This is a genomic window from Caproiciproducens galactitolivorans (assembly GCF_004768785.1).
In the GTDB taxonomy this organism is placed as follows: domain Bacteria; phylum Bacillota; class Clostridia; order Oscillospirales; family Acutalibacteraceae; genus Caproiciproducens; species Caproiciproducens galactitolivorans.
Genome location: NZ_SRMQ01000007.1, coordinates 57,672 through 115,342, shown reverse-complemented (window position 1 = coordinate 115,342; position 57,671 = coordinate 57,672). Strand labels below are relative to the sequence as shown.

52 protein-coding genes and 2 pseudogenes (2 of these 54 cut by a window edge) are annotated in these 57,671 nt (G+C 47.8%); 34 read left to right on the top strand and 20 right to left on the bottom strand.

Annotated elements, in window-relative coordinates; translation table 11 throughout:
- The 3 genes from CAGA_RS08550 to CAGA_RS08540 all read left to right on the top strand — a co-directional run.
- Positions 1 to 767, top strand: the 3' portion of a protein-coding gene (locus tag CAGA_RS08550) for an ABC transporter ATP-binding protein (RefSeq protein WP_135659839.1). The gene continues 43 nt to the left of window position 1, outside the view; only the last 767 of its 810 coding nucleotides appear in the window; the start codon falls outside the window, past its left edge; the stop codon is at positions 765 to 767.
- 433 nt (positions 768 to 1,200) lie between these two features.
- Entirely contained in the window at positions 1,201 to 2,694 is a 1,494-nt protein-coding gene (locus tag CAGA_RS08545) for a DUF1538 domain-containing protein (protein ID WP_135659837.1), read from the top strand.
- 16 nt (positions 2,695 to 2,710) lie between these two features.
- Complete coding sequence (locus tag CAGA_RS08540; RefSeq protein WP_243113000.1) at positions 2,711 to 3,418, top strand: P-II family nitrogen regulator; 708 nt, start codon at positions 2,711 to 2,713, stop codon at positions 3,416 to 3,418.
- A gap of 171 nt (positions 3,419 to 3,589) precedes the next feature.
- On the opposite strand, the gene CAGA_RS08535 is transcribed toward CAGA_RS08540, so the two are convergent.
- Both CAGA_RS08535 and CAGA_RS08530 read right to left on the bottom strand, forming a co-directional pair.
- Entirely contained in the window at positions 3,590 to 4,021 is a 432-nt protein-coding gene (locus CAGA_RS08535; protein ID WP_135659835.1) for an RrF2 family transcriptional regulator, read from the bottom strand.
- Complete coding sequence (locus tag CAGA_RS08530) at positions 4,005 to 4,454, bottom strand: RrF2 family transcriptional regulator (protein ID WP_135659833.1); 450 nt, start codon at positions 4,452 to 4,454, stop codon at positions 4,005 to 4,007. Before CAGA_RS08530 ends, CAGA_RS08535 begins: the two co-directional genes overlap by 17 nt.
- A gap of 276 nt (positions 4,455 to 4,730) precedes the next feature.
- On the opposite strand from CAGA_RS08530, the gene cysK reads away from it, so the two are divergent.
- The 6 genes and pseudogenes from cysK to CAGA_RS08500 form a co-directional block, all read left to right on the top strand.
- On the top strand, positions 4,731 to 5,657 hold the full coding sequence (gene cysK / locus CAGA_RS08525) for a cysteine synthase A (protein ID WP_207669565.1): 927 nt from the start codon (positions 4,731 to 4,733) through the stop codon (positions 5,655 to 5,657).
- 366 nt (positions 5,658 to 6,023) lie between these two features.
- Positions 6,024 to 6,716 (top strand): response regulator transcription factor, encoded by a 693-nt coding sequence (locus CAGA_RS08520; protein WP_135659831.1) that lies wholly within the window; start codon positions 6,024 to 6,026, stop codon positions 6,714 to 6,716.
- On the top strand, positions 6,694 to 8,139 hold the full coding sequence (locus CAGA_RS08515) for a sensor histidine kinase (protein ID WP_243112999.1): 1,446 nt from the start codon (positions 6,694 to 6,696) through the stop codon (positions 8,137 to 8,139). Before CAGA_RS08520 ends, CAGA_RS08515 begins: the two co-directional genes overlap by 23 nt.
- Positions 8,140 to 8,199: 60 nt before the next feature.
- Complete coding sequence (locus CAGA_RS08510) at positions 8,200 to 9,156, top strand: NAD(P)H-dependent glycerol-3-phosphate dehydrogenase (protein ID WP_135659829.1); 957 nt, start codon at positions 8,200 to 8,202, stop codon at positions 9,154 to 9,156.
- 108 nt (positions 9,157 to 9,264) lie between these two features.
- Positions 9,265 to 10,104 carry an Mrp/NBP35 family ATP-binding protein gene (locus tag CAGA_RS08505; RefSeq protein ID WP_135659827.1) on the top strand — a complete coding sequence of 280 codons (840 nt, stop codon included), beginning with the start codon at positions 9,265 to 9,267 and terminating at the stop codon, positions 10,102 to 10,104.
- Between the two features lie 504 nt (positions 10,105 to 10,608).
- Positions 10,609 to 10,985, top strand: a pseudogene (locus CAGA_RS08500) (ATP-binding cassette domain-containing protein); the annotation flags it as partial.
- 100 nt (positions 10,986 to 11,085) lie between these two features.
- On the opposite strand, the gene CAGA_RS08495 reads toward CAGA_RS08500, so the two are convergent.
- From CAGA_RS08495 to CAGA_RS08475, 5 genes are all read right to left on the bottom strand, one after another.
- Positions 11,086 to 12,075, bottom strand: a complete 990-nt coding sequence (locus CAGA_RS08495) for an inorganic phosphate transporter (protein ID WP_135659825.1) — start codon at positions 12,073 to 12,075, stop codon at positions 11,086 to 11,088.
- A 266-nt stretch (positions 12,076 to 12,341) separates the two neighbouring features.
- Positions 12,342 to 13,028: an RNA polymerase sporulation sigma factor SigK gene (sigK, locus tag CAGA_RS08490; protein WP_135659823.1), complete on the bottom strand. Its 687-nt coding sequence runs from the start codon at positions 13,026 to 13,028 to the stop codon at positions 12,342 to 12,344.
- 138 nt (positions 13,029 to 13,166) lie between these two features.
- Positions 13,167 to 15,299 (bottom strand): coiled-coil domain-containing protein, encoded by a 2,133-nt coding sequence (locus CAGA_RS08485; protein WP_135659821.1) that lies wholly within the window; start codon positions 15,297 to 15,299, stop codon positions 13,167 to 13,169.
- Positions 15,300 to 15,318: 19 nt separating this feature from the next.
- On the bottom strand, positions 15,319 to 17,499 hold the full coding sequence (locus CAGA_RS08480) for an efflux RND transporter permease subunit (RefSeq protein ID WP_135659819.1): 2,181 nt from the start codon (positions 17,497 to 17,499) through the stop codon (positions 15,319 to 15,321).
- A 73-nt stretch (positions 17,500 to 17,572) separates the two neighbouring features.
- Positions 17,573 to 18,169 (bottom strand): TetR/AcrR family transcriptional regulator, encoded by a 597-nt coding sequence (locus CAGA_RS08475; RefSeq protein ID WP_135659817.1) that lies wholly within the window; start codon positions 18,167 to 18,169, stop codon positions 17,573 to 17,575.
- Positions 18,170 to 18,757: 588 nt separating this feature from the next.
- On the opposite strand from CAGA_RS08475, the gene CAGA_RS08470 reads away from it, so the two are divergent.
- On the top strand, positions 18,758 to 19,228 hold the full coding sequence (locus tag CAGA_RS08470) for a hypothetical protein (RefSeq protein WP_135659815.1): 471 nt from the start codon (positions 18,758 to 18,760) through the stop codon (positions 19,226 to 19,228).
- An 87-nt stretch (positions 19,229 to 19,315) separates the two neighbouring features.
- Here CAGA_RS08470 and CAGA_RS08465 read toward each other — a convergent pair whose 3' ends face one another.
- Positions 19,316 to 20,218, bottom strand: coding sequence for a CFI-box-CTERM domain-containing protein (locus CAGA_RS08465; RefSeq protein ID WP_135659813.1), 903 nt, complete (start codon positions 20,216 to 20,218; stop codon positions 19,316 to 19,318).
- A gap of 12 nt (positions 20,219 to 20,230) precedes the next feature.
- On the bottom strand, positions 20,231 to 20,608 hold the full coding sequence (locus CAGA_RS08460; protein ID WP_135659811.1) for a metal-dependent transcriptional regulator: 378 nt from the start codon (positions 20,606 to 20,608) through the stop codon (positions 20,231 to 20,233).
- A gap of 169 nt (positions 20,609 to 20,777) precedes the next feature.
- Between CAGA_RS08460 and CAGA_RS08455 the strand changes: the two genes are divergently transcribed.
- Entirely contained in the window at positions 20,778 to 22,376 is a 1,599-nt protein-coding gene (locus CAGA_RS08455) for an ABC-F family ATP-binding cassette domain-containing protein (RefSeq protein ID WP_135659809.1), read from the top strand.
- 32 nt (positions 22,377 to 22,408) lie between these two features.
- A complete protein-coding gene (locus CAGA_RS08450) occupies positions 22,409 to 23,275 on the top strand; it encodes a MurR/RpiR family transcriptional regulator (protein ID WP_135659807.1) in 867 nt (288 codons plus the stop codon).
- Positions 23,276 to 23,628: 353 nt separating this feature from the next.
- On the opposite strand, the gene CAGA_RS08445 is transcribed toward CAGA_RS08450, so the two are convergent.
- Together CAGA_RS08445 and CAGA_RS08440 are read right to left on the bottom strand one after the other, a co-directional pair.
- Positions 23,629 to 25,005, bottom strand: a complete 1,377-nt coding sequence (locus CAGA_RS08445) for a citrate/2-methylcitrate synthase (RefSeq protein ID WP_135659805.1) — start codon at positions 25,003 to 25,005, stop codon at positions 23,629 to 23,631.
- Between the two features lie 41 nt (positions 25,006 to 25,046).
- On the bottom strand, positions 25,047 to 25,496 hold the full coding sequence (locus CAGA_RS08440) for a MarR family winged helix-turn-helix transcriptional regulator (protein ID WP_135659803.1): 450 nt from the start codon (positions 25,494 to 25,496) through the stop codon (positions 25,047 to 25,049).
- A 395-nt stretch (positions 25,497 to 25,891) separates the two neighbouring features.
- Here CAGA_RS08440 and CAGA_RS08435 point away from each other — a divergent pair, with 395 nt between their 5' ends.
- Positions 25,892 to 27,682, top strand: a complete 1,791-nt coding sequence (locus CAGA_RS08435) for an aminopeptidase P family protein (RefSeq protein WP_243112998.1) — start codon at positions 25,892 to 25,894, stop codon at positions 27,680 to 27,682.
- 119 nt (positions 27,683 to 27,801) lie between these two features.
- On the opposite strand, the gene CAGA_RS08430 is transcribed toward CAGA_RS08435, so the two are convergent.
- The 3 genes from CAGA_RS08430 to CAGA_RS08420 form a co-directional block, all read right to left on the bottom strand.
- The gene (locus CAGA_RS08430) at positions 27,802 to 28,566 is read right to left on the bottom strand and encodes an amino acid ABC transporter ATP-binding protein (RefSeq protein ID WP_135659801.1); all 765 of its coding nucleotides are present in this window, start codon (positions 28,564 to 28,566) and stop codon (positions 27,802 to 27,804) included.
- Between the two features lie 12 nt (positions 28,567 to 28,578).
- On the bottom strand, positions 28,579 to 29,220 hold the full coding sequence (locus CAGA_RS08425) for an amino acid ABC transporter permease (RefSeq protein WP_135659799.1): 642 nt from the start codon (positions 29,218 to 29,220) through the stop codon (positions 28,579 to 28,581).
- A 193-nt stretch (positions 29,221 to 29,413) separates the two neighbouring features.
- The gene (locus CAGA_RS08420) at positions 29,414 to 30,268 is read right to left on the bottom strand and encodes an amino acid ABC transporter substrate-binding protein (RefSeq protein ID WP_135659797.1); all 855 of its coding nucleotides are present in this window, start codon (positions 30,266 to 30,268) and stop codon (positions 29,414 to 29,416) included.
- Positions 30,269 to 30,569: 301 nt separating this feature from the next.
- Between CAGA_RS08420 and CAGA_RS08415 the strand changes: the two genes are divergently transcribed.
- The 10 genes from CAGA_RS08415 (at position 30,570) to CAGA_RS12675 (ending at position 39,463) form a co-directional block, all read left to right on the top strand.
- Positions 30,570 to 31,445 carry a phosphate ABC transporter substrate-binding protein PstS family protein gene (locus CAGA_RS08415; RefSeq protein WP_135659795.1) on the top strand — a complete coding sequence of 292 codons (876 nt, stop codon included), beginning with the start codon at positions 30,570 to 30,572 and terminating at the stop codon, positions 31,443 to 31,445.
- Positions 31,442 to 32,800 carry a phosphate ABC transporter permease subunit PstC gene (pstC, locus tag CAGA_RS08410; RefSeq protein WP_243112997.1) on the top strand — a complete coding sequence of 453 codons (1,359 nt, stop codon included), beginning with the start codon at positions 31,442 to 31,444 and terminating at the stop codon, positions 32,798 to 32,800. Before CAGA_RS08415 ends, pstC begins: the two co-directional genes overlap by 4 nt.
- Positions 32,790 to 33,662, top strand: a complete 873-nt coding sequence (gene pstA / locus CAGA_RS08405; protein ID WP_135659793.1) for a phosphate ABC transporter permease PstA — start codon at positions 32,790 to 32,792, stop codon at positions 33,660 to 33,662. Before pstC ends, pstA begins: the two co-directional genes overlap by 11 nt.
- Positions 33,663 to 33,665: 3 nt before the next feature.
- Complete coding sequence (gene pstB / locus CAGA_RS08400; protein WP_135659791.1) at positions 33,666 to 34,421, top strand: phosphate ABC transporter ATP-binding protein PstB; 756 nt, start codon at positions 33,666 to 33,668, stop codon at positions 34,419 to 34,421.
- A 52-nt stretch (positions 34,422 to 34,473) separates the two neighbouring features.
- Entirely contained in the window at positions 34,474 to 35,139 is a 666-nt protein-coding gene (phoU, locus tag CAGA_RS08395; protein WP_135659789.1) for a phosphate signaling complex protein PhoU, read from the top strand.
- Positions 35,140 to 35,148: 9 nt separating this feature from the next.
- Positions 35,149 to 35,847, top strand: a complete 699-nt coding sequence (locus CAGA_RS08390; RefSeq protein WP_135659787.1) for a response regulator transcription factor — start codon at positions 35,149 to 35,151, stop codon at positions 35,845 to 35,847.
- A 12-nt stretch (positions 35,848 to 35,859) separates the two neighbouring features.
- The gene (locus CAGA_RS08385; RefSeq protein ID WP_135659785.1) at positions 35,860 to 37,614 is read left to right on the top strand and encodes an ATP-binding protein; all 1,755 of its coding nucleotides are present in this window, start codon (positions 35,860 to 35,862) and stop codon (positions 37,612 to 37,614) included.
- 135 nt (positions 37,615 to 37,749) lie between these two features.
- On the top strand, positions 37,750 to 39,084 hold the full coding sequence (locus tag CAGA_RS08380) for an FAD-dependent oxidoreductase (RefSeq protein WP_135659784.1): 1,335 nt from the start codon (positions 37,750 to 37,752) through the stop codon (positions 39,082 to 39,084).
- A gap of 79 nt (positions 39,085 to 39,163) precedes the next feature.
- A complete protein-coding gene (locus CAGA_RS12930) occupies positions 39,164 to 39,298 on the top strand; it encodes a hypothetical protein (protein WP_277668496.1) in 135 nt (44 codons plus the stop codon).
- 12 nt (positions 39,299 to 39,310) lie between these two features.
- Positions 39,311 to 39,463 carry a hypothetical protein gene (locus CAGA_RS12675; RefSeq protein ID WP_167875191.1) on the top strand — a complete coding sequence of 51 codons (153 nt, stop codon included), beginning with the start codon at positions 39,311 to 39,313 and terminating at the stop codon, positions 39,461 to 39,463.
- A gap of 138 nt (positions 39,464 to 39,601) precedes the next feature.
- Here the strand turns inward: CAGA_RS12675 and CAGA_RS12670 are convergent, their stop codons facing one another.
- Positions 39,602 to 39,772, bottom strand: a complete 171-nt coding sequence (locus CAGA_RS12670; RefSeq protein ID WP_207669568.1) for a YdeI/OmpD-associated family protein — start codon at positions 39,770 to 39,772, stop codon at positions 39,602 to 39,604.
- A gap of 123 nt (positions 39,773 to 39,895) precedes the next feature.
- On the opposite strand from CAGA_RS12670, the gene ndk reads away from it, so the two are divergent.
- Positions 39,896 to 40,297 (top strand): nucleoside-diphosphate kinase, encoded by a 402-nt coding sequence (gene ndk, locus CAGA_RS08375; RefSeq protein WP_135659782.1) that lies wholly within the window; start codon positions 39,896 to 39,898, stop codon positions 40,295 to 40,297.
- Positions 40,298 to 40,345: 48 nt separating this feature from the next.
- Here ndk and CAGA_RS08370 read toward each other — a convergent pair whose 3' ends face one another.
- Positions 40,346 to 41,827: a GH25 family lysozyme gene (locus CAGA_RS08370; protein WP_167875190.1), complete on the bottom strand. Its 1,482-nt coding sequence runs from the start codon at positions 41,825 to 41,827 to the stop codon at positions 40,346 to 40,348.
- 433 nt (positions 41,828 to 42,260) lie between these two features.
- Between CAGA_RS08370 and CAGA_RS08365 the strand changes: the two genes are divergently transcribed.
- The 3 genes from CAGA_RS08365 (at position 42,261) to CAGA_RS08355 (ending at position 45,854) form a co-directional block, all read left to right on the top strand.
- Positions 42,261 to 43,847 (top strand): peptide chain release factor 3, encoded by a 1,587-nt coding sequence (locus CAGA_RS08365; RefSeq protein ID WP_135659778.1) that lies wholly within the window; start codon positions 42,261 to 42,263, stop codon positions 43,845 to 43,847.
- A 50-nt stretch (positions 43,848 to 43,897) separates the two neighbouring features.
- Complete coding sequence (locus CAGA_RS08360) at positions 43,898 to 44,857, top strand: bile acid:sodium symporter family protein (RefSeq protein WP_243112996.1); 960 nt, start codon at positions 43,898 to 43,900, stop codon at positions 44,855 to 44,857.
- Positions 44,858 to 45,032: 175 nt separating this feature from the next.
- Positions 45,033 to 45,854: a mechanosensitive ion channel family protein gene (locus CAGA_RS08355; RefSeq protein WP_135659774.1), complete on the top strand. Its 822-nt coding sequence runs from the start codon at positions 45,033 to 45,035 to the stop codon at positions 45,852 to 45,854.
- A 61-nt stretch (positions 45,855 to 45,915) separates the two neighbouring features.
- On the opposite strand, the pseudogene CAGA_RS08350 reads toward CAGA_RS08355, so the two are convergent.
- Positions 45,916 to 46,209 (bottom strand): annotated as a pseudogene (locus CAGA_RS08350) (PLP-dependent transferase); the annotation flags it as partial.
- Positions 46,210 to 46,259: 50 nt separating this feature from the next.
- Complete coding sequence (locus CAGA_RS08345) at positions 46,260 to 47,489, bottom strand: class I SAM-dependent rRNA methyltransferase (RefSeq protein ID WP_135659772.1); 1,230 nt, start codon at positions 47,487 to 47,489, stop codon at positions 46,260 to 46,262.
- 199 nt (positions 47,490 to 47,688) lie between these two features.
- On the opposite strand from CAGA_RS08345, the gene CAGA_RS08340 reads away from it, so the two are divergent.
- Positions 47,689 to 48,072: a hypothetical protein gene (locus CAGA_RS08340; protein WP_135659770.1), complete on the top strand. Its 384-nt coding sequence runs from the start codon at positions 47,689 to 47,691 to the stop codon at positions 48,070 to 48,072.
- Positions 48,073 to 48,145: 73 nt separating this feature from the next.
- Here the strand turns inward: CAGA_RS08340 and CAGA_RS08335 are convergent, their stop codons facing one another.
- Positions 48,146 to 48,835 (bottom strand): DUF554 domain-containing protein, encoded by a 690-nt coding sequence (locus CAGA_RS08335; protein ID WP_135659768.1) that lies wholly within the window; start codon positions 48,833 to 48,835, stop codon positions 48,146 to 48,148.
- A 231-nt stretch (positions 48,836 to 49,066) separates the two neighbouring features.
- Here CAGA_RS08335 and pglX point away from each other — a divergent pair, with 231 nt between their 5' ends.
- Together pglX and CAGA_RS08325 are read left to right on the top strand one after the other, a co-directional pair.
- Positions 49,067 to 52,312, top strand: a complete 3,246-nt coding sequence (pglX, locus tag CAGA_RS08330; RefSeq protein ID WP_167875189.1) for a BREX-1 system adenine-specific DNA-methyltransferase PglX — start codon at positions 49,067 to 49,069, stop codon at positions 52,310 to 52,312.
- Between the two features lie 17 nt (positions 52,313 to 52,329).
- Positions 52,330 to 52,971, top strand: coding sequence for an HAD family hydrolase (locus CAGA_RS08325; protein WP_135659759.1), 642 nt, complete (start codon positions 52,330 to 52,332; stop codon positions 52,969 to 52,971).
- 33 nt (positions 52,972 to 53,004) lie between these two features.
- Here the strand turns inward: CAGA_RS08325 and CAGA_RS08320 are convergent, their stop codons facing one another.
- Entirely contained in the window at positions 53,005 to 53,514 is a 510-nt protein-coding gene (locus CAGA_RS08320) for a hypothetical protein (protein ID WP_135659755.1), read from the bottom strand.
- Positions 53,515 to 53,687: 173 nt separating this feature from the next.
- Here CAGA_RS08320 and CAGA_RS08315 point away from each other — a divergent pair, with 173 nt between their 5' ends.
- The 4 genes from CAGA_RS08315 to CAGA_RS08300 form a co-directional block, all read left to right on the top strand.
- On the top strand, positions 53,688 to 54,125 hold the full coding sequence (locus tag CAGA_RS08315) for a YaiI/YqxD family protein (RefSeq protein ID WP_135659751.1): 438 nt from the start codon (positions 53,688 to 53,690) through the stop codon (positions 54,123 to 54,125).
- A gap of 64 nt (positions 54,126 to 54,189) precedes the next feature.
- Positions 54,190 to 55,617 carry an NAD(P)/FAD-dependent oxidoreductase gene (locus CAGA_RS08310; protein ID WP_135659745.1) on the top strand — a complete coding sequence of 476 codons (1,428 nt, stop codon included), beginning with the start codon at positions 54,190 to 54,192 and terminating at the stop codon, positions 55,615 to 55,617.
- Between the two features lie 154 nt (positions 55,618 to 55,771).
- Entirely contained in the window at positions 55,772 to 56,794 is a 1,023-nt protein-coding gene (locus tag CAGA_RS08305) for a hypothetical protein (RefSeq protein WP_135659739.1), read from the top strand.
- 194 nt (positions 56,795 to 56,988) lie between these two features.
- Positions 56,989 to 57,671, top strand: partial view of a TrmB family transcriptional regulator gene (locus CAGA_RS08300; RefSeq protein ID WP_135659734.1) — the 5' portion only. The gene runs 13 nt beyond the window's last position; only the first 683 of its 696 coding nucleotides appear in the window; its start codon is at positions 56,989 to 56,991; its stop codon lies off the right edge, out of view.

Sequence of the window (57,671 nt, the reverse complement as noted above, 5' to 3'; positions counted from 1 at the left end):
CGATGCGCCGAATCTGTAAAACCTTTAACCGCGATTCCCTGAATGAAATCCGGCTGTTCCAAAATTTTAATCTGGAAATCCCCAAGGGGCAGTTTGTGGCTGTTATCGGGAGCAACGGTTCCGGGAAAACAACCATTTTGAATATCCTCTGCGGCAGCGTTCCCATCGACAGCGGCTCCGTATCCGTTAATGGGAAAGAAATCAGCAGATTGCCGGAACATCAGCATTCCGAATTTATCGGGCGCGTGTTTCAGGATCCTTCCAAGGGAACCTGCCCACAGTTAACGATCCTGGAAAATATGGCCCTTGCGGACAATAAAGGGACGCGTTTCGGTTTGCATTTCGGCATTAACAGGAAGCGTATCCCTTACTACCGTTCACAGCTGGAGCTTTTAAAGCTCGGCTTGGAGGATAAACTGAATCTGCCGGTTTCCAGTCTTTCCGGCGGGCAGCGGCAGGCGCTCGCTCTGTTGATTTCCACGATGACGCCGATTGACCTTTTGATTCTGGATGAACACACAGCGGCGCTGGACCCCCGTTCCAGCGAAAATGTTATGGAGCTGACGCAGCGTATTGTCGGCGAGAAAAAATTGACGGTGCTTATGGTTACACATAATCTGAAATACGCCATACGCTATGGCGACAGGCTCATTATGATGCATCGGGGCGGGATTGTTCTTGACGCAGCCGGGGAAGAGAAGGTCGCTTTACAAACGAAGGATTTAACGGAGAAATTTAATGAAATCAGTCTGGAAGACGGAAATTAATAAAGAAGGTTTGCTTTCAGGTTTTTAAATCCGAAAAAATAACGGCATAGCGGATCATCGTTTATTTGTATGAACCGGCTATGCCGTTTTTGGTTCTTGCCGGATGTGGAAGTCAATGGTATTCACGCAAAAATACGGTGTGCGGTGAAAGGTGTTTTATCTTTGTTTACAAATTTTCATCTCAATATGTTATAATATTTGTAATTCCTGTTGGAGGCAGATACAGCCGTTGGCAGCCACCCCTTTGCATAGCTTAAAAAGCAAGCAAAATGTAGTACAAATATTGTCACAGGACTAAAAAAGCAAAGATATCTCATGTTTCCTAGGAACATTGAAAGGATCTGCAACGTTATGCTTGCAGGGCGGATGACTTTTGAAGTTTGTCCAGCGTAAATTTCAGCGAATGGCAGCGTAGTGTTTAAGAGGTGATGATTTGAACGAGTTAACTGGAAAATTTCGAGAAGTGCTGACGTCCGTATTACCGATTACATGTATTGTTTTGTTACTCCATTTTACTGTAAGCCCATTAGAAGCGAATATGCTATACGCTTTTCTCATTGGTTCCGCTCTGGTAATTATCGGTTTGACGATATTCCTGTTCGGAATTGATCAGGGGCTGGAACCCATTGGGCATGGCATTGGCAATGCCATTACGCAATCCAACAGCTACGCCGTATTGGTTACTGTCAGCTTGATTTTAGGTTTTTTTATTTCCTGTGCAGAGCCGGATATACATATTCTTGCGAAACAGGTGGACAGCGTAACTTCCGGTCAGTTTAAGAAAGACCTGATGGTATTTGCTGTTTCTGTTGGAATTGGGACGATGATGACTCTTGGAATGCTGCGCATCCTTAGGAATATCCGGCTGAAATTTGTGTTTACTTGCGCATATGCCCTAATTTTTCTCCTGTCATTGTTCTCATCGCCGGATTTTCTGGCCATCGCATTTGATGCTTCCGGGGCTACGACGGGCGCGATTACCGTTCCCTTTATGTTGGCATTGGCTGCCGGCGTTTCCACTATGAAAAAAGACAGTAAACTGAGTGAAGCCGACAGTTTCGGTTTGGTGGGTATTTCTTCGGCAGGCGCAATCTTCGGCGTTTTAATTGCCGGCCTTTTTCTTGAAGGCGAGAAACTGAACGGCTCTTTGCCGGAAGCGGAAATAACGCACGGTAATCTTTTGGAGGCGTATGGTTCCAAACTGTTTCACATTGCATGGGAGTCCTTCTTGACACTGCTGCCGATTATTATTGCATATATCATATTTCAGGTGTTTTTCTTTAAAGACAGAAAACGTGAGGTAATCGATATTTTCCGGGGCTTAGTCTTGACTTTTTTAGGACTTGTGGTATTTTTATTGGGTGTGAATGGCGGGTTTATGGAAGTAGGCACGCAGTTGGGAATACGGCTTGCTTCGATGGACTCAAACATTCCGGTTCTCCTTATAGCTTTGCTGCTCGGGCTTACTACTGTCTTGGCCGAACCGGCTGTCCATGTCTTAACCTATCAGGTGGAGGACGTCACCGGCGGGTCAGTCAAACGCAATTTGGTTCTCATATTCTTGTCTGTGGCAGTAGGCTTGTCAATCTTTATGTCTGCTTTGAGGATTCTCATACCCAGTATCCAGTTATGGATGTATTTGCTTCCTGGATTTGGCCTCGCCGTAATATTGGCTTACTTTATACCTGACTTATTTGTGGGTATGGCATATGATACAGGCGGCGTTGCTTCCGGACCGATGACGGCCACTTTCTCCCTTGCCTTTGTCCAGGGGGTTGCTGCACAAGTTCCGACGGCCGATGTGGTGGTAGATGGCTTTGGTATGATAGCAATTGTTGCAATGATGCCGATTCTAGCAATCGAACTGCTTGGCGCACTTTATCAGGCAAAATCGCGCAAGGCATCTGATTCTGCTTTAAATGAATGATCGACAGGAGGTAATCATGGATAAGCAAATGGAGGAACAGGCTGTCCAACAACCGTTTCTGCTGATGACACTCATCCTAAGTGAACATCAATGCCAGAAATTTGTCCGTATTGCCAAAATGAAAGAGATGCACGACGGGATAATACTGCTTGGCAAAGGCACGGTAAAAAGTCCTACTTTAAATTTGTTTGGCATAAAGAGCCAGAAAAAGGAAATTGTTAATATCCTCATTGTGAAAGAAAAAGCAATAGAGACACTAGATTTTTTTACCAAAGAGCTCCAGCTTGATGAACCCGGTCATGGAATTATCTATACGATGCCTGTAACAGTCGCGAGCCAGATAATTAACAATAAGCAGGGCACTTGGAATATAGTGCAAGGTATGGAGGAAGAGAGTATGTTCAAAAAACTGACGGTAGTTGTCAATCGCGGCATGGCGAACGATGTAATGGATATTGCACGCAAATTAGGTGTCAAGGGCGGTACAATCCTGCATGGTCGGGGAACCGGTTCGAACTTCGCTACCAAATTGCTCGGCATGGAAATAGAACCGGAGAAGGAATTGGTTATAATTCTTATGCCAAGCGAGTTAATCGATAAAGTAGTGGATCATTTGTTTCAAGAGCTTCACATGAACCTTCCCGGAAATGGGATTTTGTTTGTGGAACCGGTTTTGGATGTCCGGGGACTTTTTGATATGCATTGCAACAATAAGGATGGCTAAGGATTCAATTATCTTATTCATAAGTGTAAAAAAATGGAAAGACTGCACCGAAGGTTTTGTCCCTCGGTGCAGTCTTTCCTTTTGTGCCCCTTGCGCCTCCGCTTGAAGCGGGATGGTTAAAACCGTCTTGCTTTCGTAAATCCCCAAGCCCTGCTCATCTGGCGCGTTTTTTTATAATGCGGAGCAGTCTTCGGACAGGCGGTTGTTTTCAATATTTTTGATTACATCCGCCATGGTGGTTCCTGTCAGCACTTCGTTTACATTTTTGTCGATGACGTCCCAGACGTTTTTGTTCAAGAAGCTTCGTATTTTCGTTGTTGGCCCGAATTTGTCGTACACGGACATGTCCCCCTCCAAAACCGTCATGATTTCGTAGAGGGTGATTTCATCCGCCGGTTTTGCAAGCATGTAACCGCCCTGCGCGCCGGCAATGCCGATCACCAGGCCCGCGCGCTTTAAATAGGAAAAGATGCTTTCCAGGTAATTCAGCGATAAATCTTGGCGCTCGGATATGCCGGCAAGCGACGCGCAGCCCCCGTTGCTGTTGACTGCCAAATCGATCATGGCGCGTAGGCCGTATCTTCCTTTAGTGGATATCTTCATTTTCCGCACCGTCGCTTTCCTTCATAAACTGGTCTTTCAGCATTTCCAGCGTCTGTTTGTCCGCTGTTTTTGCAATTGCATCTGAAATCCGGATCCAAACGTACCGGCTTATGCAGTTTGAGCGGGCCTTGCTTTTACAGGAGGACAAATTGGCCACGCAGGAAACCGGTACAAGATCCCCGTCGATTGCGCGGATGATCCTGCCGACCGTAATTTCGTTTTCCGGATACCCCAAAGTGAAGCCGCCCTTTGCACCGCGTACCGTTGATACCAGGCCGGCTTTTTTTAAGGTGAAAAATATTTGTTCCATATATGCCGGGGATACGGCTGTACCGGCGGCTATTTCTTTCACAGTAAGCAGACGGTCCTTTCCGTAAACCGCCATATACAGCATCCCTTCAAGCGCGTAACGACTTTTCGTAGATAACTTCATAGGTTTTCTCTCCTTACAATTCCTTATCTTAGCAGCCTTCCGGAATCCTTGCAATATAAAGTTAAGTTTTCCTATTGACTTTATTATATATAAAGCGTATACTAATTGCAAGATAAATATATTACTAAATTGGTAGGATTTATAATGAATTGGAAGGCGAGCTCGTGAAAAGGCTACATTTCTTAAGAGCCAACCGGAATATTTATTGTTGCGGCTTGTAAAGCTCCATGATGAAATACTATAATAAGAAATAGATTGATTGAAGGAGAGACCATTATGGCTATTGCGAAGAATTTGACGGAACTGATTGGCAATACCCCTCTTTTAGAGCTGACAAATTATGAAAAGGCGGAAAACCTGGAAGCAAACGTTGTGGGAAAGCTGGAATATTTTAATCCCCTTTCCTCCGTTAAGGATCGGGTCGGCTACGCGCTGATTAAAGACGCGGAAGAAAAAGGGGTTATCAATAAGGATACGACCATCATCGAGCCGACCAGCGGCAATACCGGCGTGGGACTTGCGTTTGTCGCGGCGGCGAGAGGGTACCGCATTATTCTGACCATGCCTGAAACGATGAGCCTTGAGCGCCGCAGGCTGGTTTCTGCGCTGGGTGCGGAGCTTGTGCTGACAGAAGGGGCGAAGGGAATGAGGGGCGCGATTGAAAAGGCAAACGAGCTTGCCAAGGAAATCCCGAATTCCTATATTCCCGGCCAGTTTGTGAACCCCGCCAATCCGGCGGTGCACCGCGCAACGACCGGGCAGGAAATCTGGCGCGATACCGACGGGAAGGTCGACATTTTTGTCGCGGGAATCGGTACGGGAGGTACGGTTACCGGCGTTGGTGAGGCGCTCAAAGCGCACAATCCGAATGTGAAGGTCGTCGGCGTTGAGCCGGCCAGCTCTCCGGTTATTACCGAGGGAAAATCCGGCCCGCATAGCATTCAGGGAATTGGCGCGGGTTTTGTCCCGGATATTCTGAACACCGATGTCCTGGACGAAGTGATTCCCGTAGCGAATGAGGACGCGTTTTCCACTACGAAAAAACTTGCGGCACGCGAGGGCCTTTTGGTGGGCATTTCCGCGGGCGCGGCTGTATTTGCCGCAGCCCAGCTTGCACAACGTCCGGAAAACAAGGGAAAGCTGATTGTGGCGCTCCTGCCGGATACCGGCGAGCGTTATCTTTCTACCGGCGTGTTCGACTAACAGTATCCTATCCAGCTCGGAGCCCTGGCAGAGAAATCTGCCGGGGCTTTTCCGCATGTTTTAGCAGGTATTCGTCCCTGTACGGTTTCCAGTACAGTATATTATTGCGCAGAAACCCTCCCATACTTCTGTGTGGCGTGATACTTAGTCCGGAATAGTGTAGACTTGTGCGCTTTTCGAATTGAAAAGAATTGATTTATGGGCGCGTAGTTGCGTTTCAGGGCACTTCATAAAAATTATACATTTATATAACATTTAAGCACTATTCCGGAAAGCAGAATGTATGTTAAAATACAATTGCAAAATTATCACAGTACTTTCACTTTGCCGGTTTAAAATAACATTACCATGCAGGGGGAATTGGTCATGTATCATATTCTTATTGTAGACGATGAGGGAAAAATAAGGGAGCTTATTAAAAAATATGCGGTTTTTGAAGGACATTCCGTAGCGGAAGCGAGCAACGGGGAAGAAGCGGTTGCCCTTTGCCGGGAGCGTCCGGAGGTGTATGATATTGTGCTGATGGATATCATGATGCCGGTTTTGGACGGATTTTCCGCGGTAAAAGAAATCCGCGAATTTTCTTCTGTTCCGGTGCTTATGCTGAGTGCGCGCGGTGAGGAATACGATAAGATACGGGGCTTTGAGCTTGGAATAGACGATTATGTCGTAAAGCCCTTTTCCCCGAAGGAGCTGATGCTTCGGATTAACGCGATTATCAAGCGCACCAACCAGGAGAAAAACGGAACGCAGAAGGATATCCGGCGCTTTGGAGGCCTTACCATTGATTTTACAGGGCGCATCGTGACGGTTGATGGGGAAAAGGTGGATCTTTCCCCAAAGGAATACGATTTGCTCTTTTATCTTGTGGACAATAATGGGATTGCCCTGACAAGGGAAAAGCTGATTACAAATGTGTGGGGCTACGATTTTTACGGCGACGACCGCACGTTGGACACTCACATTAAGCTTCTGCGGAAAAGCCTGAAGGATTACAGCCGTTATATTGTGACGCTTAGAGGGGTGGGATACCGATTTGAAGCTGAGGGAACAGTTTAGGCGGATTAGCATTAAATGGCGGATTTTCGCCTGTTTTGCGGGTTTTACACTCATTATGCTGATTCTGCTCTGGGTGTTTCAGGTGGTCTTTCTCGACCGGTTTTATCAGTTTATTAAGATTAACGAGGTGAAATCGACCGCGCAGACCATTGTGAAACATGTTGATTCTGAGGATTTTGAATCAACGCTGCAGTCTATTTCACAGGGAAATCAGGTCGCCATCCTGATCTGCGACGAATACGGGAATATATCTTATTACCAAGATATTATGCCCGCCAGCCTGATCAGCCGCCTGAATCCGCTCAGCCTTTCTCAAATCTTTTCTGCAACAACGGAGGAAGGAGGAATTTTTTTTCGGCAATTTTCAAGGGAAGACATGGCGCCGGACGGTATACACCAGATTGGCCCAAGAGGGGGAATCCAGAATATTATTTACTCCCGGATTGTGGAGAAAGCGAATGGAAGCAGGGTTATGATTCTTCTCAGTACGTCAATTTCCCCGGTCAGCGCCACCGTCAATACACTACGTATCCAATTGTTTTGTATTACGGTTTTCATGCTGGTTTTATCGCTTCTGCTTGCGCTGTTCCTTTCAAAATGGATTTCAAAGCCGATTATCAATATCAATGCGTCCGCCAAGATGCTTGGAAGTGGAAAGTATGATACGGTTTTCGATGAAACCGGATATAAAGAAATTTCCGAGCTCGGGCACACTTTGAATTACGCCGCGAGGGAGCTTTCCCGGACGGAGGAGCTTCGCCGCGATTTGATTGCGAATATTTCCCATGACCTTCGAACGCCGCTGACTATGATTAAGGGCTACGGGGAGGTTATGCGCGATCTGCCGGGCGAAAATACGCCGGAAAATGTACAGATTATTATTGATGAGGCAACCCGCCTTGCTTCTCTGGTCAGCGACGTGTTGGATATTTCGAAGCTGCAGTCCGGCACGGAGCCGCTCAGCCGCGCGGATTTCAACCTGACCGAAAGCATCCGCGTGATTCTTCAGCGGTATTCCAAGCTGACGGATTACCATATTTCCTTCCATGCGGACCGGGACATCTACGTGAACGCGGACGAACTGAAAATTTCACAGGTTGTGTACAATCTGGTAAATAACGCGATTACCTACACCGGGGCGGATAAGATCGTGGAAATTACTCAAACGGTTTCAAACGGCAAAGTACGGATTTCTGTTCGGGATACCGGCGATGGGATACCTCCGGACAAGATTAATGATATATGGGAGCGTTATTACAAGGTCGATAAAGAACATAAGCGCGCGCAGATCGGTACCGGCCTTGGCCTTTCGATTGTAAAGACGATTTTGGACATGCACGGGGGTGCTTATGGCGTACAGAGCGAAGAAGGAAAAGGAAGTCTATTCTGGTTTGAATTGGACGCCATGGAATTGTCCGATTGACGGAAATTTTTCCTATTTTGGCAATCGTATGGTATACTATTGGAAAACGGAGGGGATAACATGAATATAACCGTAATCGGCTGCGGAAGATGGGGCAGCTTTATCGCATGGTATCTTGACAGGTTGAATCATACAATCACGCTTTACGGACATGAAAATTCCAGTAAGCTGCAGGCATTTTTAGAGCAGGGCACAAATGGCATGGTAACCTTGGGCGAAGGAATCCTGCTTACTAGTGATTTGGAAAAAGCAGTTGCATTTGCGGAGATCCTAGTGATATCGATCGGGGCGCAGGGCTTTCGCGGCCTTATGCGGGAACTGGCCGCGATGGACTTAGGTGGAAAAACGATCGTGCTGTGCATGAAGGGGCTGGAAGCGGATACGGGAAAGCGCTTGACGCAGATTGCACAGGAATATGCCCCTAAGGTTCCGTCCGCCATATGGGTAGGGCCGGGGCATGTTCAGAATTTTGTCCGTGGAATCCCGAATTGCATGGTGATCGACAGCGTTAGTATGGAGATTAAGGAATACCTTGTGAAGGCGTTTTCCAGCGACCTGATTCGCTTTTATTACGGTACGGATTTGATCGGCAACGAGGTGGGCGCGGCGGCGAAAAATGTCATTGGAATTGCCGGGGGTATGCTAGACGGCCTGAACCGCACGGCATTGAAGGGCGCTTTGATGTCCCGCGGGACAAGGGAGATTGCCCGTCTGATCCAAGCGATGGGCGGAAACGAAATCACCGCGTACGGTTTAAGTCATCTGGGCGACTATGAAGCGACCGTATTTTCGGAATACAGCCACAACCGGAAATTCGGCGAGCTGTTCGTAAAAGGAAAGGACTACGGCGAATTGGCGGAGGGCGTCGCGACCACAACCGCCCTTTTAAAGCTGGGGCAGGAATACAACGTGGAGCTCCCGATCTGCCGCGCGGTTTATTCCGTCATCCATGAGGGAAGGGAACCGAAAACCGTTCTTTCCGATCTCTTTCTTCGCAGCCTGAAAATGGAGTTTTGATACAGGACCAAACAATAAGTTTGACAAAACAAACATATAAATTTACAATAGGAAGAGTTTGATTAAGAAGTGCTGCGGAAACCGCAGTAATGGAAAAGGACTGATTCGATGAGTGAAGAAAATTGCACGCATAACTGTGATTCCTGCGGCGAAAATTGCCCTTCCCGCAAGGTTAACCCCGCTGATTTTATTGAGAAACCGAATCCGATGAGTAAAATTCACAAAGTAATCGGCGTAGTAAGCGGGAAAGGCGGCGTGGGGAAAAGTATGGTAACCTCCATGCTTGCGGTTTTGCTGAACCGCCGCGGAAACCATACGGCCATTCTTGACGCGGATGTTACCGGACCCTCCATCCCGAAGGCTTTCGGGCTAAAGCAAAAGGCGATGGGCAGCGAATTCGGCCTGCTACCGGTAAAGACCAATACGGGAATCGACGTTATGTCTGTAAACCTGCTTCTGGAGGATGAAACGGCACCGGTTGTCTGGCGCGGCCCGGTGATTGCCAATACAGTCAAGCAGTTCTGGACGGACGTGATCTGGACGGATGTGGATTATCTGTTTGTTGATATGCCCCCGGGAACCGGGGACGTTCCGCTTACCGTGTTCCAGTCCATCCCGCTGGACGGCATTGTCATTGTCACTTCTCCGCAGGAGCTGGTTTCCATGATTGTTGCCAAAGCGGTGAATATGGCGAAAATGATGAACGTGCCGATTATTGGCATCGTTGAAAACATGAGCTATGTAAAGTGCCCGGACTGCGGAAAAGCCATCCCGGTTTTCGGTGAGAGCCATGTTGATGAGATCGCGGCAAAATTCGGGCTGAAAGTGCTTTGCAAATGCCCGATTGACCCGGAACTGGCAAAAAACTGCGATGTGGGACTTGCCGAGCTTGCCAACGCTCCCTGGCTGGAAGCGGCTGCGGACGTAGTGGAAAAACACAATAAGTAATGCTGAAAATAAGGGCTGCCCCGATCATGGCGATCGGGGCAGCCCTTTTGTTGCCCGGATTTTTACCGCTTCCGGGAGCCGGAAATCTCGTTCATAAACCGCTAGGAATTGGAAAAGATGGGGATAGTGATTTTTGGAAAGGAACAACGATATGGCAAAGCTCGCAAAGTATTTGAAGCCTATATTGCCGCCATGCTGCTGTCCATCCTTTTTCTTTCCGTAGAGGCGGTCATCGACCTGAACCTGCCGAACATGTCGAAAATTGTAAACGTCGGTATACAGCAGGGCGGCATTGAACAGTCCGCGCCCGAGGCAGTCAGCACCAAAGGTTTTTCCTTTATGCAGATTTTTATGACGGATGCACAGAAGAAAGCCATGGAGGACGGTTATCAACTTGTTTCGGCAAAGGGTTCCGCGGCGGAAAAAGAAGAGTATATTCAAAAATACCCTCTTCTGAAAACGGATGATATTTATGTTCGCAGCGATTTTGACCCGCAGACGGATCATTTCGTCCGGACACTTTCGGACGGGTATGATATGATTTTAAACGAAGAAATCAGCAATGTATCACAGGGGCAGAAACAGTTGCTGACGATAGCCCGCGTGATACTGGCAAACCCCCAGATTCTGATTTTGGACAAAGCGACCGGCAGCGTGGACACCCGCACAGAAATCCTGATTCAAAAGGCCATGGATAACCTGATGCGGGGTCGCACCAGCTTTGTCATTGTCACCGCCTTTCCGCAATCCGTAATGCGGATTTGATCCTTGTCATGCAAGACGGCGATATTGTAGAACAGGGAAAACATGAGGAGTTGATGCGGAAAAACGGTTTCTACGCCAGGCTGTACAATAGCCAGTTTGATACGGCGGTGCAGTAAAGGTAAATCCGCAGAAGCACCCAAAGCGGAGGATACGGCTCGGTTATGGCGGAAAATGAAAAAGGAGCGCTTCGAAAACGAAACGCTCCCGTATATTTTGTTATAATAGCCGGAAAAGGAAGGTGAACGCCGCGCCGAGCAGTATGGTTGCGGGGATTGTGATAAACCAGGTGGCGACGATATCCTTCGCCGTTGCCCATCTTACAGCGGAGAAGCGCTTAGAGGAACCCACGCCCATGATGGAGGAAGAAATCACATGGGTTGTGCTTACAGGTGCGCCTAACGAGGTCATCACCTGAATGACAGCCGCCGCCGAGGTTTCGGCTGCAAAGCCTTCTACGGGCTGAAGCTTAATCATATTCATGCCGACGGTTTTAATAATCCGCCAGCCGCCAAGCGACGTCCCAAGGGCCATGGATAGGGCGCAGACCAGTTTTACCGGAAGCGGAATACCGTCGCTTGCTTTAATAAAGCCGCCGCTGACTAACGCCAGCGTAATAATGCCCATTGTTTTCTGCGCGTCATTGCTTCCATGCGAAAAGGCCATCAATGCCGCAGAGCCGATCTGAAGCTTGGAAAACCATTTATTCACAAAACGCTCAGACGAATTCCTCAGAAGAAAATATAATAATTTCATGGCAAAAAATCCGATTACAAAGCCAATGAAAGGGGAAGTGAAGAGCGGGATAATCACTTTGTCCAAAATATTCATCCAGTTCACAACCCGAAGGTCGCCGGTCACCACGACGGCCGAACCGATCAGGCTGCCAATCAGCGCGTGGGAGGAACTGCTCGGTAGTGCGATATACCATGTAATCAGGTTCCAGACAATTGCGCCGCACAGGGCGGAAGCAATGACGTACTGCTCCAAATGCACGTTTACAATACCGGACGCAATGGTGTTTGCGACGTTTACGCTGATCAGCGCGCCAACAAAATTGAGCGAAGCCGACATAAGGGTAGCGGTGCGCGGGGTTAAAACACGCGTAGAAACGGATGTCGCAATCGAATTTGCAGTATCGTGAAACCCGTTAATGAAGTCAAAGACAATTGCGAGAAGAATTACTACAACCAGTATGACACTTACCATTTTTGAACGATCCCTTCAATGTCCAGCACAAAATCGGAAACTCGACAAATTTAGACACCGAATAGTAAGTATACTTTTTTAAAAGGCATATGTCAAGAAAGTGAAGGAATAATGCGATTTATTTCGCAAAATCCTTCAACCTTGCCGAATTTTTCTTACTTGCCGAGACAGCGGCATAAAAATGCATTGCGGGAAAAGCCGCCGGCTGATTCCGCAATGCATCGGGGGAGATATGACTTTATAGAGTGGGTTTTTGCTTTATGTATTTATTTTGTGAACCGTTTGTACAATGCGCAGAGTGATTTTTTTTCAATCCTTGAGACGTATGAGCGCGAAATCCCCAGTCTTTGTGCCACTTCCCTTTGTGTTAAAGGCTTGTGTCCGGTCAGTCCGTAGCGAAGCTCGATAATAAGCCGCTCGCGTGGAGAAAGGACTTCACGTATATAACGTTTTAGCTGTTCGGATTTAATTTTACAGTCCAAGTTTTCAAGAATATTGTCTTCTGTGGCCATAACGTCTATTAAAGTCAGCGTGTTGCCGTCTTTATCTGTATCGATTGGTTCGTTGATAGAAATATCCTGTGCGGTTTTGCGCGAGGAACGAAAAAACATCAGCACTTCGTTTTCAATGCATCTGGCCGCGTAACTGGAAAGCCGGATCCCCTTGCTGCTGTCGAAGGTATTTACAGCCTTAATCAGCCCAATCGTGCCAATCGATATTAAATCGTCCTGGTCATTGAAATTCGCGTAGTATTTTTTAATAATATGGGCGACAAGCCGAAGATTGTGTTCAATCAGCTTGTTTTTGGCTTGCAAGTCCCCGTTTTTCATGCGTTCCAGGCATTCGCGCTCCTCCTGTGCGGTGAGCGGCCGCGGGAAAGAACCGGAACCGGTAACATGAAGAATCAGAAACAACAAGCCGGAAATTGCAAAACCTAGAACGGCACCGAACATACAGCCACTCCTTTATAGTGTTGTTTTGCCATTATATGCCCTTTGCGCCTGTCTGTTGCACGTCCTTAAAGGAACAAAACCCGATAAGGCAGCGGCAAACTACATTTTGTAGTTTGCCGCTGCCCTTCTTGTACAAATCTATTCATCAGAGAATACAGAGGTGAGAGCGTCCCAAAGCTTTATAAACAGATTTTTGATTCGATCCAGTACGCTCATATCATTCTCTGATTTTTCCAGGTCCCCGTTCTCTCCATTGTTGTCGTCCAAACTGATTTCTTGCGTCCGTAGAACAATTTGGACGCTGGAGGGCGCCGGGTTTTTTGGAGAGGTAAAGGAAATCGGTTTCGCTTGTGAATCAAGATTCAGGAGATTATTATCATCCTCGAATTTATCAATTTCCTTGTCGATGGCGTCATGAATTTTATTGTTTGCGTCCCGAATGGTCGGGGTGTTCCCAATTCCGTCCAGGCTTTGCTCCAATACACTAATCAGGCCGTTCAAGGTTTTGCGTGTGCCGTCGTCCAGTTTATTTCCGCTTAACCGCACCATGGATTCCAGCGAAGCCAGGAAAGCGTGGGAGTCCGCTATTCCGTTTGTCAGGCTTTGCAACAGGTTTTGTGCGTCTTTTAGTGCGTTCACCGAATCGTCTTTGTACTGGTTCAAGGTGGTGTTTAATGTATTGATATTATCAACTAAGGATTCTGCTATCGCAAGAAGATTTTTCAAATCTGCGCCCGCATTATTCGCATGCTTTAGCAAATCGTCGGCGTCACTAATGCCTTGGTCGACTAAGCTTAAATACGAATTCACCATGTCGACGGTATCATCGCCTGTTTTTAGTAATGCATCCGATTTTCCCAATACCTCGCTGAGTTTATTGACCAAAGGGGTTGTTTCGTCGGAAACTTTTTGCAGGGATTCAAGCGTGCTTTTCGAAGTGCTTAAAACGCTCATTATGCTGGAGTCTCCGTAGTATTTGGAAACGTCTACGTTCCCGAGGGCGTCTTTTAAGCTCAGCGCATTTTTTTGCAGCGTGGCAGCGTCCTTTTGTATGGCGGGAAGAACGGCTTTTAGTTGATCGGCTTGTAATTTTGCAGCTTTTAAGTCGGAGGTCAGATCATTCGTTACTTTATCGCGCTTGCTGGCTGTACCGCTTACGTCATCCAGGTTATCACGAATGTCCTTCACATCGCTCCGAATGGAGCTGATCGAGCTGGACAGGGAACTGAGAGCGGATTTCGAGGAATTCAGCGTCTGGACAAGGGAATTCACATCGTTGTTTACATCCAGTACGAGCTGCTGTCCTTTTTGAAGATGGGGAACGAGCGCGCTGGTATTATTCGCAATCTTGGTTAAGTCCTCAAGGGATTTGTCTGCGTAGTTATAGACGTTTCCTTTGGAGGAACTGATGATGCCGCGGGCGCTGTCCAGCGAGCTTGCACCGGATTGCAGTTGGTTCAGCCCGGTTGTCATGCCTTCCATTGTCCCAAGAATTTCGTTTGTGCTGATATGTATTGCATCTAGTGAGCTTTTAAACGTGTCCTTATCCTCTTTCAGGTCTTTGATATCCTTTAACTGCTCGAGCGTGCCGGGAATCATCAGCATGAAAACGCCCGTTGTTTCAAAGCTGTTTGTGCCAATTCGGATGGTAAAGTCGTTTTCTTCCCCGGGCAGGCCTGCAAATAACACGGCTTTATAGTCGCCAAGGGACTGTAGCTGTGCGCCGGGTGCTTCCACGCTTAGTGTATCCTTCATTTTCACCAGCATGCCTACCTGCAAAAGAAAGTTGTTCTTGTAATAGTCAGCCACATTTTTATTCGGAGTGGCTTTTACATTGATTTCAACCGTTCCGGAGGCACCGGCCAGCTTTTTTGCGTCGGCAGGGACGCCGTTCAGCTTATATGACACATCAAAATTCCAAGGTATGCTAACCGTGCCGTTCTTTGGTGTGCATTGATAATAAAATCTGCCGGTCATGCCCTTCGGAAGATTCCAGCTTACGGAATCCCCGGACAAGGTCGGTTTCGCTTCCGTGGACATATTGACCACATTACTGTAACTGCCGTAGTCAGTAAACTGATTGTTCCCGTTTAAGCTGCATCCTTTCACAATTTCCACATCTTGCGTTTTTCCGTAGTAATCCAAATTTACATAAACTGCCTCATCCGTGGTAACAACTGGGGCTGCTGCCTGAGCGGAAGTAGGCATAATCGGTATTAGGACTGCAACGGAAAGAAAACCTGCTAAAACTCTTTGTAATTTCGTTTTCATGGTGATTCCTCCCTGATTATTATACGGACTGCCCGTTATGGGCGTTCAAAAACGGTATTTTAGAATTGAAATTTTGCCGCAGAACTTTTTGCTTTGCTTCTTTCTTTTCGCGCAGGCGATCCATCCGCTCCATGTGCTTTTTAATCGGTTTGTCAAAGATATAGAGCAATGCCGGAAGCACAGTAATAACCAACGTGAAACCGCACATTGTTCCTCTTCCGATCAGATGGCCGATGTCCCCGATTGCGCTGATGGAGGAAGTAAAATAAAGAATATAACCGACCATCGTAAGGATGGTTGCGGAGGTTAGAAGCGGCGGCGTGGTGGTGGCAATCGCATCAATCGTCGCCTCTTTCCGGCCAAGCCGCTGCCTGCTTTCCAGGAAGTTGTTCGTCATCAGAATAGCGTAGTCGACCGTGGCTCCCAACTGAATACAGCTTACAATGACGTATCCCATAAAGATCAGCCGGTTTCCTGTCAGATAAGGGAACAGCATATTAATGAAGATGGCAATTTCGATTGGAATAAGGATTATGACCGGAAGCAGCAGGGATTTAAAGGTAATCATAACAACGATAGCAACGGACAGCAGGGACAGCGCGTCAACAAAGTCGTAGTCGCTCGTGATCGTTGTTTTGATATCCTGTGTGAATGGCGTGGTACCAACCACATAGGAATCCTTCGGGTAATATTTTTTTACGATGGACTGGATCTGGTCAGAACATTGGAAACCCAGTTTACTTTCATCTTTTGTTTTTATGTACATCAGGATCCTTGCATAATTCTTTGTGTGAAGCTCGCTGGTGATACTCTCTGGAATAATGCTTTCCGGAAGGCCGTCCGGCAGTTTATCCGCTAAGGAAGTGATGCTCTTTGTATATTTCAGATTATCCAGTTCATTGACAAGCTTTTTTTCCGTTACCCGGGACGTATTGGGAACAATAAGCAGCAGCATGTTGCTTCGGCCGAATTGCTTGTTGATGAGCTGTTCGTCCTCATACACCTTCGTACCCATGCCGGCGCCGACGGCCTGGCTTCCGTAAACGAAGTCGGTCATTCCCTTTCCTACGTAGGCCGGATAAGCGACCAGCAATGCTATCGCAACAAAGACGAAGCGTCCCTTGAATACGCCCTTGGCAAATTTGTCGAATGGAGGGAGGAAGGGGCGGTGCGCGGTTTTTTCAATTAATCCGGCCCAGCGGATAATCAGGGACGGCATGAGAAACAGGACGGTGGCGACGCTGCAGAAAATGCCCTTTGCCAGAACGACGCCCATATCAAAGCCGATCGAGAATTTCATCAGGGCTAGAGCGATAAATCCGAAGAAGGTTGCGACGCCGCAGGCTAAAATGGATTTCGCGGAATGTCGGATAGCAACTGCGATGGCATCTTCCAGGCTCATGCCCTTTTGCCTTTCTGCTGTAAAGGAATGGATTAAGAAGATTGAGTAGTCCATGGCGACGGCCAGTTGCAGGACAGGACCGACGCTGGAGGTAAGGAAGGATATTTCCCCTAGAAAAATATTGGTTCCCATGTTGATAATTATGGCGATCCCCATGATGAGCAGGAACAGAATGGGTTCAAACCAGGATGTGGTTGTTAGAAGCAGCGTGATGAGGATTAGGATTACGCAGATTACGGTAGCCTTTTTTACTTCTATATTCAGGTTTTCACTAAGTGATTTATTTTGTACAGCCGCACCTATGAAATGACCCTTGTCGCCGGTGATAGCCTTGATTTTGTCAATTGCCTTTGAAGTCTTTTTGCTGGTATCGCCCTCGTCAAAGGTAATATCCATAACGGAATAGCCGTTTTTGTAATATTCGTCGATATCCTTGTTATCGATAAATTGGCCGGACTGGTAAATATCCTTTTTTGTATCGGCCCAAACGACCATATCCACACCGTCGACCGCTTCAATGCGGTCCTTGTAGGCCTTTGCCTGATACAGCGTCACATTGTCGATCATGACTCGCGCTGTTCCCGGATACCCGAATTCCTTTTTCATTACGCTGATTCCCTTTTGCGAAAGGGTGGTATCCGGCAGGTATTTTGTTAAGTCATAGTTAATTCCGACAAAACTGTTCAGAAAAGCGCTGATAATTACCAAGACGATGAAAAATCTTTCGATATGTTTCCGCTTGTTAATAATAAAATCGACAATAGAATGCGATTGCTTCTTTGAGTCCTGTAGTTTCATTCGTGCCGCGCTCCTATTTCATATTTTGTGCTGAAATGATCAATGATTTTGAAAATTTCGATTCCCGGGCGGTTCAACAGCTCAGTAATTCCGTAATGGACAGATATAATTCATGCTTGATACTGTCGATTGGATAAGGCATTTCCAGCACGATGGAGTTGTAACAGACGGCCCCCACCATGGAAACAACGATGAAAAGACGCTGTTTTGCCACTTCGCTGTTACTTCCTTTTGTAATAAAGTGCTCGATAAAAACTCGCTTTGCCTCTTCCATTTCTTCACAAGTGAGCGCTTTTTCATAAAGGCCATAGGAAAGGTTTTTGTAGATCAGGGATAACAGCTCCTTGTTCTTTTTAAAATAGTTCAAGAGGTAATCTACAAAAAAAATGACGCTTTCTGTGAAGTCCATTTTGTCAGTCTTATGCTTTTCTGCAACGGCCTTCATAGCGCTGTCAAACAGGGCGGAGCTTTTGTGCAATATAATCTTGTCCACCAGGTCGTATTTGTTTTTACAGTAGAGGTAGAAAGTTCCTTTGGCAACGCCGGCTTTTTTTACAATGTCGTCGATTACCGTGTTGTGCACGCCGTTTGACGTGAACAGTTCATAGGCGGAATCATAAAGCCTGGTCATTTTGATTCTTTTGTTTTCCGTTACTTTTGTCTTTTTCACCTCAGCTTAGTCCTTTCTGTTCTATACTATTGAAATCTATTTTTTATTTACGATAAAATGACTTTTAGTCATTTGTATTATAATCCTTTGAAAAAAGGCTGTCAAGGCACAATTGAACAAATTCAACCTGGGTTTAATGAATGCTATTGTACACAATGGTATATTTTGTGTACAAATTGATTGATGGTGGCATTATGCGCTGCATAACCAGACCTCTCTGGGGTTAAAATCCGCGCTGGTGAAGCGAAGAAACGTTGTCGTCATAACCATTCCATACATCATTAACGAATAATAATGAATAAAGCGTAAAATTTTCATTAATTTGGGTAAATAAGTTGAAATTTTACCACGTATGCACTATAATAATACAAAAGAACAATAGCCTTAAAAACGGACTTTGATGCATTTACTCTAAAATAGACGTAGCGTTTCAAACCGTTGCGTCTATTTTTGAATATAAGAATTTTAGTTTATTATTCTTTTTGAATGAATTGTTAATTTTATTTTTATTCTTACATTGTGACCGGCATGTGACCGGGCAGATTTATAATGTTACTAATGTATAGAATAAAGGTGATGAAATGCATCATGCAAAGAGGAAGATTAACGCCGGCTCAAAGTGTTGTTTACCTTAACTCCGTAAAAAGTGAGACTTTAAAAGGACATATATATAGTGAGCATTATAAAAAAACGATGCAGTTCCAAAGCGAATGGGAATTGCTCAACGGCATGGATAACATGTTTGACAGCATTGGATTTCCGCAGGCAGCATTCCAAAGCCGTAAATTTCGTTATAAGAAAGCAAGAAGAATTGTGAAAAGGGTGGAGGATACCGTGGACGAATCCCTGAACGATTTTTTAAAAGAGAAACCGACAACCTTCATCGTCAATGTGCAGTACCGGATGAACGGCACCTGGCAAGGGACAATTACTTGGGTTGAGAAAAACCAGACCCAGCATTTTCGTAGCGCGTTTGAAATGCTAAAGCTGATGGAGCAGGCAAACATGCAGGGAAATACGGAAGTCATCCGCTGGGAAGATGAAAAACGAGATAGCTGATAAAAACTTTTTCCTTTTTGTACACCACATAAAAAAGAACTTGAACAGTTTTCGCTGCTTCAAGTTCTTTTTTATGTGGATTGTATTTTAATTTAACCATTTCTGTTCAAGATCCAGAACCATTGCTTCATAGGATTTCGCACATTCCTGTAAACGCCCTTCTTCCAGCTTTCTCAGGCAGGGCTTTAAATAACGGAGCCAGATATCCCGATAAACGTCCTGCCGGTTGTTTGAACGTTCAATCGCACGCACAATCATCGGCGCAAACAGGTAGTATTCGCTGATTTTTGCCTTTCCCTCGGGCGTTTTTGCATACCAGTCGTCGCGGAAGCTGCGGAAGGCATTCAGTTCATAGCAGTTGTCATCCCTTTGAAGCGAGCGGCATACCGCGGTTGTAATATAGCAGAGTTTTTTCCGGAATCCGCTGCTGATGGATTCGTAATTGGATTTTCCCAACGGATTTTTCGGATAATGGGTATTCCATATTTTCAGAAAGCTGTCTGCGAGCGCTTCCGCCTGCGGCGTTTTGCGGGCTACAATTGCGGGAATAGTAAACGCCACGATCATATAGCGGTATTCGAAAAGGCGCGCATCGCTTTCTTTTTTAATGCCAATTGCTTTTATCTGCTTTTGAAAACGGTCGAACAGTATACCCGCAAAATAGCCGGCGGCATCGTCGCCTTCCGTCGCCGCCATGCAGTATGCTTTCAACGCGGGAGAAATCATGCTTTCGTATTTTTGAAATGCGGAGGAATACGTACTGGAGCGGATATTTTTAAATTCCTCCGTACAAATAAAAATATCATCCGTCAAAAGGGATTCGGCTTCATCCATTAATCTTTGATAATTCTGGCCGGTTTCCTGTTTTGGATGTAGTAGTTCTTTTACGTTGATCGGCTGGGCGCAGTACATGCATACGATGCTTTCTGCGTTATCCGGAATTTGCAGTTCTTTTTTACAGTGGGGACACACGGCGCTTACGTAGGTCATAGGACACCTCTTTTAATCTGAGTTAGAGTTCTGCGTGTATTTTTTAATTCGTGAGAAACTTTCATCACTAATGACATGCTCAATGCGGCAGGAATCCTGCAAGGCAATTTCGCTACTGACACCAAGGGTCATTTCCAAAAATTTAGCAATTAATGTATGGCGTTCATAAACAGAGTCGGCCTTTTTTTTACCAGCCTCCGTCAGAACGAGGTTGCCGTTCGGCTCCATGGTAAGATAGCCTGCTTCCTTCAAAATCCCCATCGCGCGGCTTACGCTTGCTTTCGAGAAATTCATATAGTTGGCAACGTCGATCGAGCGGACATATCCGTTCTGGTTTTGCAGAATCAATATGGTTTCCAGATAATTTTCACCGGATTCCTGGATCTTCATAAATCATACCTCCTCCCATCGCGGAATGCTGATATTTCTTCATATTGTAGCATTGTTCATCAAAAATAACAAGTACGAGCAGTTTTCCTTCACAAATTTCACATACTTATCTTTTCCGACTTATGGTAGAATGGAATAGATCAAATTTTGAAACAAATTCGGAGGAACTATGATTACTGTATCAGATCTTAGCCTGGCATTCAGCGGCCAAAATCTGTTTTCCCATGTAAATTTGCTTTTTACGGAAGGAAACTGCTATGGCGTAATCGGCGCAAACGGCGCGGGAAAATCCACATTCCTGAAAATCCTTTCCGGGGAGCTTGAGCCTTCGAAGGGTGAGGTGTCGATTGACAAAAACCTTCGCATGTCCGTACTTCAGCAGGATCACCACGCCTATGATTCCTATACCGTGCTGGAAACGATCCTGATGGGGAACGAGCGCCTCTATGAAGTGCTGCAGCAGAAGAATGCAATTTATGAAAAAGAAGACTTCAGCGACGAAGACGGTATTCGCGCCGCTGGACTGGAAGCCGAATTTGCCGAACTGAACGGCTGGGAGGCGGAAACAGAGGCTGGAAAGCTTCTGCAGGGCCTTGGTCTTGATAATATGCTGCTCTATGCACAGATGGATACGCTTACCGGCACCGAAAAGGTCCGCGTTCTGCTTGCACGCGCTCTGTTCGGGCAGCCGGATATTATTCTTCTGGATGAGCCTACCAACGACCTTGACAATAAATCCATCGCATGGCTGGAAAGCTTTTTAATGGACTATCCCGGAACCGTTATTGTTGTGTCGCATGACCGCCATTTTTTGAATAACGTCTGTACCCATATCGTCGATATTGATTACAACAAGATCAAAATGTATGTGGGCAACTATGATTTCTGGTATGAATCCAGCCAGATCATGCAACGCATGATGCGCGACCAGAACAAAAAGACGGAGGAAAAAATCAAGGAATTGCAGAGTTTTATCCAGCGGTTCTCCGCCAATAAGTCGAAATCCAGGCAGGCAACCTCCCGCAAAAAGCTGCTAGAAAAAATTACGGTTGAGGAAATGCCCGCTTCCTCCCGGCGCTATCCCTATGTGGGCTTCACAATGGATCGCGAACCCGGCAAGGAAATTTTAGAGGTGGAGGGGCTGACAAAGACGGTGGACGGCGTGAAAGTGCTGAACAACGTCAGCTTCCGCGTTAACAAGGGGGATAAGATTGCCTTTGTCGGTTCCAATGAGACGGCGAATACCACTTTGTTTAAAATCCTTATGGAAGAAATGGAATCGGACACGGGAACCTTTAAATGGGGCGTTTCGACCAGCCGTTCCTATTTCCCGCAGGATAACTCCCCTTATTTTAACGGCTGTGATAAAAGTATTATCCAATGGCTGGAACAGTATTCGAGCGATACGACGGAAACTTATCTGCGCGGCTTTTTGGGCAAGATGCTGTTTTCCGGAGACGATGTTTTAAAGCCGGTAAATGTCCTTTCCGGAGGCGAAAAAGTGCGCTGCATGCTTTCGCGCATGATGATGTTCGGCTCGAATGTCCTTGTATTGGACCAGCCGACCAACCATCTGGATCTGGAATCTATTACTGCGGTAAACAACGGGTTGATGGATTTTAAAGGTGTTGTGCTTTTCGCATCCCACGACCATCAGTTTGTGCAGACGATCGCCAACCGTGTTATTGAGATAACGGAGGACGGGATTATTGATCGTCTTTGCACTTATGACGAGTATCTTGAAGCGCGTGACGGTGTTTTAGCTTAAAAAACAAAGATTCTACATTAGGAAGTGAAAAAATGGCAAGTGGAGAATTTATCCTTAAAATCAATTCGCGTTATAACCTTTTTACCAAGGCAGAAAGGAAGGTAGCGGATTACGTCCTTCAGAACCCCAAAAAAGTTTTGTTTATGTCGATTACCGACCTGGCGGAAGCGTGCGACGTTGGGGACACTAGTGTGTTCCGCTTTTGTAAAACCATGCAGCTCCAGGGATATCAGGAGTTTAAAATGCAGCTGTCCCTGAGCATTTCCGATGATGACGAAGATGACCGGATTGCCTCCATGCTGTCCAGCGAAATTACTCAGGAGGATTCGATTGAGGAAGTTGCCAGAAAAGTGCTTCAAATCAATCAGAATGCTTTGAACGAGACCTTTGATCTCCTTAATTATGAGGCATTAAGCCAGGCGGTTGACTATATGATTTCCGCGAAACAGATTTATTTCTTTGGCGTAGGTTCCTCCCTGATGACCGCGCAGGATGCCGTGAATAAATTTATCCGGATCACGTCGAAAATCCACAGCGTTCCCGACGCCCATATGCAGGCAATGGCCGCGTCCGTGCTGACGCCGGACGACCTTGCGTTTGTCATATCCTATTCGGGTGCGACAAAGGATACCATTCAGGTTGTCCGCCAGGCGAAGCAGGAGGGGGCAAAAGTGGTCAGCATTACCCGCTTTGAAAAATCCCCCCTTACTGCCTATTCCGATGTAGTAATTCTATGCGGTACCAATGAAGGCCCTCTTCAAGGCGGTTCCACCTCCGCCCGGATCAGCCAGATGATGCTTCTTGACCTGATTTACATGGAGTACTTTAAGAGAACCTATGACGTGAGCAGCCGGAATAAAAAGAAAACGTCGGGTGCAGTTTTGGAAAAGCTCTATTGAATAATTAAAACGGACGCTTCTGTGCAAACGACAGGGTGTCCGTTTTTTGTACGGTATTGAATCCAGAGAACGAAAAGTTTTGCGGCATTACTGGTAAAGCAGTTCACACTTTGTATTCAATAATGTTTATAGACAGGCGTATGGAGTTCGCATAAAGCAAACGATGCCCTGGCAGGATGGCATAGGAAAGGGGAATTGCCATCTTGTTAAGGCGTTCTTTTTTAGTGCCCCGCAGCCGGGACCCCAATGGTTTGCAATACGGGAAACAGAGGGATTCTACGGTGCGAAGGACGCGAAAAAAGGCAACAAAAAAGTGGCGGTATTCCTAAGCGGAAGTGCCGTCACTACATTGTTTAGCGCTCGTGAAGGGGGACATATTCCCTGTGGGCGGAAATGCTCTTATAAGCCGGACGGATAATCTTACCGACGTTAATTTGTTCCTCCAGCAGATGAGCGCTCCAGCCGGCGATACGCGCCATTGCGAAAACCGGCGTGAAAAGCTCCGGCGGAAGGCCGAGCATGTGGTAAACAAAGCCGCTGTAAAAGTCAATATTTGCGCTGACGCCCTTGTAGGTTTTGCGCCGGCGACCGATAACCTCCGGAGCGAGGCGTTCGACAAGGGAATAGAGCTTGTATTCCTTTGTAAGCCCTTTTTCTTCGGAAAGGCTCTTTACGAATTTTTTAAAGATGTTGGCGCGCGGATCGGAAAGGGAGTAAACAGCATGCCCCATGCCGTAAATCAAGCCGGCGCGGTCGAACGCTTCTTTGTTTAAAAGCTTATTCAGGTAATCGGCTACCTTATCTTCGTCTTCCCAGTCGTCGATATTCTTTTTCATATCTTCGAACATCATCATGACCTTGATATTTGCTCCGCCGTGCTTCGGCCCTTTCAGCGAGCTGAGTGCCGCCGCGATGACCGAATAGGCGTCCGTACCGGAAGAGGCGACCACGTGCGTGGTAAAGCTGGAGTTGTTTCCTCCGCCGTGCTCCGCGTGGAGAACCAGCGCAAGATCCAGGATCCGGGCTTCCAAAGCCGTATATTTGTTATCGATCCGCAGCATGTACAGAATGTTTTCCGCCACGGAAAGCTCCGGCTTCGGCGTGTGGATAAAGAAACTGTAATTCGGGTCCACATTATGGGCATAAGCCTGATAGCCGTATACCGCAAGCTGCGGGAACAGAGCGATCATTTCAAGGCATTGCCGCAGAACATTGGGTAGCGAAGTGTCGTTCGGCCTTTCGTCATAGGCATACAGTGTCAGAACGCTTCTGGCAAGCGTATTCATCATATCGAAAGTCGGCGCTTTCATAATGATATCCCTAACAAAATTGGTCGGGAGGGTTCTGTATTTGGACAGAAGCTGCTTGAATTTTTCCAGCTTTTCCGCGCTCGGTAATTCGCCGAAAAGCAGCAGATAGGTTGTTTCTTCAAAACCAAAGCGGTTTTCCGCGATAAAGCCGCGGACAATATCGACAATGTTAATTCCCCGATAGTAAAGTTCCCCTTCGCAGGGAACGCTTTTCCCATCGACTTCTTTTGAGGAGATAATATCGGAGATTTCGGTCAAACCCGTTAAAACGCCTTTTCCGTTAATATCCCGTAGGCCGCGTTTTACATCATACTTTGCATACAGCTCGGGGTCGATGGTGCTGTGGCTTTTGCAAAGGTCGGTCAGTTCTAGAATTTCAGGTGTTACTGCAAAAAAGTTTTCATCTACGTTTTTGGCCATTTTCCAACTCTCCTTTTTCTAAGTAGTAATAATTATACAATCTACCGTTGGGGGAATTTGGTGAGAATTCGGTTTACTATTCGAATTGCATAGCTAAAATCCTTGTAATCCGCTTCATCCAGCCCTTTCAGGTAGGATTTAATGAATTTATCAAACTTTTTACGACCTTCGTTAATGCATATCGCTGTTTCTTCCGAAATGGCGATCCGTATTTTCCGCCGGTCGTTTTGGTCAAGACTGCGGACAATATAGCCGTCTTCGTACAGCTTCTCAATTAATTTGCTCATTTGCTGGCGCGGTGTGTGTAGGCTTGCGGCCAAATCGCTCATAGTCATGGGGCCGTTCGCACATAGTGTGCACAGCGCGTTCAGCTGTAAAGTGGTAAATTTGCCTTTAAAATATTCTTCAAAAGGTTTTTCTAGCGCTCTGTGCACAAATAACATAAAATGAAAAACATCTTCATCAGCTTGTACGCAAGAATTGTCTGTCATACTAACACCCTTAGCCAATTATAATAAACATTTTATGACTATCATCATTTGATGAATTTAAGTTTAAATTATTTTTTGATTCAGTTCAAGTATCCACTTGTGAACATATTGTGAATTCTTATGTGAGTATGCGGTTAATTATACATTATATTCGTATTTAAAAAAACTTCCCTGTCCGGCAGAACTTGACAACATTTTCGGGAGAGCCTATACTTTTCTTTATACAGCCATTGGATTTTTATTAAAAAATGGCTCAAACCACAGCGGTTTGGGCCATTCTGCAGTATGTATTTATGAAATAAAAAATTGTTGTTTTACAAATGTAAATTATGAAATTACATAGAAGTATGCGATTATCAAATTTCTGCATTTCAGATAAAAAGGAGTAATCAACTATGATCAGCGTAAATGAAAAACTGGCTGCACTTCGCCGCAAAATGAAGGAGAATGGCGTGCAGGCCTGTATCATTCCTTCCTCCGACCCGCATATGAGCGAATACCTTCCCGAACACTGGCAGGCGAGAAGTTATTTTTCGGGCTTTGACGGTTCCGCCGGCACCCTTGTGGTAACTGAAAAGGAAAGCGGCCTTTGGACAGACGGCCGATATTTTATTCAGGCGGCACACCAGCTTGACGGCAGCGAAATTGAATTGTACCGCATGGCGGTGAAGGGTGTTCCTACTTATACCGAATTTTTGGCCGATAAGCTTAACCAGGGCGAAACCGTCGGATTCGACGGTAAAATGCTTTCCGTTTCTTCAGTGAAGGAAATGGAGGAAAAATTCCAGGAGAAAAAGCTGAAGATCAAGTCGGTTGACCTTATTTGTGATATTTGGCCGGACAGGCCCGCCATACCCGCGTCGGAGGTTTTCATCCATGATGTAAAATACGCTGGTTACACCTGTAAAGAAAAGATTGAGCAGGTGCGTTCCGAACTGAAAAAACAGAAAGCGGACGGGGAAATCATCGCGCGGCTGGATTGTGTCGCATGGCTGATGAATATTCGCGCGGACGATATCGAATACAACCCGCTTGCGGTTTCCTACGCGGCGGTTTATATGGATTCTGCTTACCTGTTCATCAATACGAAGCGGGTTCCCGCCGAAGTTTTGGCGTATCTGAAAGAGAACGGCGTTACGGTTCAGGAGTACGAGGAAATTGATGCGGTACTGAAAAATATCAATACCAAGAAAACCATTTTGATTGACCCCGCAGGCTTTAATTACGAACTGTATCGGATTCTGAAACAGAATCCAAATGTTACCATAAAGGAAGGGGAGGATACGGTAACCGGCCTGAAGGGCGTGAAAAATGAAACGGAAATAAAGAATATTATCGAAGCGCATATAAAGGACGGCTGCGCGATGGTAGAATTCCGCGTAAAGCTCGATGAAATGCTGAAGAACGGCGAAAAGGTGACGGAATGCACGGTCTGCGACATGCTGAAAGAGTGCCGCGCAAAGCAGCCCAACAACAAGGGCGAAAGCTTCAGCACAATCGCCGCTTATAAAGGGAACGCCGCAATGATGCATTATTCGCCGAAACCGGATACCTGCAGTACCATTCAAACCGAAGGCTTCCTGCTTGTGGATTCCGGCGGGCAGTACCTTGAGGGGACAACCGATATCACCCGAACCTTTGTTATGGGCCCACTTACGCAGAAGGAAAAAGAGCATTATACGTATGTTCTGAAAGCACATATTGCCCTGGCTTCCGCCGTGTTTCTGGAAGGCTGCACCGGCGGAAATGTGGATATTCTCAGCCGCGAACAGGTTTGGAAGCATGGCATTGATTACCGTTGCGGCACCGGGCATGGTGTCGGGATGTTCGGCGGCGTGCATGAAGGCCCGCAAAACCTCCGCATCAGCAGCAATGTCGTGCTGAAAAAGGGAATGACTGTTACCAACGAACCCGGCATTTACGAAGAGGGCAAGCACGGTATCCGCACGGAAAATATCATGCTTGTTGTCGAAGACCGGAACACCGAATACGGCCAGTTCTATCGGTTTGATATCATCACGTATTTCCCGATTGATACCGCGGGAATCGTCATGGATCTGATGTCCGACGAGGATATTGCATGGCTGAATAATTATCATAAGCTGGTTTATGAAAAGCTGTCGCCGCGCCTTTCTGGCAAAGCGCTTGCGTGGTTGAAAGAACACACCACGCCGATCAGCAGATAATTACATATTTAAGGGACGTGCTGTGAAAACACAGCGCGTCCTTTTTTGTACGAAAACAGTACGAAAACTCCCGGCACAGCCGGGACGGCTGCCCTTTTGAAGGAAAACTTCTTCTGGAATCAATCTTCGTTAAACCGGGAAAGAAAAGCTTTGGTGCGCTCGTTCTGCGTGTTTTCAAAAATCTGCTCCGGCCTGCCCTGCTCAATAATGGTTCCGTTATCCATAAAAACAACGTAATCCGCAACGTCGCGAGCAAATTTCATTTCATGCGTAACAACCGCCATGGTCATGCGTTCCGAAGCGAGGGAGCGGATGACCTTTAATATTTCCCCGGTAAGCTCCGGGTCGAGTGCGCTTGTTGGCTCGTCGAAAAACAGGATGTCCGGATTCATGGCAAGTGCGCGTGCAATAGAAACACGCTGCTGCTGGCCGCCGGAAAGCTGGCAGGGGTAGGCGTTCGCTTTGTCGGACAGATCCATTTTTTTCAGCAGCGCAAGCGCGGTGATTTCCGCCTCTTCCTTGGACTTGTTGAGTACCCGGATGGGCGCTTCCGTAATATTCTGCAGGACGGAAAAATGCGGGAACAGGTTGAAATTCTGGAAGACAAGTCCAATGTGCAATCCTATCTTAACGCAGGACGCACGATCAGAATAAACAGCCTTGCCGGCTGCGTCATTCTTAACTAGTGTTTCGCCGCAAATGGTAATTTCTCCGGAATCCACCGTTTCAAGCTGGGTGACGCAGCGAAGGAAGGTGCTTTTTCCGGAACCGGAAGGCCCGATGATGGCAAGAACCTCTCCTTTATTTATTTCTATGGAAATTCCGTTCAGCACCTGGGTGCCGTCGTAACTCTTTTTAATATTCTTTGCAGATAAAATTTGCATGGATGGTCCCCCTTAACGGTAATAGTCCAGTCGTTTTTCCGCTATGGTGAAGCAGCGGGTGACAATCCCGTTCATAATCAGGTAGAAAGCGCCTGCGATCACCAGCGGTGTCATTTCTACAGCGGATGAAACCCAGTTGGAGGTTACCTTCAGCAGTTCCACAATTCCGATTACCTGCGCAAGCGAAGTATCCTTTACAAGAGTAATAAATTCGTTGCCCATCGGGGGAATAATGTGCTTTATAACCTGCGGAAGAATAATGCGAAAAAAGGTTTGCTTCCGCGTAAAACCGAGGACCTTTGCCGCTTCGTACTGACCCCTTGGGATCCCTTCAATTCCTCCTCGGAAAATCTCCGCAAAATAAGCCGCGTAATTCAGAACGAACGCGACCTCGGCAGCCAAAACGCGGTCAAGCTGAATGCCGAAAAGGGGCTTGAAAGCGTAGAAGAAAAATAAAAGCTGAAGCATCAGCGGCGTGCCGCGCATCAAAAGTATGTATAGCCTTACCGGCAGGTTAATGACCGCGATTTTGCTCATTCGTCCTTTGGCAACAAGCAGCCCCAGCGGAAGCGAAAAAATCAGCGTGACAAAAAAGATGCGCAGGGACATAAGCGTTGCTTCCAGCATCTGTGTCAGCAGCATTTGATAATTCATGAATGAGAACCTCCAAATATTCAATGCACCAAGGATAAAAAGCCAAAGGCACGGAACCGGACCTTGTCCGATTCCATGCCGCTTGGGAAAAAATGGTGGCTCCAACCGAGTGAAGAGAAAACTTCGGTTGGAGGTCTATACATGGCTTCCTTGGTTACCATCCTCGGAATGCTGTAGTATGGCATTAGAAAGTTTACTTTCCGATGGTCGTAACATCCTTATCGAACCATTTTTTTGAAATTTCGGCCATTGTTCCGTCGGCCGCCATTTCTTTCAAAGCACCTTCAATTTTTGTTTTCAGCGTGTTGTCCGTTTTGCGGAAACCGATTACATAGTCCTCGGTTGCAAGGGAGGAGTCCTTACCGTCCTTTTCCTGAAGAATCCGGTAGGCGTTAGGATTATTCGCCAGGTAATAGCGGGCGACAACCTCGTCGATAGCGATGGCATCGATTGTGCCGTTTTGCAGTTCAAGTACTGCTTTCGAGTAGTCGTCGATCTGCACCACCGATTTTAGGGAATTTTTAAATTTTTCATTGGAATTCAAGGCGGATTCGGCGGAAGAGTCCGACTGCACGCCGATTGTTTTCCCGGCTAAAGAGTCCAAGCCTTGGAAAGAAGAATTCGTTTTCACCAGGATAATCTGCTGGTTCTTCATGTACGGCGTGCTCAGGTTGAATTTTTCTTCCCGTTCGGGGGTTTTGCTGAAGCCGTTCCACAGGCAGTCCACGTTGCCGTTGTTCAGCTCAACCGTTTTGTTATCCCAGTCGATTGGCTGGGTTTTCAGCTCGATGTTCAGGCGTTTGCAGGCTTCTTTTGCAATATCAAGGTCGAAGCCGACCAACTGGCCCGACTTCGTATCAATATATCCCATGGGTGGGAACGCGTCGTCCAAACCAAGCACCAGCTTGCCGGATTTCTGTACTTTGTTCCAGGAATCATCCTCTGCCAGGGCGGAGGAACCGGAGCTGGTGGCGCTGTTGACGATACCGCAGGCGGCGCAGGAAAGAGCGATTCCGGCGGTTAATAACAATGCAATAATCTTTTTCATAATAAACCTCATTTCTTTGATCTTCCGTTAGTATATTACCTTATTAGCACGCTAAAGTAAAGAGGGAAATAAAATTTCGTTGAGTTGCACCACGAACCCTTTTCTTTTTCGGGACTGGACAGCGATATAGACAAAGCCGGAACGTATCATAGAACATAAAGCTGTTTTTGCTCCGCTTAGCTGTCAGATATAGGGTATATTTATTTTAAATACAATCTAAACTAAGCTTAACATGTATTTAACATTACCCCGTTACTATTAAGCTGGACTTAATAAATAGGAATACTTAGGAGGGGCAATAATGAGAAAAATGCTATCCGTCATTTTATCGGCTGCAATTCTGTGTTTTGCTTTTGTGGGGTGCGATTCGGAAATTCAGGGAACCGTTTCCACAAATTCCATGTTGGAAACATCGGCTGAGAGCACTACCACCGACACATCTGCCTTAAGTGGAAAGTTAACCCTGAACGGCTCAACTTCCATGGCGAAGGTCTGTCAAGCTCTTGGCGAAGCTTTTGAGGCAAAGTATCCGGGGGTAACGGTTGAGAAAGCCGGAACGGGTTCCGGCGACGCGGCGAAGGCAGTACGTGCGGGAACAGCTTTCATCGGAGATCTTTCAAGAAATATGAAACCGGAGGAAAATCCGGGTGATTTTGAAATCGTTCCGATCGCCATCGACGGGATTGCCGTTGCTGTCAATACGGACAACAAGGTATCCGATTTATCTAGTGACCAGATTGCAAAAATCTTTACCGGGGAAATTACCAATTGGAAGGACGTTGGGGGAGACGACCGGAAAATTACCGTTCTGGGGCGCGAAGCCGCGAGCGGTACGCGCGACGGGTTTGAAAGCATTTTTAAATGCGAAAAAAAGTGCAAGTATGCCGCGGAGCTTTCTTCTACCGGCGAGGTTGTAAACAAAGTTGGAAGCGACAAGGGAGCCATTGGCTATGTTTCACTCGATTCGCTGAACAACAGCATAAAAGCGGTTGACATTGACCATGTAAAAGCAAATGAAGAAAATATTGTGAACGGAACCTATAAAGCGCAAAGACCGTTTATAGAAATTTACAAAAAAAACACGGACAGCGACCTCGTGAAAGCATGGTTTGCGTTTGTAAAATCAGAAGAGGGGAAGGCTGTAATTAAAAAAGCAGGGTTGGTAACGGTACAATGAGCATGGTATTCAACAGCATGAAGAACACGCGAAAGGATCGAAAAAAGAACCGTGTGAAAAAAGGCATGGCGGTTGCGTTGAGCCTTGGTTCCGTTTTTTCATTTTTTCTTCCGTATATGCAGTTCGTTTTTAAGGATACAACGTATTTGGTGAGCGGATTTCAACTCGCTACGGCAAAGGGCTTCCGCGTGCACGGATCGGGACTCAGCGCGGTGGTAACGATTCCGGTGCTGGCCAGAGCCGCGGTGATTTCCGGCATGCTGTTTGCGGCTGCCGGAATCATTCTGCTGATTTTCCGAAAGCCTGTATTCGCCGCAATTGCCTATGCTTTGTCCGGAATTACGCCGCTGCTTGTATTGATCTCCACTACTTCGATTCAGACGGCGGTTACACAACTGAATATCAGCAAGGTTTCGATTTACTGTCTTTGGCCCTTTCTTTATGTACTGGCCGGTGGAATTGCCTGCGCGGTGCTTTCCGTTTGGACGCAGGGGGCGGAAAAACTTGCGGAATCCATTTTCCTTGTATTCTCCTGCGTTTCCATTGGCTCGGTTGCTTTTATAACGGTTTATATCTTTGCCGCCGGTTCCCCCGCTATTGCGCAGATCGGATTGGGGCAGTTTCTGTTCGGAAGGGAGTGGAATGCGGAAGCTGGGGCGTTCGGCATCCTCCCGCTTATTCTATCCTCTGTTGCGGGAACGGCCGGTGCGGTTCTTCTTGGTGTACCCGTTGGAATTTTGACGGCGGTATTTCTGGCGGAAACGGCAAAGCCGCAGTTGGCAAGGCTTGTTCATCCGGCAATTGAGCTGCTGGCGGGAATTCCGTCCGTTGTGTACGGATTTTTCGGGATGCAGGTGATTGTTCCGGCAATCCGCAGTTTTCCGCCCTTTCAGAACCATACCATTGGCGACAGCTTGTTGGCCGCCATTCTGATCTTAGCGATTATGGTGCTTCCTACCATTGTCAGCGTTACGGAAACCTCTCTGAAAGCGGTGCCGCAGGCCTACCGCGAGGCTTCGCTTGCCTTAGGAGCGACGCCTGTTATTACGATTTTTAAAGTCAGCATTCCGGCCGCCCGGTCGGGCATCCTTGCCGGTGTGATTCTGGGGGTCGGCCGCGCGATCGGCGAAACCATGGCGGTAATTATGGTAGCAGGCAATGTGGCAAATATGCCGACGCTTCTTGGCACGGTGCGCCTGCTCACAACCGGTATTGCCATGGAAATGAGCTATGCCTCTGGTTTGCACCGCCAGGCGCTTTTTGCCATTGGGCTGGTGCTGTTCCTTTTTATTATGATTGTGAATATTAGTTTTACGTTTATATCGAGGAGAGGAGTGCGGATGGATGCTAGGTAATTCGCTGTATGGTAAAAGGAAACGCCCCGCCGACGCTGCGCTAAAATTTCTGATCAATGCTGCGGCGGCTCTGACGGTTACCGTCCTCGCGGGAATTCTGCTCTATATTCTCGTAAACGGGCTTCCGTATGTATCGTGGACATTCCTTTCGACGGCCTATTCCGAAACCGACGAAAGTCTGAAAGGAATCCTGCCCATGCTCATCAATACCATGTACATTGTAGGGATCACGCTGCTGATTTCCGCGCCAATCGGAATTTCCACGGCCATCTATTTAACGCAGTATGCCAAGCAGGGAAGGTTCGTAAAAGCAATCCGCTTTACCACTGAAGTACTTTCGGGTATCCCGTCAATCCTGTTTGGGCTGTTCGGATACACGGTGTTCTGTATCCTTTTCCGCCTGCAAACCTCCATCCTTGCGGGGTGCCTTACCATGTCCATTACTGTTCTGCCTACAATCATCCGTACTACGGAAGAAGCGCTCCTTTCCGTCCCGGATGCTTACAAGGAGGGCGCGATGGCGCTCGGGGCCGGGAAGCTGCGCGTCGTAATGGGAATGGTCCTTCCCTGTGCGTTGCCCGGCGTACTTACTGCCGTTATTCTGGCAATGGGGCGGATTGTTGGGGAAAGCGCGGCGTTGCTGTTTACTTCTGGGTTGTCCTATAATATGCCGCGTGGCTTTTTTCGGCAGATTTTTGCCAGTGGCCGCACTTTGACGCTGCATTTATACCAGACCGCGCGCGAAGCTTCTTCCCCCGACGCTATGCATATTGCTTTTGCAACCGCGGCGGTGCTGCTGATCCTGGTTTTTTTGCTCAACCGGATTGCAGAACTGTTTTCCCGTGCTCTTAGGAAAGGATAAGAAATGGAAAGTAAAATTGTGATAGAGGATTTAAATTTATATTACGGCGATTTTCAAGCATTAAAGGGAATCTCTATGGAAATTCCCAAAAATCGGATTACGGCTTTTATCGGCCCTTCCGGCTGCGGAAAATCTACCTGTCTGAAAACGTTGAACCGTATGAATGATCTGGTGGAAAACTGCAAAATTACAGGAACCGTAAAAATTGACGGAGAGGATATTTACGACCCGCGTACGGATGTGACTTTACTGAGGAAGCGCGCAGGCATGGTGTTTCAGAAGCCGAATCCGTTCCCCATGTCGCTGTACGATAATATTGCTTACGGCCCGCGCATTCACGGGATAAAATCTAAACAGGCGTTGGATGAAATCGTGGAAAAATCCTTGAGAAGCGCCGCGCTGTGGGACGAAGTGAAGGATCGGCTGAAAAAATCCGCGCTTGGACTTTCGGGCGGGCAGCAGCAGCGCCTGTGCATTGCGCGCGCGCTGGCTGTGGAGCCAGATATTCTTCTGATGGATGAGCCGACTAGTGCGCTCGACCCGGTTTCCACGCTGAAAATAGAGGACTTAATGGACGATCTCCGTGAAAAATATACGGTGATCATCGTAACCCACAATATGCAGCAGGCCGCACGCATTGCCGATCGTACCGCATTTTTTCTTCTTGGCCAGATTGTGGAATATACGGATACGCTTACGATGTTCAACAATCCGAAGGACGAACGTACGGAACGCTATATTACCGGGCGTTTCGGTTGATTTCTTATAGCTATTTCAGAAATAACCCTGTATAATAAAAGGAGGGATTCCTATGCCCAGAAAAATTTTTGACAGGGAAATTGCGAACCTCATTTCGCAGATGACCAATATGGGAAATGCCGTTGACCAGCGTATCGAGGAAACAATCGCCGCGCTGCGCACAATGGATTTGAAAAAGGCGGCGGATGTCGCGGGCAGCGACAATGAAATTGACCAGATGGAGCACAATATTGAAAAATTGTGTATGAACCTGATTGCGCTGCAGCAGCCGCTGGCGTCCGACCTACGGGTGATCGCAGCCTGCCTGAAAATCCTTACCGATATTGAGCGCGAAGCCGACCAGTGCGCGGATATCTGTGAAATCTTGACGATTGGGGAACTGAACACCAACAGCCTCGCCATTAGCCATGTGGTACAGATGATGGAGGCCGCGCGGGCAATGTTCCGCAGTGCGATGGACGTTTTTCTCAGCCACGACGTGGAAGCCGCGCGGGAGGTCTGCCTCAGCGACGATAATGTGGATTCCATGTTTGCGAAAATTATCCTGGAGGTTTGCGGAATTATTACGGAAAATCCGAGCAACGTAATGCGCGAAGTGGATTTGCTTTTTATTTCAAAATACGTGGAGCGTATGGCCGACCATGCTACCAATATCGCCGAATGGGTCATCTATATGGAGACAGGAGTCCATCCCGATTTGAATACAAAAGAAATGTAGGGGATACGAATGGCACTTATTTATATAGCGGATGATGAAATGAATATCCGGACGTTGGTCGCAATCGGGTTAAAGGACAGCGGGTTTGAAACCGCTGCGTTCGCCGACGGGACGGAACTGCTGAACGCCGTAAAACAGCGGCGGCCGGACGCGATTATTTTAGACTGGATGATGCCGCATCCTGATGGGCTGGCGGTTTGCCGGGCTTTACGGGAGGATTCCGCCACACGGAATATTCCGATTCTGATGCTGACGGCGCGGGGAGCCGAAATTGACCGTGTGCTAGGGCTTGAAATCGGGGCGGACGATTATATTGTAAAACCGTTCAGCGTGAAAGAACTGTGCGCCCGTGTCCGCGCCGTCCTGCGCAGGACGGCGCGGCCGGTGGCTGCTGCGCCGGAGCTGTCGATTACGAAGGGAAACCTCAGTGTGGATATTCTGCGCCATACGGTTAAAAAAGACGGCAGGCCCATTGAACTGACGCTGAAGGAATTCGATCTTCTGGTGATGCTGATGAAAAACAGCGGGAAGGTTTTGACGCGCAATATCCTGCTCGACAAGGTTTGGGGTACGGAATATTATGGCGATACCCGCACGGTGGACGTACATATCCGTTACCTGCGCCAGAAAATCGAGGATAACCCGGACAGTCCTAGCTACATTTATACGGTGCGCGGGGTCGGCTATAAATTTACCGAACCGGATTAAGCGGAGGCAGCTATGAAAAAGAAGCTGATGCTCAGCAATGCGGCGATCATCATAGTGGGGTTTGCCGCGGCGTTTTTGCTGGCGGGATTCGAGATTCAACAGCAGTATTACAAAGAGTTCACAAGGCGGCTCGACACCGCTCTCAGCATTCTGTCCACGCAGACAGAGGAAATCCGGCGGAACCCTGAGGCCGCCGCAACGGCGGTGGGCGTTCAGCTCAAGCAGTCCGATCAGGAAATGCGCATTAGCATTATCGATCTGAACGGGAAGGTTACCGGCGACAGCGCGGATACGGAAATCAACCAAAACCACAGCAACCGCCCCGAAATCCTTCAGGCAAGGGAAAAGGGGCGGGGCTACGATACGCGCGTCAGCACAAGCTTGAATGAGCAGTATTACTATGAAGCACTGTATGTTCCGGATCAGTTTTTCATTCGTGCGGCGCTGCCGACGAGGGATCTGGACGACATTCTTGAAAAGCTTTGGACGATCGCGGCGCTGAGCATGCTTTTTGGAATTGCAATCGTTTTCCTAGTGACAGGAATCTTGGTCTGTCGCATGGCAGAACCGCTGAACCGCCTGACAGAATCGGCGAAACGGATTTCCGAAGGGGATTATTCCAGCCGCGTAAAGGGAAATTATAAGGATGAGATCGGTGAGCTTGCCTGTTCCTTTAACAGGATGGCGGAAAACACCGAAGCCGCTTTCTCGCAGCTTACGGCCAAGCAAAACCAGCTGGAAGGCGTGCTTCAAGGAATGGACGATGGCGTGCTTGCCGTGAATAAGGAAAACCAGATTCTTTTTCTGAATCATAGTGCCCGGAAGCTTTTGGATCGGTTGAGCTTTAAAGAGGGCTCAACCTTTGAGGGCAGCCTTTTAATTGGGAAAATTGCCGGGTTAATGAAACAGGCGATGGATTCCTCAAAAGCTGAAAAGGAAACGATTATGGTAAGCCCGGGGGACAAACAGTTTACCGTTTATGTTTCCCCCATTGCCGGGCAGAAGCAAGAGTCCGCGCTAGCTGTTATTACAGATGTGACCCTGATGCATAAGCTGGAGCAGATGCGAAGCGAATTTGTCGCAAATGTTACGCATGAACTGAAAACACCGTTGACGTCCATTAGCGGGAGCATCGAGCTTTTAAAAAGCGCGGATCGCGACGAGGGAACCCGCCGCTATTTCTACGATGTGCTGGATATTGAAACGGAAAGGCTACGCCGTTTGATTGACGATATGCTGGCGCTGTCCCAAATTGAAAATGCCAGGGAAGACCCGAGCGTCTGCTCCTGCAATCTGGCGGAGGAACTCAAGCAGTGTGTGGACCGCCTTCTCCCGATGGCGCAAAAAAGCAATGTAGCGCTTGTTCTGGATGTCGACCGTTCCCTATTCGTTTCCGCGTCGCCCACAAGGCTGCAGCAGCTTTTCGGAAACTTGATAGAGAACGCGATTAAATACAACAAACCGGGCGGGAGCGTGACGGTTACGCTCCGCCGGCAGAAACAAACCGCGGTTATCAGCGTAAAGGATACCGGAATAGGTATTGCGCCGGAGCATTTTGACCGGCTGTTCGAACGCTTTTACCGTGTAGACACAAGCCGTTCCCGCGAAATTGGCGGGACGGGGCTTGGACTTTCGATTGTGAAGCACCTCGCCGCCCTTTACGGTGGGGAAGTCGGCGTGGAAAGCGAAATCGGGAAGGGAAGCAATTTTATGGTTCGCCTTCCGCTGCTTTCCGCGAAGGCAAATCCGGAAGGCAGCGCACAATAATGGGCGAAGCCAGCCAAGTTGAATATTAGGAATACTATGAAAAAGCATCCGGGTGAATTTTGAACCGGATGCTTTTTTGTATAGCTTGGTATATCATATAAAATTTTGTAAATCTTAACAGGGGAGGGATATTCTATGAAATCGATTTGGAGCGAAAGCTGCAGCCTGCCGAAAAGGGATTCGCTGAAAGGCGATATGGTTGTAGAAACAGTCGTGATCGGGGCGGGAATGGCAGGGCTTCTTACGGCGTACCTGCTGCAAAAGGAAGGGATGAAGGTTGCGGTGCTGGAAGCGGCGGAGACAGCAAGCGGCGTAACAAAAAATACAACGGCAAAAGTTACCATACAGCATAATCTGATTTACAACAGCTTGATACAGAACATTGGAGAGGAACAGGCAAAGCAATACGCCGATGCAAACCAGAAAGCCATTGAAATGTATCGAAGCATCATTTCGGAAAACGACATTGACTGCGATTGGGAAACAAAGCCCGCGTTTGTGTATTCCCTTAACCGGATGGAAGACATTGTGGCCGAGACGAATGCTGCGCTCAGTCTTGGAATTCCCGCGGAGTTTACAACATCCACAGGATTGCCGTTTGAAGTGAAGGCGGCGGTGAAATTTTCCAATCAGGCGCAGTTTCATCCGCTTAAATTTATACAGGCCATTTCAAAGGATTTGGAGATATATGAAAACACGAAAGCGTTGATCGTGCGCGGGGATAGCATTGTTACAAATCGCGGCAGGGTGACGGCGGATAAGATTGTTATTGCGACCCATTTCCCCTTCATCAATGTTCCGGGCTGGTATTTTGCGCGTATGCATCAGGACCGTTCCTATGTTATCGCGCTGGAAAATGCGGAAGATCCGAACGGAATGTATATCGACGCAGATCCGGACGGTTATTCTTTCCGCAGCTATGCAGGGCTGCTGCTGATTGGCGGCGGAGGACATCGTTCCGGCAAGCATCCGGGAACAAGCAGCTATGAAAAACTGCGTGCATTCGCAAAAAAATATTATCCGAACAGCTGCGAGGTTTTCCATTGGTCCGCACAGGATTGCGTGTCATGGGATAACATACCTTATATCGGCAAATACAGTTCTTCCACTCCGAATCTGTTTGTGGCGACCGGGTTTAAAAAATGGGGCATGACAACTTCGATGGTAGCCGCCATGATTCTCAGCGATAAAATTTGTGGGCGCACGCATAAAAACGCGGAGGTTTTTTCCCCGCAGCGTTTTCATGCGTCTGCCTCCGCAAAAAACCTTTTCACCGACGCGGGTCAGTCGGTGGCTGGCCTTACCGCGGGTTTGTTTTCCCCGCCAAAGCGCAAATGCGCGCATTTAGGCTGCCGGGTATACTGGAATCCGGATGAAGAAACATGGGACTGCCCCTGCCATGGTTCCAGATATACCAAGGACGGTAAACTGATTAGCAATCCGACGCTGAAGGACTTAAAAAGTAAGTAAGGCTGTTTGCGGACGGAATCCGGAATGAATATGCATAAGGCAATTCCGTCCGCGCATAATAAGCTCGGAGGTGATTGCAATGCCAAAGGATAGCCAGCCGGATAATAAAATCAGCCGGATCAAGAAGGCAAACGGACAGACGCCCATTACAAGGGAAAATCAAAATAAAAACCGGAATGCGAAGAAACAATCCATTAAAAATAACGACGTGTAAGGAGGCAGCAGTATGGCAAAGGCAGGAATGAGGCGCCCGGATCCGAAGGATCCGCACGGCACGGAAAGTAATCATAAAATGCATATCCCGAAAAACGATGTGAAGCCCGTACCGGAAATCCAAGGAAAGGCGAAACACACAAAAGAGAAAGCCGCCCCCATGTAAAAAAGTTATGTAAGACCGGGCGAGGTTTGAGCCCCGCCCTAACAGGGTGAATATCCATGCACATTCGGCACGTTTTTTCAAATACGATATTTGCCCTGCACGCTATTATCTTATGCTTCGCGCGATCGATTATGAATGTTAATATTTGTTTGCCAGATTTGCTACAAAATCATGCATTTCCCGGTTTGAGCGCACTTCGTGCGTATGCTCCAGAATTTCCTGCTGCTTTGCTTTGGGAAGCGCTGCAAAGTACTCCATTGCTTTTTCATTCTGGGCAAGCGCCATTCCAAAACCCAATGGCAGATCCAATATTACCACCTCCGGCGTTAGTGTTCGCTTCAATAAAATAAAAAATTCAGCCTTTTGTGCTTTTATTCCAATACACAATATGCTATTATTAAAATAAATCCCAAAATAAGGAGGAGGATTTAAATGGAAAGAACATATGTCATGCTGAAGCCGGACGCTTTAAAAAGGAAATTAGCCGGAAAAATCATAACAAGGATCGAAGAAAAGGGTTACATAATTGCCGATGCAAAAATGATGCAGCTTGACGAAGCGATATTAAGGGAGCATTACGCGCATCTTGCAGATAAACCTTTTTTCCCCAGTATTGTGGAATACATGGTTTCCGGACCGGTGCTGGCAATGATTGTGGAAGGGGAAAACGCTGTATTGGGGATGCGTAAAATTGTAGGCGCAACAAAATTTGAGGATGCGCAAGCAGGTACAATTCGCGGGGATTATGCGTTCAACACGCAGGAAAACCTGATCCATGCTTCCGATTCCATTGAAAATGCTGAAATAGAAATTGAACGTTTCTTTAAAAAATAATAAAAATGGCGGCGGAAATTTTCCGCCGCCTTATCTTATTTAAGTATATCAAGCTACCGTAATGACACAATGCCGCACAGGGCTCTGACCGGAGAGCGTGGAATAAACGCCGGTACATCCGGCTTTGACCGCCTGAATCTTATAATAATAGCTGTTACCGGATTTTACAAGAGAAACCTGTTTTAATACGCTGCCGTTTCCGGTTGTAAAGTACGGTTTTTCGCTTGTCCCAATCGGGGTAAATTTGAACTGATATGTTTTTCCGGGTTTCATAGTAAACGACATTGTCGTATCGGAAAGAACCGATTTTGCACGCCCATGTGCCGTGAACGCAACGGAAGTTGTGCCCGTTCCGGTCGTAATCAATGCCGAGCCCTCACCGACGTTCGTGATTTTGTAGAGATAGCCGTCCGGGAGTTTTTTGCTGAATGCAACGGTAACTGCGGAGGGGTTGGAAGAAACCGCCGGCGGCGGGGAAGAACGGGTCGTTGTAATCTTATAATAATATGTATCGTTGGTGCCGAATGTGTAATCCCATGTGGTGTCGGAGATCAGCACATCATCTCCGTCTCCGCTCAGATTCGGATTCGTCGGATCAACTGGTGTGGTGTTCTGGCCGTTGGCTGAATAGTCCACATAGGAATAATCAAGGTCAACGACGCCGGTCGTAATGCCAGGAACATTCCCGGAACCATATTGCCACATGGTGTAGGGTTTATCGTATTTTGCAACGTCTACGCCCCAGTTTGCAACCCATTTGTCGTAGCTGTCCAACTCGGGGCTGGATAAGTTTGAATTAAAGAAACTCGGGGAGCTGTAAATTCCCGCTTTATATCCTGCATTTTCAATGGCGGAGCAGAAAGTGACGGCAATGCTTGTAAGCTGTTCTCTGGACAGCGTGCGCTGTCCCTGATATTCAATATCGTAAAAGACCGGATAGTCCAAATGGCGCCCGTTTAAAATGCTGAGGCACATTCTGGCTTCTTCTGCGGCTGCGGCTGTGGTTGTCGCATAGCTGAAATGGTAAACGCCGACTTTAATGCCGTTCGCCGTCGCGCCGTCGTAGTTCTGTTTGAAATAGGCGTCGGTCTGCTTTTCCCATTGTTCGCTGCCGTAGCCTGTGCGGATAATCGCAAACTGAACGCCGCTGTTTTTCACTTCCGTCCAGTTGATGGATTTCTGCCAAGCGGAAACGTCGATTCCCTTTAAGGCGACATGTACGACGCAGGAAGCTTTCTGACCGTCGGTTGCAGTAGCGGTAATGGTTGCCCTTCCCAGCTTTACGCCCGTGACTACACCGCCGCTTACGGTTGCAACGCTTTCATCGCTGGAAGTCCAGGTAGCGTCGCTCATGATGCAGCCGGATTCGGATGCTGTGAGCGTTGCGATGTCGCCAACCCCTAAGGCAAGCTTCGTTTTGTCCAATTTCAGGGTTCCCAAGGATCCGCTCACATCGGTCGCAAAAGCAGTTACGCTGAACGATGCAATAATTGCGAGCATTAGTACGAGAGAGATCAGCTTTTTTTTCATGAATTTTCCTCCATTTGTTTTCGTTTGTGCAACATATTTTCGGTTCCCCACTAAGTTATTCGTATCCATGCTATATTCTTCTCGAGTCCTAAAAGCAATATTGCATTGAACAGTAGGACTATTCGTTTTCAATTATATTTTTAAAACCTATTTATGTCAAGTATGTGCACTAAAATGCACCAGGCGACAAAAGTGTATAAATTCTTATTGAAAAACAAATAAATGTGTTTTGGAAAGTCAAAAAATGCCGGTTTTATTGATTTTTTTGGTATTTAGCTTCCAAGATAAGGTGAAAACTTTCATTTTGTTGGAATAAATTACCGCTTTAAAATAATTTAAATTTAGAAAAAAGAAGGTAAAAAATATATTTGATTATTTTGGGCAAATGTTTTAAAATGAACAAGTGTATTTTTTACTGGCTGGAGGAAGAATTTTGGCAAGTTACGTGGATGAAATAAAACGAAGGAGAACCTTTGCGATAATCTCTCACCCGGATGCGGGGAAAACGACCTTAACAGAAAAGCTTTTACTCTACGGTGGCGCGATTTCGCTTGCCGGTTCCGTAAAAGGAAAGAAAACGGCAAAGCACGCGGTTTCCGACTGGATGGAAATTGAAAAGCAAAGAGGAATATCGGTTACTTCCTCCGTTATGCAGTTTAATTATCAGGGCTTTTGCATCAATATATTGGATACGCCGGGGCATGAGGATTTCTCGGAAGACACCTATCGTACCCTCATGGCCGCTGATTCTGCGGTCATGGTGATTGACGCCTCCAAGGGTGTTGAAAAGCAGACCCGCAAGCTTTTTAAAGTTTGCACGCTTCGCAATATTCCGATCTTCACTTTTATCAATAAAATGGACCGCGAAGCGCGGGATCCGTTCGACCTTATGGAGGAAATCGAAAAGGAACTGGGGATCCAAACCTTCCCGATGAACTGGCCGATTGGTTCCGGCAAGGAATTTAAAGGTGTTTACGACCGAAACAAGAAGGAAATTATCGCCTTTAAGGCGAACAACGGCCAACACGAGGTAGAGGCCACAAAAGTGGATATTACCGACGAGCGGCTGAATACCCTGATCGGGGAGGATCACCGCAGCACCCTCGAGGATGATATCCTGCTGTTGGACGGCGCAGGGTACGAATTCGATCTGGAAGCCGTCCGCAGCGGAAAACTTTCTCCCGTGTTTTTCGGGTCGGCGCTGACCAATTTCGGAGTCGAACCATTCCTTGAAGAATTTTTGAATATGACCACATCCCCGCTGCCGAGGGATTCGGATATAGGGCTGATTGACCCGTTTGACAAAGAGTTTTCCGCTTTTGTATTTAAAATTCAGGCGAATATGAATAAGGCCCACCGCGACCGCATCGCTTTTATGCGTATTTGCTCGGGAAAATTCGACAGGAGCCTAGAAGTTTATCATATGCAGGGCGGAAAAAAGATGAAGCTTTTGCAGCCGCAGCAACTGATGGCACAAGATCGCGAGGTCATCGACGAAGCTTATGCGGGCGACATTATCGGCGTTTTCGACCCCGGTATCTTTTCCATCGGGGACACCCTGTGCTCCTCCTCCAAAAAGTTTTTGTTCGGTGGTATCCCCACGTTTGCCCCGGAGCATTTCTCCCGCGTGCAGCAGGTTGATACCATGAAGCGCAAGCAATTTGTGAAGGGAATGACCCAGATCGCGCAGGAAGGCGCGATTCAGATTTTTCAGGAGCTGGGCGGCGGCATGGAAGAAGTGATTGTCGGCGTTGTCGGAACCCTTCAGTTTGACGTACTGGAATACAGATTGAAAAATGAATACAATGTAGATATCCGCATGGAAGGCCTGCCGTATCAGTATATCCGTTGGATTGAAAACAGCGATCTTGACCTGAAAACCCTGAACCTTACATCCGACACCAAGCGGATTCAAGACTTACGTGGGCATCACCTCTTGATCTTTGCCAATGAGTGGAGCATCCGATGGGCGCAGGAACACAATGAGGGATTGGTTCTTGCGGAATTTGGAAGAAGTTGATGCACGATGGAAGTCTCTTTAGAATTCATTGGCGAACGGGGGGATGGACGGTGCGCTTTCTGAATTCCTTTAATAAATTCATAGAAAAGCGGATGGCGTTCGTTACACCCGCGTGCCTGCTTATCGGTGTCCTTTTTGCGGATTCGCTCAGCCACGTTCTGTTTATCGTTCCATATGTCTTTGCGTTCATGACGTTCTGCGGCAGCTTAGGTTCCCGGTTCGGCGATTTGAAGCGTGTGTTCCATCACCCGGTGCCGCTGATTGTTTCCCTGTTCGTTATTCATTTGGTTGTCCCCTTGCTGGCGAATATAGCCGGAAGCCTGCTCTTTCCAGGGCATCCTTATGCCGTTACGGGAATGGTTTTGGAGTTTGTCGTTCCCAACGCGGTTGTCAGCTCGATGTGGGTTTCCATTTACCGCGGAAGCGTTCCGTTTACGCTGTCGATTATTCTGATTGATACGCTTCTGGCGCCGTTCCTTGTCCCGTTCAGCCTGCATCATTTTGTCGGTTCCAATGTTCAGGTTAATACGGCAGCGATGATGGAGGAACTGCTGCTGATGGTTGCCGTGCCGGCGGTTCTCGCTATGGCGCTGAATCAGTTCAGCGGAGGCACTTTGAAACAGACGCTTTCCCCAAAGCTTGCGCCATTTGGGAAAATTGCGCTGATGATCGTTGTTGCCGTAAATTCCTCTAAGGTTGCGCCGTTTATCAAGCATATGAACTGCTTCCTTTTTGCCGTTACCGGTGCGATGCTGGTTATCGCGGCATCGGGCTATGCTATCGGCTGGGCCTGTGCGCTTTTGCTAAGACGGAAGCGGGAGTTAATTGTCTCGATGACCTACGCCTGCGGGATGCGCAATATTAGTGCGGGCGCCGTGATCGCCGCCGCATATTTCCCTGCGGAAGTAATGTTCCCGGTGATGATCGGAACGCTCTTCCAGCAGGTTCTTGCCGCCTTTTACGCGCAGCTGCTTGTGAAATTTTATGGGACCGGCGAAGAAACTACATAAAAGGAAATAACCGCCGCCCCTTTTGGACGGCGGTAAATTTTTTTGGGAAACTCTATGTAAAATTATCCTGTGCAGTTAGGTTTTCCCTATTTTTCTTGTGATTTTGTGAAAACAGTCTATAATATAGGAAAATACATAATGGCTAGTCGAAAGACGGTTGATCTGGAGGTATTTTATGGCATTCCATTTTGAGAAGTACTGGCAGCAGCTACTGACGGCGCTAGAAGCCGGCCTGCCAAAAATAATAGGCGCCCTGTTGATTTTGGGAATCGGCTGGTGGCTCAGCAACAAGCTGGTTCATCTGATGTTCCGGGCGATGCAGCGTTCGATAGCGGACACAGGTATTGCAACCTTTTTGTGCTCGCTAAGCAAATCGCTTTTGAAAATTATCGTCTGCATTACGGCTGCGGCGCAGCTCGGCATGAACGTGAATTCTATTATCGCGGCCCTTGGCGCTGCGGGTCTGACCATTGGTTTAGCAATGAAAGACAGTATGTCGAATATTGCCAGCGGGGCGCAGATTATTTTTACCCACCCCTTCCGCGTCGGCGATTACCTTGCGTTCGACAAGGAGGAAGGAACGGTTGAGCGGATTGAAATTATGTTTACTTCGCTTAGGACGTCTGATAATAAAGTGGTTGTGATTCCAAATTCTAAAATCACCGCCAGCGTCATTACCAATTACTCCGCCATGCCGACGCGCAGGCTGGATCTGCATTACGGCATCGGCTACGACGCCGATATTGCGAAGACGAAAGAGCTGCTTGCAAAAGTGATTGCGGACAATCCGCTGGTGCTGAAAGAACCCGCTCCGCTTGTGGCCGTGGGCGAACATAAAGACAGTTCCATTACCATAGAAGTTCGGGTTTGGTGTAAGACAGAGGATTTTTCCGCCCTCTATTTCGATATGCAGGAGAAGGTAAAGCTTGCATTCGACGAGGCGGAAATGAATATCCCCTATAACCAGTTAGACGTACATGTAAAGCCGGAAGGCTGAAATAAAACGGGAGCCTGTAATAGCAGGCCCCTTTTTTTAATACGTTGTATTTACGATAATGGTCATAAAGCAAATTGTCGATATGCTCGGTACCGATGGAAAGGCGGATGGTGTTCGGTTTAATACCGGACTGGAGCAATTCATTTTCCGTCATCTGGGAGTGCGTGGCGCTCGCCGGATGGATGACCAGCGATTTGACGTCGGCCACATTGGCGAGCAGGGAGAAAATCTGAAGACGGTCAATAAAATTCCTTGCTTCCTGTGCGCCGTCCTTAATCTTAAAAGTAAAGATCGAACCTGCGCAGTTCGGGAAATACTTCCGATACAGGGCATGGTACGGACTGTTGGGAAGTGACGTTAAGTAGAATTAAAAAAATTATGCGGCAGGCTGCCGCAGGATTTCCATTATACGATTTGGAAGATATAAAATTTCAGATAGCTTGTTTCCGGCACGTTCCACAGAATGGGGTGGTCGGGGGCCTGCTGGCGGGCTTCGATCTGTTTCAGCGACACATGCGCATCGAACGCTGCGCTTCGGAGCATGCTGCGGAAAAGCTCGTCGGTCATAAAGTGGGAGCAGGAGCAGGTTGCCAGATATCCTCCGCGCGGCAGCACCTTCATTGCGCGCAGATTGATTTCCTTGTAGCCCTTTATCGCGTGAACAACGGTATGGCGAGATTTTGTAAAGGCGGGAGGATCCAATATGATGAAATCGTAACCGTCCTTCGCGCCGCAGGGCAGCTCCGGAATGAGGTCGAATACATTTGCGGTTTGAAAGGTTATTATTTCCTGAAGGCCGTTCCGCTTTGCGTTTTCCTGTGCCATGGTGATGGCGTCTTCCGAGATATCCACGGCGTGGACGCGTTCGGCGCCGCCCTTTGCCGCGTTCAGCGCGAAGGAACCGGTGTGTGTAAAGCAGTCCAGTACTTTTTTTCCGCGGCTAAGCTGCGCGACCGCTTTGCGGTTGTATTTCTGGTCGAGGAAAAATCCGGTTTTCTGCCCGTTTTCAAAGTCCACGCTGTATTCGATCCCGTTTTCAAGAATCGTTGTTTGCGTGGATTCCGGCTGCGGCAATCCGAGAATCGGATAAAAGCCCTTGTTTTGCTCCATGCCTTCCAGTTCGCGGATCGTAACATCATTTCGCTCATACACGCCGTCGATGGTTTGTCCGTCTTCCGCAAGGATTTTGCAAAGCAGCGGAAAGAGAATCGGTTTCAATTTTTCCATTCCAAGGGAGAGCGTCTGCGTAACCAGTATGTTGTTAAAACGATCCACCGTAAGCCCGGGAAATTGATCCGCTTCACCGAAAATTATGCGGCAGCAGGACAAATCGTTCCCCATAACCGTTTTGCGGTAGTTCCAGGCGTACCGCAGGCGGCGCTCGAAAAAGGCTTCGTCGAAAACATCGTTCGCGTTCCGGGAAAGCAGGCGGATTCGGATTTTGGAATGGTCGTTAATGAATCCTGTGCCCAGGTATTTTTCCCGGGTATTGAATACATCGATGAGTTCACCGTTCTGATATGCGCCCTCGATTTTTAAAATTTCGGTATTATATACCCATGGATGGCCGGCCAGAATGCTGTTTTCCGCTTTTCGGGTCAAAATGGCTTTCGGATAATTTCTTTTTTGTTTCATGTTTATTCCTCTTTTTTTACTTGACAGCCGACCGCTTTTTGAAGTTATCCGGTTGTCCGTTTTCTTCTGAAACTGCAAGTCCGGCGCACCGTTTACAGTTTTGTAGCAACCCCTTACAGTTCTGTTGCTTTTCTTGATTTCCTGTTGTGCCCGGGCTATGATTAAGATAGAAAAAGTGATGAACAGGGGTGGGATTTCAATGAAGATCAAGAAGGTTACGGTTCTGATCGTTTTGACGCTTTTCTTATTGATTCCGGCCGCCTGCACCAAAGCCGGTTCCACAAAGGAACAGTCTGCGGAGCTTCAGCCGACGCTGACTGTACAGAATATTGACCTGGAAGAGGCCGAGAGCGTAATTAAAAATACGATCCGCTTGAATTATAATCAATATCGGTTGGAGTTAATGAACGAAAACCTTTCCTATGGCGGCGATCAATACTACCAATTCGAAATTTCCGATCACAACAGAACGGTCGGTCCGTCGATTATCGTCAGCAAGAGCAACGGCATGATTTTGTGCTATTATCCGGATCATTCCGTTTCGGACGTCTATCAGGACGAGGTTTTCAAAACCAAATGCTGATGGGATAGTTTCTAAAGAATATTGCTGCGCCTGCGATGTGCAGACGCAGTTTATATCGAAGAGTAGTGGAATCCTACATTCCAATCAGTTTCTTTACAATAAAATAGAGAAAAGGAATGAAAAGGGCCGGCAGCATATTGCCGACCTTTATTTTTTTGATTTTCAGCATGTTCAAGCTGATCGCTATGATTAAAACGCCGCCGATTGCAGTAATTTCACGGATCATTTCCGCTGTCAGGAGCGATTTTAAGGACGAAGCCAAAAGGGTGATTGTTCCCTGATAGAGCAGGATTACGGCGGCGGAAAAAATCACGCCAACGCCCAGCGACGACGTGAGGAAGACGGCACAGATTCCGTCTAGTATTGATTTTGCGAAAAGCATCTGATGGTTTCCAGTAAGGCCGCTTTCGATGGAACCGACAATTGACATGGAGCCGACACAGAAAATCAGGCTGGCGGTTACAAAGGCTTTCGCGACCCCGCCGTCCGAACGGGAGATCCGGCGCTCTATTATTTTGCCAAGGCCCTCAAGCCTGTCCTCAATTTTCAGCGCTTCCCCGATTATGCTGCCCATGGCCATGCAGGTAATCAGCAGGAGCAGATTATTGGCTTTCACCGCACTCATAATGCCGATCAGCAGCACCGAAAGGGCAATCGCATTCATAATGGTTTCCCGATAGTTTTCCCGGATTCCGCTTTTTAAAACCAGCCCCAAGGCGGTTCCTGCCACTACTGCAAGCGCGTTTACAATTGTTCCCAGCATATCCTTCCGACTTCCCATCCGTTCATGTGTTTTTTATGATATATCAATTTGCGTTTCGATGTCAATAAGGTTCACTTTATATTTGCGGCATTTCCAAAAGATGCCGTGGAGGTCAATTGCTTCTTTCTCATTGCGCAGGCGCAGGGAGAACGCCTTGCCTTACGATTTTTCTTTGAAATTGCAATAGGGTATGGTATGATATGTTTATCAGTCTGGGGAGGTATCGATGTAGTGAATAAGACGGCGATTAAGGCGTTTGCAATCAATGCGAGAAGGAAGCTCATTGCATCGGTCGCCCAAAGGATTACGGACAATATTGGCAGCGGAAAACTGATTGCCGAGCTTGCGGCAGACGTTACGGAAAAGGGGCTCGATGTCGTCGCGGAGGAAGTGTCCTATATCTGGTTTAAACGGATCATCGGCGTTCGTTTTATGGAAGTCAACGGGTATCTGCCCGGCGGTGTGCGCGTGCTGTCTTCGAAAAATCCGGGGCAGATTCTTCCGGATATTGTTGCTGCCGCGCCGCAGAAAGAAAAAACCGACGCGCTTTTTACCTCGCTGTTTATCGATTGCTGCCGTTCCCTTGCTGAAATCCTGCCGGATTATTTCAGGAGTGCATGCGGGTATCTGGACGCTTTGCTGGAACTGTCCTTCCAGGACAAAAACGGGATTGTCCGAAGGCTGGTCGACGGTATTTCCGAAGAGGATTTCCGCGAAGCGGTTGAAATCGTCGGCTGGCTTTACCAGTACTATAACGATGACCGGAAGAATGCAGTAACCGGCTTGAACGGCGGGCGGGTAAAGCGTGAGGATGTCCCCGCCGCAACCCAATTTTTTACGACCGACTGGATTGTGCGCAGCATGGTTGACAATTCGCTCGGCAGATACTGGTTGGAACGCCACCCCAAAAGCCCGTTGAAGGAGAAGCTTCTCTATTATCTGGGGGGCGGGGAGGAAGCGGCGGGACAGGAGATTTCCCCGCAGGAAATAAAAATCCTCGACCCCTGCATGGGCAGCGGGCATATCCTGGTTTACGCCTTTGAGATACTCGTGGAAATATACCGGGAATGTGGCTATTCGGCTTATGACGCAGCCGAGCAGATTCTTCGCCATAATCTTTACGGTCTTGATGTGGATCAGCGTTCGTATGAATTGGCTTATTTTGCCCTTTTCATGAAAGCAAGAAACTATAACGCGGATATCCTTAACCGAAAAATACCGCTCAATCTGTTTCCAATTCAGGAAAGCAACGGAATCAGCGAAGAATTGCTTTCCTTTGTGGCTGATGGGGATGAAGAACTGCAGGAGGACATGCAGAGCTTAACGGCTTCTTTTTGGGACGCCAAAGAATACGGCAGCCTGATTTCGGTCGGTTCCCTGCATTTTGAACGCATTGACCGTCGTTTGGAAGAAATCCGGCAGGGGGAATGTGGCGGTTTGCCTTCCCCGGCTCTCCGGGAGGATACGCTGAAAAAGCTGCCGCCGCTTATCCGTCAGGCGCGGGCAATGGCGGGAACCTATCCGGTTGTGGCGACAAATCCCCCGTATCTTTATAAGATGAATACGAAGCTGAAAGCGTATGTCAACCGCCACTATCATGCATATGCCGGCGATTTGTTCGCGGTGTTTTTATACCGTAATTTCGGATTCTGCACAGAAAACGGGTATTGCGCGTTTATGTCCCCGTTTGTGTGGATGTTCATTAAAACGTATCAGAAATTAAGGGAATACATCCTACGGGAGAAATCCATATCTTCCCTTATCCAGTTGGAGTATTCCGCGTTTGAGGAAGCAACCGTGCCGGTCTGCACCTTTGTCCTGAAAAACGGGCCAGAGACGAGGCCGGGCGTTTACTTAAGGTTGTCCGATTTTCGCGGCGGTATGGAGGTGCAGAAGCAAAAGGCGATCGAAGCTTCCCGGAATCCCCGGTGCCCTTACCGCTATGAAACACCGTCGGCTCGCTTTACTAGAATCCCCGGAATGCCGATCGCGTATTGGGTGGACAGGGAATACGGGGAAATTTTCGCCAATACCTCCGGTATCGGCGCGTACGCTGCCGTAACCAACGGTCTTTTTACCTGCAACAATAAACGCTTCCTGCGCTATTGGTTTGAGGTGCCGCGCGAAGAAATCCATTTTCACTGTTCCGGCAGGGAGGACTGTGAAAAAAGTCCGCTGAAATGGTATCCTTACAATAAGGGCGGCGGGTTCCGGAAATGGTACGGAAATCAGGAGTATGTTGTGAATTTTCAAAATTTCGGGGAGGAAATCAGCAAATACCGGGTGCAGTCCGGGCAATCCGCGGTTTTCCCCGGGCAGGATTATTATTTTTTGCCGAGTATTTCATGGTCTTTCGTCAGCTCATCCAGATTCGGCGTGCGTTATTATCCCGGCGGCTTTGTGTTTGACATTGCCGGTTCCTCGGTTTTTATGAACCGCAGGGAGGATGTCCTTTACGCGCTGGGCTTTTTGTCCAGCAAATGCGCGTTTGCAATGCTGAATTTAATTAACCCGACGTTAAATTATCAGGCGGGGAACATTGCGCAGCTTCCGCTCCGCATTGATGAAAGCGTGAAGTCCCGGATAGACGCGCTTGTCCGCGAAAATATTGCGATCTCCAAAGCGGATTGGGATTTTTCCGAAACAAGCTGGAATTTCGAAACGCACCCGTTTTTAAAATTTAGGTCCGGAAGCGGAAAAATAGCAGATGCTTATGTCGCGTGGAAGGAATACGCGGAGCGCCGGTTTCAGCGGCTGAAGGAAAATGAAGAGGAGATCAACCGTATTTTCATCGGCATATACGGCTTGCAGAACAGCCTGACCCCGGAAGTGGAAGAACGGGACATTACCGTCCGACGCGCCGCGCTTGCCCGGGACACCCGAAGCTTCCTCCATTTTGCGGTTGGCTGTGTCTTCGGCCGCTTTCCTGTACCGGGCTACAATACCGACGTTACGGATGCGGTGCCGATTTGCAACGAGATACCGGATGACCTTGTGGCGAAGGTGGTCGCTTTCATCCGGTACGTGTTTGGGGAGGCGTTCCTGCAGGAAAATCTGGAATTCCTTACCTCTGCCATGGACGGCAGCGGCAGCCCTTTGGAAAAGATACGGGCGTATTATACGTATTCCTTTTACCAGGAACATTGCAGGCTGTATAAAAAAAGGCCGATCTACTGGCTTTTTAACGGCAGCGGGTGCCGGGTGCTTTGCTATATGCATTCATATCACGAAAATACCCTTTGTAACGTGCTGGGTTATTTTGAGGAAGCGCGGCAGCGGCTGGAAAAAGGGCTCAACCGCGGGGAATCCAAGGGAAAATCAGCGGCGCGGGTGAAACGGCTCCGTCGGCTGGAGCAGTACGAAGAAAGGCTGGGAAAGGCCGCTTCCGCGCACATCCGGCTGAACTTGGACGATGGGGTATTGTATAATTACAGCAAAATTCAAAACGGACAGAACTTGCTTGCGCCCTTAAAATAAATGGTGAGGTTGATACAATGATCAAAGCAGTCATATTTGATATGGACGGCACAATGTTTGACACGGAACGCGTCAAGATGCAGGCTTGGGCAAAAGCCGGGCAGGAGCTTCATTGCGCGGACGCTCATGAAATCTACGGGCAGATTATGGGCTTCACGTATGAATATGTGGAAAAAGCCTTCAAAGACGCCTATGGCAAGGATTTCCCTTATGAGGACTTTATCAAACTCGGTACCAAATACTTCAAGGGATACCTTGCGGAAAATGGGGTTCCGGTGAAAGCGGGGCTTTACACTTTATTGGATTATCTGAAGGCGAACGGCTATAAAATTGCGGTTGCAACCTCCACACAGAGGAAAACCACGCTGCACCATTTGAAAAGCACGAATACGCTTCCGTACTTTGACGCGATTGTGTGCGGGGATATGCTGGAAAAAAGCAAGCCGGACCCGGATATTTATCTGAAAGCGGCGGCCGCGCTTCAGGTTCCGCCCACAGAATGTATGGCGGTTGAGGATTCCCTCAACGGCATTACCTCGGCTTACCGCGCGGGCATGAAAACGGTAATGGTGCCGGATATGGTAAAGCCAAATTCTGAACTGAATAAAATGCTGTACGCCTGTGTTAAAACGCTGGACGAAATCATCGCGATCTTATAAAAATAAGCCGCCAGTGTCCTTGGCAGCTTACTGTTATTGTGAATCGGTATTTTTTAATATTTTGAACCGTTTCTTTACTTCTTCCGTCGGGAGGATCATGCTGTTGTACAGATCCGCCTTCGTTCCTACGTCGTAGGGACATTCCTTCGGCAGTTTACCAATATAGACAGTATTTCCCCTTGTGCCAAGATAGATCGGTTTTGCTGTGTGTTTAGCCGACTCCCATGATTTTTTAGGAACAAGAGAAATGGAGAGCAAAGGGTTTTCCGCATCCCCTTGAAACTCAAAAGAGATGGTGGTCTTTTTTGAACCATCCTTCAGCGTTTTTTCGCTGACGACAGCTTTATAATTTTCCGTTTCCCAACTGTCCGGTATTGCAAAGGAAAATCCCAATTCTTCGTTTGTATAGACGGTTTGCGCAGCAGCGTCTTCCAAAGGCGCGGATAATGCCAATTGCACGGAAGAAGGTTCTGCCTTTGCCGTACATGCGGCAAGAGCGATCATGCACAAGACGAGCCAGAGTAAAAGGGCGGGTTTTCGCATAAATCTCCTTCTTTCGGGTATACGTTTACCAATAAATCATATTCCGGAGGTATACAAATGTCAATGTAAGTATTAAAACTGTAACAAATTCATTACAATACTGTTATAATTAAAAAAAATTTGGGATTTGTGCTATAATAAAATGGCATAATTTTGAAGGCGGCGATGGGTCGATGAAAATTCTGGTGGATGCGGATGCCTGCCCGGTAAAGGAAATTATCGTTCGGCTGGCGCGTGAAAAAGCCCTTCCGGTCACAATGCTGATTGATACCAGCCACGAGATTCATGACGGTTACAGCACCGTTATTACCGTTGACAAGGGGCGTGACAGCGCGGATATCCGCCTTGTCAACCTGATTGAAGCCGGGGATATCGTCGTTACCCAAGATTTCGGCGTGGCGGCAATGGCCCTTGCCAAGGAAGCGAAGGTGCTGAACCAGAATGGGATGATTTACGACAATTCCAACATGGACCGTCTTCTTTTCGAACGCGCGCTCGGCCAGGAAGTGCGGCGCGCCGGTGGAAGAACCGGAAAAATCAGAAAACGTACCAAACAGGATGACCAAGCATTTGAGCGGACACTCTCCCGGATGATTGAAGAAAGTATTTGACAAATTTGTTTTTAATGGTATAATACCTATGTTTTGCTCAAAATTAAGACGTGGGGTTGAAAATATGTTTGATTATGACGTTATAGTAATCGGAGCCGGCCCAGCCGGCATTTTTACTGCCCTGGAAATGGATAAGCTCGCCCCTGAAAAACGGGTTCTGCTTGTCGATTCTGGCAGCGCGATAGACCGCCGCGCCTGCCCGGCAAGGACTTCCGGACAGTGCGCCCACTGTCCTACCTGTAATATTATGAATGGCTGGGCGGGTGCCGGCGCGTTTTCCGATGGAAAGCTTTCCCTTTCGGAGGAAGTCGGTGGCAATATCACCGATTATATGCCGGTTGCAAAAGCAAGGGAATTGATTCATTATGCGGATGAGATCTATCTCCATTATGGAGCGCCGTGTAAGGTGTTTGGAAAAAGCGACAAATTCGCGGAAAAAGTGTCCTATGAGGCGCGCAAGGAGAACATCCGGCTGATCCCTTGCCCGGTACGCCACATGGGAACCGAATATTCCTTTGAAGTCCTGCGCGGTATGTACCGCTATCTTTCCAGCCGTCCGAATTTTGAATTCCGCGAGCATACTACGGCGGATACGATTGAAGTGGAGGGCGGAAAGGCGAAGGGCGTATGGCTTGTTGATTCCAAGGGGGAACGCACCCTGGTGCGCGCGCCTTATGTCGTTATCGCCCCGGGCCGCGGCGGTGCGGACTGGCTTGCGCGTATCGCGCAGGAGAATAATCTTGCTACCATCAATAACGAAGTGGACATCGGCGTGCGTGTAGAGGTCCCGAACGCGGTGATGGATCACCTGACGAAGAATCTGTACGAGGCCAAGCTGGTTTATTACTCGGATACGTTTGAAAATAAGGTTCGCACCTTCTGCATGAACCCCGGCGGGATTGTTAGCGAGGAGCATTACGACGGGGGAATCGACGGAGGAATCGCGGTTGTGAACGGGCATTCCTATGCGGATGAGGATAAGCACAGCGAAAACACCAATTTCGCGCTGCTTGTTTCCACCAAGTTTACGGAACCGTTCAAACGGCCGATTGAATACGGGCGCTATATCGCGCAGCTTGGCAATATGCTGACCGGCGGCGGTATTATGGTGCAGCGGCTTGGCGACCTGCTCCTCGGCAGGCGTACGGATTATACAAGGCTGAAAAAGTCCACGACGATTCCGACCCTTACAAACGCGGTGCCGGGCGACCTTTCGTTTGTGCTGCCGCATCGCCATCTGACAAGCATTGTGGAGTCTTTGCGGGCCTTCGATAAGCTGGCGCCCGGACTGTATTCCAAAAATACGCTTCTCTACGGCGTAGAAGTGAAATTCTATTCCTCGAAGATATCCGTTGGGAATAATTTTGAAACGGCGATTAAGAATCTGTACGCCGTGGGAGACGGGGCTGGAATCACCCGGGGTCTGATGCAGGCTTCTGTGACCGGCATTGTTGTCGCAAGGGATATCGCAGAAAAACAGAAAAAGAAATAAATATTCAGCGAACCTGAAAAACGGGTTCGCTGTTTTTATGCATGGAATAAAAGCTGTGACATATAATTTGATAGATATGCCGTTCTTTCCATGCGAGCAGTTTCCTTTCGTACATCATGGAATAAGCCGGCATGATAAGTGAGGAGGGGATATTTTGCCCGAATATACGTTAAATTATTATATCCGGTCCAATAGCGCAAGGGGCTATGCGAGCTTTTTTGAGTCAAATTTCAGCCGCCTGCGTACGGTTGTCCGCTTAGACGGTTATCCGTCCGTTGCAGTAGCGGATATTGTCGGGAACATTTGCGCCGACGCGCTTGAAAAAAATTTTCATGTCGAGCTGATTCATAACTGCTTGGACAATTCGCTGGAAGGCGTGATCGTTCCGGAAAAAAGCGCCGGTGTTATCAACTTTCCGCTTTATGATGAAGAAGAATTCAGCGTTGCTGCAATTCTGAATGACGAAAACCTGCACCAGACTTTTGCAGGGCTGGAGGCGGCCCGCCGCCATTTTGCCGCGGCGCTGGAAATTCATGACCGATGGGAGCAGATTTATATATCGAATATGGATTTTGCTGCCGCCAACAAGCTGGCATCCGATACGATTGAAAGGGTAATCGGCGGGAATACGCTTGCGAAAAAAGGGGAGCAGATTCATCGCTTTTTCGGCGCGGCAACCATGGACGGTTCCCTTGACTATATTGACAGCCTTACATCCCATCTTGCAAAGCGGTATTTTATCAAAGGGCGGCCCGGAACGGGCAAGTCCACGTTTTTAAAAAAGATTGCCGAGTATGCTTGCGCCGCGGGATATGAAACAGAGGTATACCATTGCGCCTTTGACCCGAACAGCGTGGACATGATTGTTTTAAGAGAGCTTGGCCTGTGCGTGTTCGACAGCACGTCGCCGCATGAATACTTCCCGTCCCGCCCCGATGACGAGGTCATCGATATTTACAAGACCGCGGTTGCGGAGAAAACGGATGAGAAACACCGCTCGGAGATTGCCGCGATCATGACGGACTATAAGGCGGAAATCGCAAAGGCAACAAAACAGCTTGCCCGCGCGAAACGGTATTACGACGAAGTACAGCGGGGGCTTCTTTCGAAAATCAATGCCGGAGCGCTTGGAAATATGGAAAAGAAAATTCACGACAAAATTTTTGAAAGCTGGTGATTCCTAAATCTAAAGCGGCTATGGGAAACCATAGCCGCTTTTGCGATTGCAATCATGACGGCTGGGGCGGAATACGCCCCAGCTTTTTTGCCTGTTTTTTCACGCCGGGCGGATATTTTGTATGATACGCTATTGACAAATTGCCCGGAAGCGGTTATAGTGTTCCTATAAAGAAACACTACTGGAGGGATTGCATGGATGCCGCTGAAATGCTGGGCTATTTCGGGCTGACCCGTCAGGAGTCGGTGCTCTACCTCATGCTTTGCTCCGAGGGCAGGATGACGGGATACGAAGCGGCGAAGGCGACGGGGATTTCGCGCTCGAATACGTATACGGCGCTCGCCGGCCTTGTGGAAAAGGGCGCGGCGTTTATAGAAGAGGATACCGCAACCCACTACCTTCCGGTTCCGGCGGAGGAATTCTGCGGTAACCGGATTCGCCGCATGCAGGAATACGCACAATTGCTTACGCAGGTTCTCCCGGAGCAAAGGGAGGAAACCGGGGGTTATATCACCGTAAAGGGCGAAGAAAATATTTTTGACAAAATGAAAAACATGATTGACAAGGCGAAGGAGCGGGTCTATCTCGCCGTTTCCGGGCAGACGCTTTCAAAGCTGATGCCCCAGATCAAGGGGGCTGTCGCTCGGGGGTTGAAAGTCGTGATTATCACCGACCCGCCGTTTGCGTTGGATGGGGCGCAGGTTTATCATACGAAAACCGGGCAGCACCAAATCCGGCTGATTGCGGACTCGAAAAACGTACTGACAGGGGACACCGCGGCAGGATCCGAATCAACCTGCCTGTACTCCCAAAAACGGAATCTGATTGAGCTTTTTAAAGAAGCATTGAAAAATGAAATTACGCTGATCACAATGAT

Excerpts from the sequence above, each read along its gene's own strand:
- CAGA_RS08540 (WP_243113000.1), top strand. The coding sequence starts at position 2,711 with ATGGATAAGCAAATGGAGGAACAGGCTGTCCAACAACCGTTTCTGCTG.
- CAGA_RS08535 (WP_135659835.1), bottom strand. The coding sequence starts at position 4,021 with ATGAAGATATCCACTAAAGGAAGATACGGCCTACGCGCCATGATCGAT.
- CAGA_RS08530 (WP_135659833.1), bottom strand. The coding sequence starts at position 4,454 with ATGAAGTTATCTACGAAAAGTCGTTACGCGCTTGAAGGGATGCTGTAT.
- cysK (WP_207669565.1), top strand. The coding sequence starts at position 4,731 with ATGGCTATTGCGAAGAATTTGACGGAACTGATTGGCAATACCCCTCTT.
- CAGA_RS08520 (WP_135659831.1), top strand. The coding sequence starts at position 6,024 with ATGTATCATATTCTTATTGTAGACGATGAGGGAAAAATAAGGGAGCTT.
- CAGA_RS08510 (WP_135659829.1), top strand. The coding sequence starts at position 8,200 with ATGAATATAACCGTAATCGGCTGCGGAAGATGGGGCAGCTTTATCGCA.
- CAGA_RS08505 (WP_135659827.1), top strand. The coding sequence starts at position 9,265 with ATGAGTGAAGAAAATTGCACGCATAACTGTGATTCCTGCGGCGAAAAT.
- CAGA_RS08495 (WP_135659825.1), bottom strand. The coding sequence starts at position 12,075 with ATGGTAAGTGTCATACTGGTTGTAGTAATTCTTCTCGCAATTGTCTTT.
- sigK (WP_135659823.1), bottom strand. The coding sequence starts at position 13,028 with ATGTTCGGTGCCGTTCTAGGTTTTGCAATTTCCGGCTTGTTGTTTCTG.
- CAGA_RS08485 (WP_135659821.1), bottom strand. The coding sequence starts at position 15,299 with ATGAAAACGAAATTACAAAGAGTTTTAGCAGGTTTTCTTTCCGTTGCA.
- CAGA_RS08480 (WP_135659819.1), bottom strand. The coding sequence starts at position 17,499 with ATGAAACTACAGGACTCAAAGAAGCAATCGCATTCTATTGTCGATTTT.
- CAGA_RS08470 (WP_135659815.1), top strand. The coding sequence starts at position 18,758 with ATGCAAAGAGGAAGATTAACGCCGGCTCAAAGTGTTGTTTACCTTAAC.
- CAGA_RS08465 (WP_135659813.1), bottom strand. The coding sequence starts at position 20,218 with ATGACCTACGTAAGCGCCGTGTGTCCCCACTGTAAAAAAGAACTGCAA.
- CAGA_RS08460 (WP_135659811.1), bottom strand. The coding sequence starts at position 20,608 with ATGAAGATCCAGGAATCCGGTGAAAATTATCTGGAAACCATATTGATT.
- CAGA_RS08455 (WP_135659809.1), top strand. The coding sequence starts at position 20,778 with ATGATTACTGTATCAGATCTTAGCCTGGCATTCAGCGGCCAAAATCTG.
- CAGA_RS08450 (WP_135659807.1), top strand. The coding sequence starts at position 22,409 with ATGGCAAGTGGAGAATTTATCCTTAAAATCAATTCGCGTTATAACCTT.
- CAGA_RS08445 (WP_135659805.1), bottom strand. The coding sequence starts at position 25,005 with ATGGCCAAAAACGTAGATGAAAACTTTTTTGCAGTAACACCTGAAATT.
- CAGA_RS08440 (WP_135659803.1), bottom strand. The coding sequence starts at position 25,496 with ATGACAGACAATTCTTGCGTACAAGCTGATGAAGATGTTTTTCATTTT.
- CAGA_RS08435 (WP_243112998.1), top strand. The coding sequence starts at position 25,892 with ATGATCAGCGTAAATGAAAAACTGGCTGCACTTCGCCGCAAAATGAAG.
- CAGA_RS08430 (WP_135659801.1), bottom strand. The coding sequence starts at position 28,566 with ATGCAAATTTTATCTGCAAAGAATATTAAAAAGAGTTACGACGGCACC.
- CAGA_RS08425 (WP_135659799.1), bottom strand. The coding sequence starts at position 29,220 with ATGAATTATCAAATGCTGCTGACACAGATGCTGGAAGCAACGCTTATG.
- CAGA_RS08420 (WP_135659797.1), bottom strand. The coding sequence starts at position 30,268 with ATGAAAAAGATTATTGCATTGTTATTAACCGCCGGAATCGCTCTTTCC.
- CAGA_RS08415 (WP_135659795.1), top strand. The coding sequence starts at position 30,570 with ATGAGAAAAATGCTATCCGTCATTTTATCGGCTGCAATTCTGTGTTTT.
- pstC (WP_243112997.1), top strand. The coding sequence starts at position 31,442 with ATGAGCATGGTATTCAACAGCATGAAGAACACGCGAAAGGATCGAAAA.
- pstA (WP_135659793.1), top strand. The coding sequence starts at position 32,790 with ATGCTAGGTAATTCGCTGTATGGTAAAAGGAAACGCCCCGCCGACGCT.
- pstB (WP_135659791.1), top strand. The coding sequence starts at position 33,666 with ATGGAAAGTAAAATTGTGATAGAGGATTTAAATTTATATTACGGCGAT.
- phoU (WP_135659789.1), top strand. The coding sequence starts at position 34,474 with ATGCCCAGAAAAATTTTTGACAGGGAAATTGCGAACCTCATTTCGCAG.
- CAGA_RS08390 (WP_135659787.1), top strand. The coding sequence starts at position 35,149 with ATGGCACTTATTTATATAGCGGATGATGAAATGAATATCCGGACGTTG.
- CAGA_RS08385 (WP_135659785.1), top strand. The coding sequence starts at position 35,860 with ATGAAAAAGAAGCTGATGCTCAGCAATGCGGCGATCATCATAGTGGGG.
- CAGA_RS08380 (WP_135659784.1), top strand. The coding sequence starts at position 37,750 with ATGAAATCGATTTGGAGCGAAAGCTGCAGCCTGCCGAAAAGGGATTCG.
- CAGA_RS12930 (WP_277668496.1), top strand. The coding sequence starts at position 39,164 with ATGCCAAAGGATAGCCAGCCGGATAATAAAATCAGCCGGATCAAGAAG.
- CAGA_RS12675 (WP_167875191.1), top strand. The coding sequence starts at position 39,311 with ATGGCAAAGGCAGGAATGAGGCGCCCGGATCCGAAGGATCCGCACGGC.
- ndk (WP_135659782.1), top strand. The coding sequence starts at position 39,896 with ATGGAAAGAACATATGTCATGCTGAAGCCGGACGCTTTAAAAAGGAAA.
- CAGA_RS08370 (WP_167875190.1), bottom strand. The coding sequence starts at position 41,827 with ATGAAAAAAAAGCTGATCTCTCTCGTACTAATGCTCGCAATTATTGCA.
- CAGA_RS08355 (WP_135659774.1), top strand. The coding sequence starts at position 45,033 with ATGGCATTCCATTTTGAGAAGTACTGGCAGCAGCTACTGACGGCGCTA.
- CAGA_RS08345 (WP_135659772.1), bottom strand. The coding sequence starts at position 47,489 with ATGAAACAAAAAAGAAATTATCCGAAAGCCATTTTGACCCGAAAAGCG.
- CAGA_RS08340 (WP_135659770.1), top strand. The coding sequence starts at position 47,689 with ATGAAGATCAAGAAGGTTACGGTTCTGATCGTTTTGACGCTTTTCTTA.
- CAGA_RS08335 (WP_135659768.1), bottom strand. The coding sequence starts at position 48,835 with ATGCTGGGAACAATTGTAAACGCGCTTGCAGTAGTGGCAGGAACCGCC.
- CAGA_RS08325 (WP_135659759.1), top strand. The coding sequence starts at position 52,330 with ATGATCAAAGCAGTCATATTTGATATGGACGGCACAATGTTTGACACG.
- CAGA_RS08320 (WP_135659755.1), bottom strand. The coding sequence starts at position 53,514 with ATGCGAAAACCCGCCCTTTTACTCTGGCTCGTCTTGTGCATGATCGCT.
- CAGA_RS08315 (WP_135659751.1), top strand. The coding sequence starts at position 53,688 with ATGAAAATTCTGGTGGATGCGGATGCCTGCCCGGTAAAGGAAATTATC.
- CAGA_RS08310 (WP_135659745.1), top strand. The coding sequence starts at position 54,190 with ATGTTTGATTATGACGTTATAGTAATCGGAGCCGGCCCAGCCGGCATT.